Source organism: Halorussus marinus (genome assembly GCF_004521895.1).
GTDB classification, from domain to species: domain Archaea; phylum Halobacteriota; class Halobacteria; order Halobacteriales; family Haladaptataceae; genus Halorussus; species Halorussus marinus.
This window is the reverse complement of sequence record NZ_SBIR01000010.1, coordinates 54,875-110,322: the sequence shown is the minus strand read 5'-3', so window position 1 is coordinate 110,322 and position 55,448 is coordinate 54,875. Positions and strand designations below refer to the sequence as shown.

Genomic DNA, 55,448 nt, shown 5'->3' with positions numbered 1-55,448 from the left:
GACTTCGCGCTCGCGTACGACTTTACGACCAACAAGGTGACCAACAACGTCTGGGACACGCTGGTCACCTACACCTACGACGACCCGCCGGAGCTCACGAACTGGCTGGCGTCGAACGTCGAGACCGAGGGCGACACCTCCTACGTGTACGAACTCCGGGACGCGACGTTCCACAACGGCGAGCCGGTCACGGCGGGCGACGTGAAGGCGAGCTTCGAGCGGATACGGAACCCGGACGTCGCCTCGCCGCTCTCGTGGGCGCTCGAGAACGTCCAGGAGGGCGACGACGGCATCGAGGTCGTCGACGAGCGGACCGTCCGATTCAACCTCGCCGAGCAGTCTGCGGTCTGGCGGTACATGCCCGGGTTCGTGGGGATCGGGCCGGCCTCGGCGATGGACGAACACGGCGTCGACTTCGGGCGGAACCCGGGGACGACCGTCGGTAGCGGGCCGTTCGCGGTCGAGTCGTGGAGCCAGGGCAACCAGATCGAGCTGGTCCGCCACGACGACTACTGGAACGACGACCTCCCGATGGCCGACGGGATCACGTTCAGCATCGTGCCCGAGGGCTCCTCACGGGTGACCGGTCTCAGCACGGGCGAACACGACGTCGTGGGGAACCTGCCGCCCCAGCAGTGGCAGCAGGTGTCGAACATGGGCAACGCCCGCATCGACCGGGGGACGACGTTCCTCGAGTACAAGCTCTCGATGCAGAACCAGCGCGAGCCCTGGCAGTCGGACAAACAGCTCCGACAGGCGCTCGCGTACGCCACCAACTGGGACCAGATAATCGAGAACGTCTACTTCGGGACGGCGGTCCGCCAGCAGGGGCCGCTCCCCCAGAACATGCGGTGGCACAACGACGAACTCGACCTGTACGGCCACGACCCCGAGCGGGCCCAGGAGCTCTACGACCAGAGCGGCGGGATCGACCGGCCGATCGAGTTCATCGCCACGCAGGGCACGCAGGCCCGAGTCGCGGTCATCGTCCAAGAGCAGTGGCGCGACGCGCTCGGGGTGGAGGTCAACGTCAACCAGATGCCCTACGAGCAGCTGCTCCCGCGCATCGAGAACGGGGAGTACGACATCCAGTACGACGGGTGGGGCTCGGACTACCCGGATCCGGACGGACAGCTGTACTCGCAGTACAACTCCGAGTTCTGGCCGCCGAACAACAACGAGTCGTGGTACGAGAACGGCGAGGTCGACGACCTGCTCGAACAGGCCCGGACCACGACCGACGAGGCCGAACGCGAGGAGCTGTACAAGCGGATTCAGGAGATCGTCCACGACGACGTGCCGGCCATCTGGGGCGTGCTCGTCGAGCAGGGGTTCGGGGTCAACGAGTCGCTGTCGTTCCCCGAGGTGACGCCGATGTGGTACTGGCAGGACGTCGGCGCTCGGGTCGGTCCCCAGTAACCGCTCTCGGTTCGCTTCAGCATGGGTCTGGCACGCTACGTCCTGCGACGGCTCCTGTTGCTCGTTCCGGTCGTCATCGGCGCGACCTTGCTCATCTTCCTGATGCTCCACCTCGCGCCGGGCGACCCCGCGAGACTCATCCTCGGACAGCGCCGGGCGTCCGAGGAGACGATCCGCAACATCCGCCAGATCTTCCACCTCAACGAGCCGCTGTGGAAGCAGTACCTGCTGTGGCTGTGGGACGCGCTCCACGGCGACCTCGGGCGGTCGTTCACGTTCCGCCGGCCCGTGACCGAGATGATCGTCGAGCGGTACCCGATCACGCTCCAGCTCGCGCTCTCGGGGTGGCTGATCTCGATGGCCGTCGGCATCCCGGCCGGTATCGTCAGCGCGGTCAAGCAGTACACGAAGGTCGACTACGTCACCACCATCGTCGCCCTCTCGGGCGTGTCGATGCCGGTCTTCTGGCAGGGGATCATGCTGATACTGCTGTTTTCGTACTTTTTGGGGTGGTTCCCGAGCTCGGGGTTCGCGGTCGACGGAACCGTCTTCGATCGGCTCCACCACCTCACGCTGCCGGCGATCGCGCTCGGGACCAGCATCACCGCGCTCACCGTCCGACTCACCCGATCGGCGATGCTCGACGTCCTCAATCAGGACTACATCAGGACGGCCCGCTCGAAGGGCGTCAGCGAGCGCGAGATCATCACCGGCCACGCGCTCCAAAACGCCTTCCTGCCGATCCTGACCGTCCTCGGCATGCAGTTGGGACTGCTGTTGGCGGGCAGCGTGCTGACCGAGACGGTGTTCGGGATCGGCGGCCTCGGGCGCCTGCTGATCCGCGCGGTCCACAAGTTCGACTACCCGACGGTGCAGGGACTGACGCTGGTGATCGTGACCGTGATGGTGTTCATGAACCTCCTCGTCGACGTCCTCTACACGTTCATCAATCCGAAGATCAGGTACGACTGAGCCATGGCCCAACAGACACAACCGGTCGAGTCAGCGGACACCGACGACGAATCGGCGCTCGGCGGCGTCCTCTCGGGGCGCCACCGACGGATCCTGTCGAGTCTCGCGCGCCACCGGGGCGGACTCGTCGGCGCCGCGACGCTGGTCGCGGTCGTCTTCGTCGCGGTCGCGGCGCCCGTGATCGCGCCCTACGACCCGCTCGAACAGTTCGTCGGGCCGGCGCTTGCCGGCCCGAGCACCGCCCACCTCCTCGGAACCGACATGTACGGCCGCGACGTGCTCTCGCGGATCGTGTTCGGCGCGCGCAACACCCTCCTGTTGGCGCTGATCGCGGTCGGCATCTCGTCGGTGCTGGGCACGATCATCGGCGCGGCCGCCGGCTTCTACGGCGGCTGGATCGACGAGGCGCTGATGCGGGGGATGGACGTCGTGTTCGCGTTCCCGTCGCTGATCCTCGCGATCGTGATGATGGCGACGTTCGGCATCAACATGTACAACGCCGCGTTCGCGGTCGCGGTCGTGTTCACCCCGCAGTTCGCGCGGGTCATCCGGTCGAACGCGCTGTCGCTCCGCGAGGAGGAGTTCATCAAGGCCGCCCGCACCTCCGGCGGGACCAGACGCTACATCCTTTTCAAGCACGTCATCCCGAACGGGATCTCGGAGCTGATCGTCCAGACGACGATCAACCTCGCGAGCGCGATCCTCATCATGAGCGGGCTCAACTTCCTCGGGCTGGGGATCCAGCCACCGAAGCCGTCGTGGGGGTACATGCTCGCGAACGGTCGGTCGTACCTGTTGCAGGCGCCGTGGATCTCGACGTTCCCGGGCGTGGCGATCATGATCGTGGTGCTCGCGGCCAACATCTTCGGCGACGGGCTACGGGACGCGCTGGACCCGCGGAACACGGAGCGGGTGCGATAGCATGACCGACGACCCGCCCCTGCTGGACGTCGAGGATCTGACCGTCCACTTCCACACCGAGCAGGGCACGGTCCGGGCCGTCGACGGGGTGTCGTTCCGGGTCGGCGAGCGCGAGGCGTTCGGGCTGGTCGGCGAGTCGGGCGCCGGCAAGAGCGTGACCGCGATGTCGATCCTGAAACTGATCCAGACGCCGCCGGGCGAGATCGTCGACGGGTCGGTCCGGTTCCGGGGCGAGGACGTCCTCTCGATGTCGGGTCCCGAACTCCAGCGCGTGCGGGGCAACGAGATCGGCATGATCTTCCAGGACCCCGAGCAGTCGCTCAATCCTGTCCACACGGTCGGCCGGCAGGTCGCCGAACCCGTCCGGATCCACCGCGACGTCTCGGACGAGGAGGCGTGGGACCGGGCGGTCGAGATGCTCGAACTGGTCGGGATTCCCGACCCCGGCGAGCGGGCGACCGAGTACCCCCACCAGTTCTCGGGCGGGATGCAACAGCGGGCGATGATCGCGATGGCGCTGGCGAACAACCCGTCGCTGCTGATCGCCGACGAGCCCACTACCTCCCTCGACGTGACCATCGAGGCCACCATCCTCGATCTGATCGACCGCCTTCAGGAGGACCACGACATGTCGGTGGTCCTGATCACCCACGACCTGAGCGTCATCTCGGAGGTGTGCGATCGCGTCGGGGTGATGTACGCGGGGCGGATGGCCGAGGTCGCTCCGGTCGAGCGCATCTACGACGCGCCCCGCCACCCCTACACGTACGGGCTGGTCAACAGCATCCCGAGCGCCCGCGAGAAGACCGACAGCCTCGCCAGCATCGAGGGCCAGATGCCGAGCGGCGTCGACCCGCCGTCCGGGTGTCGGTTCCACCCGCGGTGTCCGGCCGCGATGGCCGACTGCGATCGGCACCACCCGGAGGAAGTCGAGCGAGACGGCGGCCGGGTCGCGTGTCACCTCTATCCCGAGCCCCGGGACGAACCGGGGAGCGCGGCCGAGGTCGACCCGGACCCAGAACTGATCGGGCGGCTGACCGGCGGGGACGACCGCGCGGCCGACCGCCGCCGAGGAGGTGCCGGCGAATGACCGTGACCGATCGGGAGCGCGACCGCGACCGAGAGGCCGCCGAGGACGCGCTGGTGAGCGTCCGAGGGCTCGAGAAGTACTACGAGAGCAATCAGGGGCTCGTCGATCGGCTCCTCGGGAACGTCCGTCGGGTCAAGGCGGTCGACGGCGTCTCGTTCGACATCCCGGCCGGCCAGACGATGGGGCTGGTCGGCGAGAGCGGGTGCGGGAAGACGACGCTGGGCGAGACCCTGCTGAAGCTCCACGACGCGACCGCGGGGGAGATCTACTACGACGGCCGGCCGATCACCGACCTCTCGGACGGGCAGTTCCGGCCGATGCGCGAGCAGATGCAGATGATCTTCCAGGACCCCCACTCGAACCTCGACTCCCGGATGGTGATCGGCGACATCATCACCGAGCCGATGAACGTGCTCGACGTCGGCGACAGGGCCGATCGGGAGGCCCGCGCCAAGGAACTGCTCGATCAGGTGGGTCTCGACCGGAGCTACTACGACCGCTACCCCCACGAGTTCTCGGGGGGACAGCGCCAGCGCGTCGGGATCGCCCGCGCGCTGAGCGTCGATCCCGACTTCGTGGTCTGTGACGAGCCCGTGAGCGCGCTCGACGTGAGCGTGCAGGCCCAGATCCTCGAACTCCTCGACGACCTCCAGGACGAGTACGGGCTCACCTACCTGTTCATCTCTCACGACCTCAGCGTCGTGCGGTACATCTGCGACCGGCTCGCGGTGATGTACCTTGGGAAGATCGTCGAGATCGGCGAGTCCGAGGACGTGTTCGAGAACCCACAGCACCCCTACACTCGGGCGCTGTTGTCGGCCGTTCCGGACCCGGACCCCGCGGTCGATCGGGACCGGATCTTCCTGGAGGGCGCGCCGCCGAGCCCCGAGAACCCGCCGGAGGGGTGTCGGTTCCAGACGCGGTGTCCCGAGAAGATCGGGCCGGTCTGCGAGGAGGCGCCGCCGGAGTTCTACGACATCGAGGACGGCCACCACTCGGCGTGTTACCTCCACGACGAGGCGGTCGACGAATCGCGCTCGGAGGCCGACGATGAGTAGGGCCGAGCGGCGTCCGGCGCGTTCGCGGACGCGAGCGCCCGCCGATCGAAGGGGGACGCGCCGATGAGCCGAGACCACAGATGCTTCGATCTCCACTCGGACATCCCCTATGCGGTGGTCCGGGAGCGGGCCGCGGGGCGCCGCCGGGTGATCGCCGACGAGTTCCGCCCCGAGATGGCGGCGGCCGGAATCGCGGGGCGAGTCGTCGCCGTCTACGTCGACGAGGCGTACCTGCCCGAACTGGCGCTCCGACGGGCGCTCGGGGCGGTCGAGGCGATCCGCAAAGAGGTCGAGGAGACCGAGCAACTGTCGCTCGCGACGACCGCCGAAGGCCTCGACGCGGCGGCCGAGCGCGACCGCCACGCGCTCGTCCTCGGCATGGAGGGCGCCGAGGCGCTGAAGGGCGATCGCTCGATGCTCGATGCGTTCTACCGGCTCGGCCTGCGCGTGCTGACGCTGACTCACAGCCGGCGGAACGCGGCCGGCGACGGGAGCTTCTTCGCGCCGACGCGATCCGGGACGCCGGGCGGGCTCTCGGCGTTCGGCGTCGAGGTCGTCGAGCGAGCGGACGAACTGGGCGTCCTCGTCGACGTCTCGCACCTGAACGAGCCGGGGTTCTGGGACGTCTTGGAGTTCGCCGACGGGCCGGTGATCGCCTCCCACTCGAACTGCCGGGCGCTCCGGAACCACCCCCGGAACCTCACCGACGACCAGCTCGCGGCCGTCGCCGACGCGGGCGGGGTGGTCGGGCTCACCGCCGTCGGACGGTTTCTGGCCGCGCCGGGCGAGGGGTCGACGGTCGAGGACTACCTCGACCACGTCGAGCACGCCGTCGACGTCGTCGGCCCGGACCACGTCGGCGTCGGGTTCGACTTCGTGGAGTACCTCCGGCCGTTCCTCTCGGACGCCGAACGGGCGCGGCTCCCAGATCCGATGCCGGTCGAGGGCCTCCGGGGCGACGCCGACGTGGCCGACCTCGGCGCCCGACTCGCCGAGCGGGGGTTCGGCGACGACGCGGTCGCCCGGATCCTGCGGGACAACTCGGTGCGAGTCTTGCGGGCGGTCCTCGGCGAGTGAGCGTCGGACCCGAGTGACTACGTCCGTTCGACGACGCCGAGTCGCGATCCCAACATATCGCTGTCGAAAAACGCCACCCGGCCCTCGGGCCACGAGGTCGGCTCGCCGAGCGGGGCCGCCTCGCGGGCGGCCGTCAGGTCGTCGGTCGCGAGCAGACACGCACACGGGCCCGCCCCGAGATCGGACAGTCGGTCGTCGAGCCACGCCGTCCCGTCGGGGGCCGCGAGCGCCACCGGCCGGCCGGGGAACGACGCGACCGTCCCGAAGCCCGCGACCTGCTCGCGGATCGACCGGGGATAGCGATAGAGGTCCCGAAACGTCCGCTCGGCCGCGTCGAGGTCCGGGACCGCGAGCACGACCTGTCCGATTCCCGTCAGGGGGCCGCCCGCGACGCTGTCGCTCGGCGCGATCCGGGACGACAGCGGCGTCCGGTCCTCGATGGCGAACGGGAGCAGGCGGCGCTCGTCGGGCGCTCCGAACTCGGCGCGGTCCCACTCGACCAGCGTGCCGTCCTCGCGTTCGCGCGAGTCGGACAGCGGGCCCCGGACCGGCCGGCCCGCCTCGATCACGCGCTTGCACTCGGCCGCGACGTCGGGGACCCGGACGCACCACGCCGCCGGCCCCGCGTCGGCCCGGATGTGTCGCGGCCAGAAGTCGTGGTCGCCGGGTTCGCGCTCGGCGATGAGTTCGACGTACGATCGGTCGTCGAACCCGAGCACCGCCATGTGGGTGTGGCCGTTGTCGTGGACGCCGCCGTAGTCGGGCGCGAGTCCGAGCCGGTCGAACTCGGCGGTGATCTCCTCGAGGTCGTGCCACGCGAACGGGACGTGATCGAGCGTCCGGCTCATTGCGAGGACGGCTGGAGGACTGTCTCGCGGGCGTCGTCGGTGAGGTTGCCCGTGACCGAGGTCGGGCCGTCGAACTCGCGCATCACGAACCGCGACGACGTCTCGTTGACGCCCTCGAGCGCCACCATGCGCTCGACGAGGTCGTTGAGCTGTTCGCGGCTCTGGACCCGACTGATCACCACGAAGTCGACGTCGCCCATCGTGTAGAAGACCTGCTCGACGCCGTCGATGGCCGACAGCGACTCGCCGATGTCCTCGGAGTACCCCTGCTCGTGGGTGACCGAGACGTCGGTGATCGACACCATCTCGAGCCCGAACGCCATGGGGTCGACGTCGGCGGTGACCCCCTGGATGACGCCGTTGTCCTTGAGCTTGTTCAGCCGGTAGTGGATGGCCGACTTCGAGAGGTCGAGTTCGTCGGCCAGCGTCTCTAAGCTGACGTCGAAGTCCGCCTCGACTCGCTCGAGGATGGCGAGATCCGTCTCGTCGAGATCGGGCGCCGCCCGGAGTGCGTCGTTCATGGGCGACAGTTAGAGGCGTTCGATCAAGAAAGCCCCGTTGTCGAGCGTCCGGCCCGGACGGACCGGCGCCGAGCCCGGCCGCGACGTGGGGCGGCGCGTTTGATCCCGTCGTCGTCGGGCCGGCTACCGATCCATCGCGTCGTCCGAGACGTCGAGGGCGGCGTCGAGCGCGTCGATCGCCTCGTCGATCTCGTCCTCGGTGATCGTGAGCGGCGGCGCGACGATCAGGGTGTTGATCATGTTCGCGACGTAGGTGCCGCGGTCGTACGCGGCCGCGGCGACCTCGTCGACGACCGTGGTCCCCTTGCTCACCTTGTCGGCGCGCTCGCCGAACGGGACCCGTTCGTCGGGGTCGCTCGTCAGTTCGATCCCCCGGAACAGCCCGACCCCGCGGGCCTCGCCCACGCTGGGGTGACGGTCGGCGAGGTCGTCGATCCGGTCGCCGAGGTACTCGCCGACCTCGCTCGCGCGCTCGATGAGGTTCTGCTCCTCGTAGGTCTCGACCGCCGCGAGGCCGGCCGCGACCGCCGCGGGGTGGCCCGAGTAGGTGTGGCCGTGACAGAGCATCTTGTCGTCGAAGTGGGCCGCGATCTCGTCGGTGACGATCGTCGCCCCGAGCGGCTGGTAGGCGCCGGTCAGCCCCTTCGCCATCGTCATGATGTCGGGTTCGACGCCGAACACGTCGGCGCCGAACCACTCGCCGGTGCGGCCGAACCCGCTCATCACCTCGTCGACGACGAGCAGGGCGCCGTGGTCGTGGGCGATCTCCTTGAGCCGGGGGAGGTACTCCTCGGGCGGCACCAGAATGCCGTTCGAGCCGACGATCGGTTCGACCAGGATCGCCGCGACCGTGTCGCCTTCGAGTTCGAGCATCTCGTCGATGTACTCGACGCTCTCCATCGGGTCGAGCGTCGAGCCGTAGGCGTAGGGGTCGGGCGCCTTGATCGTCCCCGGGATCCCGGGCTCGGAGGCGAGCCGGCGGGGGTCGCCGGTGACGCTGATCGAGCCGTAGGTGGCGCCGTGGTACGATCGGTACCGCGAGAGGATCTTCTGCTTGCCGGTGTAGAAGCGCGCGATCTTGATCGCGGCCTCGACCGCCTCGGTCCCGCTGGTCGAGAAGAACGTCTTCGAGAGGTCGCCGGGCGTGACCGCCGCGAGCTTCTCGCCGAGTTTCGCCCGGGCCTCGGTGGTGTAGCCCGGGGAGACGTACGCCGCGTCGGCGACCTGTTCGGCGATCGCGTCCTCGACCTTCTCGGCGGAGTGGCCGAGGTTCGAGCACATGAGCTGGCTCGAGAAGTCGACGAACTCCTCGCCGTCGGCGTCGGTGAACCGGACGCCCTCGGCGTGGGTCACTTCGGTCGGCCGGACCTCGCTCTGGAACGACCACGTTCCGAAGACGTGCTCGCGGTCGGTGGCTTCGACCTCGTTGAGACCGTCGGTCGGGGCGGGCTCTTGCTCTGACATCGTCGGATGAGAACTAGTGTCCCGATTTGATTAATCTTTGGATGGATCAAGATATGAAGTATAATTTCCCACGAATCAATCTTCGAGAGGTATTTCGTCCGCCCGAGTCCGCTCAGAGCGGACGCTGTCGGGAAGACTTATTGGGGAGAAGCGAGAGCCATCAACGTACGATGTCACTAGATACCACCCCACCGTGGGACGACGTACAGAACTACGTCGACGGCGAGTGGCGACGGCCGTCGAACGACGGCCAAGACGTGGTCGACCCGGCGACCGGCGAGACGCTCGCCCGGGTCGGCTTCAGCTCCGGCGACGACGTCGACGCCGCCGTCGACGCCGGCCGGGAGGCGTTCGAATCGTGGCAGTCGACGCCGGTCGAAGAGCGCATCCAGCCGCTGTTCGCGCTCAAAGAACTGCTCGAAGCCCACCAGGACGAGCTCGCGGAGGTGCTGGTCCGCGAGCACGGCAAGACGTTCCCGGAGGCGAAAGGCGAGCTCCGACGGGGCATCGAGAACGTCGAGGTCGCCTGCGGGGTCCCGTCGATGATGCAGGCCGGCCACCTCCCGAACGCCGCGCCCGGCATCGACGAGACCGCGGTCCGCAAGCCGCTTGGCGTGTTCGCGGCGATCACGCCGTTCAACTTCCCCGGCATGATCCCGCTGTGGTTCCTGCCGTACGCGGTCGCGACCGGCAACGCGTTCGTGCTCAAGCCAAGCGAGCAGGACCCGGTCGTCGCCCAGCGGCTGTTCGAGCTGATCGACGAGGCGGGGTTCCCCGACGGCGTCGTCCAGCTCGTCCACGGGAGCGTCGACACGGTGAACGCGCTGCTCGACCACGACGGCATCGAGGGCGCGTCGTTCGTCGGGTCGACGCCGGTCGCCGAGCACGTCTACGAGCGGGCCGCCGCGAGCGGTAAGCGCGTCCAGGCCCAGGGCGGCGCGAAAAACCACATCGTCGTGACCGAGACCGCCGACCTCGACTTCGCGGCGAAGAAGACCGTCTCCTCGGCGTGTGCGTGCGGCGGCGAGCGCTGTCTCGCCAACGACGTGGTCGTCGTCGAGGAAGGCGTCTACGAGGAGTTCGTCGACCGGGTGCTCGAAGAGGCGCGGGCCCAGACGGTCGGCTACGGGCTCGACGACGACACCGACATCGGCGCGCTCATCACGCCCGACCACGAGGCGCGGGTCCGAGACCTGATCGCGACCGGCGTCGACGAGGGCGCCGATCTCCTGCTCGACGGCCGGGACGTCGACGTCGAGGGCTACGAGGGGGGCAACTTCCTCGGGCCGACCGTGTTCGGCGACGTCGACCCCGAGATGACGATCGCCCGCGAGGAGATCTTCGGCCCCGTGATGGGGCTGATGGCGGTCGAGGACGTCGACGAGGCGATCGAGGTGCTCAACCGTAGCGACTTCGGGAACGCCGCGAGCCTCTTCACCGCCAGCGGGGCCGACGCCAAGAAGGTCCGCCACGAGGCCGACGTCGGGAACCTCGGGGTCAACGCCGGCACCGCCGCGCCGATGGCGTTCTTCCACTTCGGCGGCCGGAAGGACTCGTTCTTCGGCGACCTCCACGCGCAGGGCGAGGACATGATCCACTTCTACACCGACAAGACCGTCTACATCGAGCGGTGGCCCGACGCGTGAGCCGGTAGACCGGCGATCGCCGGGTCGGTGCCGATTCGGGTCGGTTTTTCAGAACCGCGGCCGAGACGAGTGGGCGGTAGCGCGGTTCTATCTCTCGTCCTGTTTCCCCTCGCGATAGCCGCCCACTCCCGCCTCTATCGTCGTTTTGAGGATTCGGAAGCCCCCGACGAGCACTCTCGTGAGGAGGATCCCTCCGCCAACGACGACCAGACCCCGCGAGAGTCCGACGCCTCCGAGCGAGAACGTTTCGGGAGCGAGTACTCCGAGGACGAACAGGGCCAACCCGACCCAGAACGCTTCGTCCCGCTGGGAGAGCGCCGTGAGCGTTTCCGCCATGCAGTGAGAGAGCTGTTATATAAATAAGTATTTTACTCCGGGGGGGAACGCCCACACCCGCGTTCCGACCGATTCGGGCGGCGGTCACTCGGTCGCGCCCATCAGGTCGGCGGTCGAGGCCGCCATCACCTTCGCCGCGGTGACGATCTCCTCGATTGGGACGTGCTCGTCGACGACGTGGGCCTGTTCGAGCAGTCCCGGCCCGTAGACGATACACTCCTCGATGCCCGCGTCGTTGACCACGAACCGCTGGTCGTCCGACCCCGGCGAGACGACCGGCTCGGTGTCCTCGTAGAAGTCCAGAATGTTCTCGGTGTACGTCTGACTCACGGTGCAGTCGGCGGGCACGCTCGCGGGCTCGGCGAACATGATCTCGTCGTACTCGAACCGCTCGCCGGTCTCGGCCTCGGAGGCGGCCAGCAGGTCCCGGATCTCTTCGCGGGCGCTCTCGACGGTCTCGCCCGGCACGAGCACGCGGTAGAAGGTGGCTTTACACCGGTCCGGGACGACGTTCTCCGAGTAGCCGGCGTCGAGCATCGTCGCCGAGATGTCCGCGCGCCGGGACTCGGGCGGCGTGACCGGGAGGTCGGTGGTACGCTCGTGGAGGTCGTCCTCGTACTCGTCGACGCGGGCGAGGAACTCGTGCATCGCTCCGATGGCGTTCGCCCCGTCGTGGGCCATACAGCCGTGGGCCTTCGACCCGTGGGCGGTGACGCGAAACTTCAGGACGCCGCGGTGGCCCAGACAGACCCGCGAGGCGTCGAAACACTCGGTGTAGACGCAGTAGTCGGTGTTCGACGCGGCGACGTACCCCTCCTCGACCAGATAGCCGAGGCCGGTGAACCCGCCGGTCTCCTCGTCGACGGTCATGCTCTGGGTGACCGACCCCCGGAGGTCGACGCCCGCGGCTTCGAGCGCGTCGATCGCGAACAGGCTGGCGACGATGCCCGCCTTCATGTCGCTGGTCCCGCGCCCGTAGACCCGGCCGTCCTCGACGACCGGATCGTAGGGGTCGTACCGCCAGTCCTCGCCCGCGGGGACGACGTCGAAGTGGCCCGTGAAGTGGACGTCGGGACCCGACGACGCGCCCTCCTTGCGCCCGAGGACGTTCACGCGCTCGTGGTCGGTCCGATCCGGATAGTGCTCGGCGACGACCGCCTCGGGCACCTCGACGGTCTCGACCTCGTAGCCGCGCTCGGCCAACGCCGCCCCGAGGAACGACGCGCCCTCGCGGTAGTTGCGCCCCGGCGGGTTCTCGGTCTCGATCGCGACGAACTCCCGGAGGAACTCGACCAGCTCCGATCGCCGATCGTCGACCGCGGCGTGGATCTCGGCCTTCGAGACCATCAGACATCCCTCCCGCCGTCGACTTCGAGCGCGGTGCCGGTCACCATCGCGGCCTCGTCGCTCGCGAGGAACGCCGCCGCGTGGGCGACGTCCTCGGGGTCGGCCAGTCGCCCGAGCGGGATGGTCTCGCGCATCGAGTCGACGCTCAGATCGCCGGCCGCGAACGCCGGGAGCATCTCGGTGTCGGTCGCCACCGGGCAGACGGCGTTGACCCGGATGTCGTCGTCGGCCAGTTCGTGGGCCAACTGCTTGGTCAGCGTGATCATCCCGCCCTTCGAGGCGCAGTAGGCCGAGAGCCCGGTCCGCGGGCGGATCCCCGCCGTCGAGGCCGTGTTGAGGATGACGCCGCCGCCCTGCTCGCGCATGTGGGGGACCGCGTGTTTCGCCCCGAGGAACGCGCTCTTGAGGTTCACGTCCTGAACGCGGTCCCACGTCGCTTCGGTCACGTCCTCGACGGGCGTCGACTCCTGGGGGACGCCCGCGTTGTTGTGGAGGACGTCGAGTCGGCCGAACGCCCCGACGGTTCGGTCGACGAACGCCGCGACGTCGTCGGGGTCCGAGACGTCCGCGGTCACCGGTATCGCCGAGCCGTCGGCGGCGTCGTCGATCGCTTCGGCGGCTTCGGTCGCCGCCTCGCCGTCGACGTCGCCGACCGCCACGTCCGCGCCGCGCTCGGCGAACAGCCGCGCGGTCGCTCGACCCATCCCGGATCCGGCACCCGTGATCGCCGCGACCTTGCCATCAACTGTCATGAAGTCGGATTGAGTACGCGCGAGTATCAAAGTTCCGAACGGAGTCAAAATAGATCCGATATAGATCGGATAACGGGGCGATTCGAGCCAGATAACAGAACACGGTTCACTCACTCTCTCACTCTCAGAGCGGGGCGAAACCCCGACCGGCGGCGTTACTCGTCGAGGAGCGTTCCGAGCGCGTCTTCGAGCGCTCGCAGGCCCGCGGTCGCGTCGGCCAGTTCGACGTGCTCGTCGTAGGTGTGGGCCTGCGCGAGGTCGCCCGGTCCCCAGGTGATCGCCTCGATGCTCGCGTCGTTGACGAAGTTCCGCACGTCGGTCGAGGCCTTCACGCCCCACGGGTCGGTCGGGACGTCGGCGCGCTCGGCCGACGCCTCCCGAAAGACGTCCGCGAGCCGGCTGTCCGGGTCGATCGCGGCCGACTCGTAGGTCCGAGTCCGGCGCCACGACGTCTCGACGCCGTGGTCGGCCTCGACCTCCGCGAGCAGGTCGTCGATCTCGGCGTCGAGCTGGTCGGCCGACTCGTCGGGGAGGAACCGCCGATCGACGGTGATGACGGCGTCCTCGGGCACGACGTTCTCCTTGGTGCCGGCCTCGATCTGGGTGACGGTGGCGTGAGCCCGTCCGACGAGGTCGTCCTCGCGCTCGCCGATCCGGTCGTCGTAGGCTTCGAGCGCCGCCAGCACCGGTCGGGCGTTCGAGATGGCGTTGTCGCCCTGTGTCGGCCGGCTGGCGTGGGAGGGCTCGCCGGCGACCGTGATCTCGTACCACGCCAGCCCCTTCTCGCTGGTCGCGGTCCGCATCCCGGTCGGTTCGAGGACGACCCCGTAGTCGCCGTCGTGGCCGCGTTCGAGGAGCGTCTTCGTGCCGGGCTCGGCCGTCTCCTCGCCGATCACGGCCTGAAGCGCGAGCGAGCCTCCGAGCTCGCCGGACTCGATCGGCGCTTTCAGGTCCGCGAGCGCTTTCATTCCGACCGCGACGCCGGTCTTCATGTCGGCGCTCCCCCGGCCGTACAGCCGGCCGTCCTCGACCTCGGCGCCGTAGGGCGGCCGCGACCACTCCTCGCGGTCGCCCGCCGGCACCACGTCGATGTGGCCGTTGAGCACCACGGTCGGGTCGCCGTCGCCGACGCGGGCCGCGACCTGCGGGCGGTCCTCGTAGGGCTCTGCGACCAGTTCGGCGTCGACGCCGCGGTCGGTCAGCCACTCGTGGACGTACTCGGCGGCTCGGCGCTCGTTGCCGGGCGGGTTCTCGGTCTCGCGCGATACCAGTTCTGCGATGATCTCGGTCAGCTCCGCGTCGATCTCCGGGTCTTGGGTGGTCATGGTGTGGATCGAGGCGTTCGACTGCGAGGCGGCCGTCGACGGACGCCGGTGCGCGACCGACGGCGATCGCGGCGACGCGCCGGCGGCCGCCCCAAGTTTTGCGACACGTTCACACGACACATTACACGGCGACCTATTATAGGTAGTGGTTTTGACACTGTGTTCTGTTCGAACGGCGTATTCCGACTCGCGTTTTCCAGATCGGCGGCGACGGTGGAAATTGTCTAACGTCCGGCCGCGCGCTGACGGTCCGAGCCGACGGCGACCGCCGCGAGCCGGTGGGGGTCAGGCGCCCGGCAGGTCGGCGCCGTCGCCGTCGGCGAGGTTCACCGCGACGTTCTTCGTCTGGAGGTACGAATCGAGCGCCTCCAACCCCTTCTCGCGGCCGATGCCGCTCTGCTTGTACCCCCCGAACGGCGTCTGGTTCGTGTCGCCGAACCACTTGTTGACGTAGACGTTGCCGGCCGCCAGCCGCCCGGCCAACCGGTGGGCCCGCGTGACGTCGCTCGTGAACACGCCGGCGACCAGCCCGTACTCCACGTCGTTCGCGACTTGGAGCGCCTCGGCCTCGTCGGCGACGGAGATCACCGAGAGCACCGGGCCGAAGATTTCCTCGCGGGCGATCCGCATGTCGTGTTCGACGTCGGTGAACACCGTCGGCTCGACGAAGTACCCCTCCCGGTCGGGCGTCCCCCCGCCGGCGGCCAGCGTCGCGCCCTCCTCGCGGCCGAGGTCGACGTAGTTCCGCACCTTCTCGAACTGCGCTTCGGACGCGAGCGGGCCCATGTCGGGGTCCGCGCGCCCGGGCCCGAGCTCGTAGCTCTCGGCGCGCTCGACGAGTCGATCGAGGAGGTCCTCGCGGACCGACTCGTGGACGAGGACCCTGTCGGCCGCAGAGCACACCTGCCCCGCGTTCGTGAAGATCCCCTTGGCGATCCAGTCGGCCGCCGCGTCGAGGTCGGCGTCGGGGAACACGATCGCCGGGTTCTTGCCGCCGAGTTCGAGGGTGACCGGCGTCACGTTCCCCGCGGCCTGTCGCATGATCTCGGTGCCGGTCCGGACGCTCCCGGTGAAGGTGAGAGTGTCCACGCCGGCGTGGCCCGAGAGCGCCGCGCCGGCGGAATCGCCGAATCCGGTGACGACGTTGACGACGCCGTCGGGGACGCCCGCCTCGGCGCACAGTTCGGCGAGCCGGAGCGAGGAGAGCGGCGTCTGCTCGGCCGGCTTGACCACCGCGGTGTTGCCCGCGACTAACGCCGGGGCGACCCCGCGGGCAAAGAGGTTCCCCGGGAAGTTCCACGGCGTGATCTGGGCGCTCACCCCGTAGGGCTCCCGGAGAGTGAAATCGACCTGCTCGGGGCCGACCGGGACGCTCCGGCCCTCGAGCTTGTCGGCCGTCCCCGCGTAGTACTCGAAGTACCGGGCGGCCCCCTCGACGTCGCTTCGGGCCTGCGAGACCGGTTTGCCCTGATCGAGGCTCTCGATCGCGGCGAGTTCGTCGGCGTGCTCGCGGACGAGTCGGCCGATTCGGTGGACGATCCGTCCCCGCTCGTCGGGCGCGGTGTCGCGCCACGCCGGGAAGGCGTCGCGGGCCGCCGCGACCGCCCGGTCGACGTCGGCGGCGGTCGCCGACGCCACCTCGGCGATCGGCTCGCCGGTCGCGGGGTTTTCGGTCTCGAAGCGGCCGCCGTCGGCGGCCGGCGACCACTCGCCGCCGACGTAGAGGTCGTGCGTCGCGTCGATATCGATGTCGGGACCAGTCACAATCGCTACATGAATGGCGAACGTCTTAGGCGTTCCGGGCGTTCGACGGTTTCGGGAATCTACTGCATATTGTCCGAAATAAGTCCCTGTGGGCAAACGCCGAATTTCGCGTCTCCGACCCGCATCGACGCCGCGATCCGCGCGAACGAGCAGAGGCGAGGAGGCGGTCATCGGCGTTTTGAGACCCCCAATTGGTGTTCAACCGACTATCCGTGTACCGCCAGTGTAAGTGATGGCGCATCCCGAAGTGAGACCGACCCGAGAATACATTCGGCGGTGGTTTTGGAGAATTTTATAGCAACATTTATCAGTCTCGCCTATGTACGGTTCTATGACATATGTCAGTACTTGGCATGCCGACGGGGATGTTCCTGGTGTTCGTCGCGACGCTCGTCGCGGGGAGCCTCGGAGCGGCTCACTTCGTAATCGTCCACGTACTCATGGGAAAGCCGGTCGACGAGACGATCCGCGAGGAACCGCCGACCGCGACCGATGGAGGGCACGACGATGTCTGAGCCCGGCGCGCTCGGCCTCGGGCCGGTGGTCCTCCAGGCCGGGGTCGACAGCGACGTCAATCCGGCGTACCTCGCGATATTCGTCGTGTACCTGCTCCTCGTCCTCGCGATCGGCGCGTGGGCGTACCTCAAGACGAACGACGTCGAGGACTTCTGGGTGTACGGCAAGCGGCTCGGACCGTGGCTCGCGACGTGGTCGTACGTCGCCAACTTCGTGAGCGCCGTCAGCGTCATCGGGTACATCGGCTCGGTGTACGGCGGCGGCTACTCCATCGTGACCGGGATCGTCTTCGGGCTGATGCTCGGCGTCAGCGGCCTCTACTTCGTGGTCCACAAGGTCCGGGAGCTCAACCACGTCACGTTCCCGGACATCATCGCCGAGCTCACCGGCTACGAGATCGCGCGCCCGATCACCGGGACCGTCCTGCTCGCGAACGCGTGGGTGTACCTGATCATGCAACTGGTGGGCGCCGGCCTGCTGGTGACGGTCATCACCGGCGTCCCCTACGAGTACATGATCTGGGTGATCGGCGGCGTGTTCATCCTCTACACGGTGCTCGGCGGGCTGGTCAGCGTCGCCTGGACCGACCTCGTGCAGGGGACTCTGATGGTGGCCACGGTCGCGGTCGCGCTCGGGTACATGGCGCTCGACCTCGGCGGCATCGCGTCGATCAACCAGCAGTTCGCGGCGATCGAACCCGCGAACGTCGCGCCGCTGGGCGAGGGCGCCTACACGGTGTTGGGCGTGGTCGCCTCGATCGTGGCGTTCTTCGGGACGATCTTCACCTCGCAGGCGACGATCGTCCGGATCAACGCGACCGACAGCATCCGGACCGCGAAGATCCACCTCGCGGCCGGCGGCGCCATCCTGTCGGTGTTCTACGTCATGCTGGTCACGCTGGGCGCCGGAACGACCGTCGCGCTCAACGGGGCCGGGCTGGCGGTCGAGAACGTCGACCGGGCGTTCCCGGTCCTCATCACCGAGTACGTGCCGACCACGATCGGGACGGTGATCATCGTGGCGATCCTCAGCGGGATCCTCTCGACGACCGACACCCGGCTCCACGCGTGTGGCGTCACGACCGCCCGCGACATCTACGACTACTTCGCGGACGGCGAGCCGAGCGACGAGCGGCTGATGAACGTCTCGCGTATCTCGACGGTCGTGTTCGGCCTCGCCGCGACCGCCGCGGCCGTCGACCCGCCGGGAACCATCATCGGACTGTACAACTGGCGGGCCATCCTGCTGACGAGCGCGCTGTTGATCCCGGTGTACGTCACCCTGTACCGGCGCGACACCGCCGGGAAGGCCGTGCTCCTGTCGATCGTCCTCGGGGCCGTGTTCGGTCCCGGCTGGGAGGCGCTCGGGACCCCGCTCGGCGTCCCGGCGGCGTTCATGGGCGTCGGCATGGCCGTGGTCGGACTGGCCGTCGGTCACGCCGCCTGGCGCGGCGACGAGGGAACGCCCACCGCGGCGACCGCGAGCGACGACTGACGCGGCGCGGTCCGCCGTCCCGCCGCCTCGCCACCGACAGTCGAAACACTCGAAATAACGCCGAAGAAGCCCTGAAAAGCTTTTTTACGCCCCGGATCGTGTCGCGCGTATGGACGCCGAGATCGCGCTGATCGACGGCACCGTACTGACGCTCAGTTCCGACCGACCCGACGCCGAGGCGCTCTCGGCGCGGGCGGGCCGCATCGCGACCGTCGGCTCGACCGACGAGGTGCTCGACGACGTCGGCCCGGAGACGACCGTCGTCGACCTCGACGGCCGGGCGGCCCTCCCGGGATTCATCGACACCCACCTCCACGTCCCGATGGGCGGCGCCCGGATGGGCCACGTCGACTGCCGGTCGCCGCCAAACGAGTCGATCGCGGACGTCCAAGACCGGATCCGCGAGCGCGCCGCCGAGACGCCGGACGGCGAGTGGATCGTCTGCTCGGGGTACAATCTCGGGCTGGTCTGGGAGGCGGAGGGCCGCCACATCGACCGGTGGGACCTCGACGAGGCCGCCCCGGACAATCCCGTCCAGGTCAACAGCGTCGGGGGCCACACCGGGAGCATCTACAACTCCGCGGCGCTCGATCGAGCGGGCATCGACCGCGACACGCCCGACCCCGAGCCGCCCGCGACCATCGAGCGCGACGCCGACGGCCGGCCCTCGGGGCTGGTGAGCGAGGAGGCCGAACTCCCGCTCCACGAGTCGATCCCCGACGAGACTCGCGAGGACCGCCGAGCGAACGTCGAGCGGGCCATCGACCGACTCCTCGAATGGGGCGTCACCACCGCCCACGACGCCAAGACGACCCCCGAGGACCTCCGGATCTATCAGGACCTCGACCGCGAGGGCGACCTCCCGCTTCGGCTGGGGACGATGATACAGGGCGACGCGGGCGAGGACCTCGGCGCGAAGGGCGTCGACCTGCTCGGGCGACTGGCCGACGCCGGCGTCCGGACCGGGTTCGGGAGCGATCGGCTGTTCGTCGTCGGAGTCAAGTACTTCGTGGACGGGGCGTTCACCGGCCGGACCGCCGCCATGCGCGACCCCTACGAGGGCGAACCGGTGGCCGAGGACTCCCCGCAGTACGACGGCGTGCTCCACGTCGACCCCGAGTACTTCGCCGAGCGCGTCGAACGCGCCGCCGAGGCCGGCCTCCGGGTCTGCGTACACGGGCAGGGCGACCTCGCGATCGACCACATCCTCGACGCCTACGAGGCGGCGCTCGACCCCGACGAGGACCACCGCTTCCGGATCGAACACGCCGGGCTGACCCGCCCGGAGCACCTCGAACGCATGGCGGACCTCGGGGTGTGTGTCTCCTCGTCGATCAGCTTCCTCGGGGCGGACGTCTCGCGCAACTGGGTGTACTGGGGCGACGAGCGGATCGACTGGACGTACGCGGTCGCCTCGCTTCAGGACCACGGCATCCCGACCGCCGGAAACGGCGACTGGCCGGTGGCGACCGGCGACCCCCGGGTCGCGCTCCGGACCGCGGTCACCCGCGAGACGGTGACCGGCGAGGTCGTCGGCCCGGACCAGCGCGTGTCGGTCGAGGACGCACTGCGGCTCTACGGCCCCGACGCCGCCTACCTCGGCGGCAACGAGGACGAGAAGGGGTCCCTCGAACCCGGCAAGCTCGCGGACGTGACCGTCCTCTCGGACGATCCGCGCGCGATTTCGCCCGCCGACCTCACCGATCTCGACGTCGAGTACACGATCGTCGACGGGGAGGTCGTCTACGACGCCGAGCGCGGCCACACCTACTGACCGGAACCGGCGCGGATCGACTATCCGAGAGCGACGACTCACGATCGACGATCCGCGCCCGGACGACTCCCGTTCGTAGAATTTCCGCGAAATCCATCTCGACGCCGGATGTGGTCGTCAGATCTCCGTTTTCGGGAGAACGATGTAGCGGAAATCGAAGCGTCCGACCCGCGGTTTTATGACGCGAGTTCGACATGGTGTCGTATGGTATCAGCACCCAAACACGGCGTCGCGGTCCACCACGACGCGACGGTAGAGACCCGCGACGGGACGAGCCTCGCGACCGACGTCTACCGGCCGGCCGACCCGGAGACGGGCGAGCCGATCGACGAGCCAAAGCCCGCACTGCTGGTGCGGACGCCGTACGACAAGCGCGAGCGCCAGCGCGTCGAACAGCAGGGCAACTGGTACGCCGAGCGGGGCTACGTCGTCGCGATCCAAGACGTCCGCGGGCGGTACGCCAGCGACGGGGAGTTCTACCTGCTGAAAAACGAGGCCGAGGACGGCGCCGACACCGTCGAGTGGCTCGCCGACCGGCCGTACTGCGACGGGCAGGTCGGGACGATGGGCACCTCCTACATGGCGTGGGTCCAGAACGCGCTGGCGACCCAGCGGCCGTCGGGGCTAGCCGCGATGTTCGTGAATCAGGGCGCCGCCAACGCCTGGAAGGCGACCCTGCGCCACCACGGCGCGTTCGAACTCCGGTGGCTGACGTGGTCGCTGACCATCGGCGGCGGGTTCGCCAAGCGCGCGCTCGACGACCGGGACCTCGAACGCCGACTCGCGAACGTCGACACCGGCGACCTCCTCGAAAACGAGCCGGTGACCCGGGGCCAGTCGCCGCTCAGACACCTCCCGAACTACGAGGCGTACGTCTTCGACTTCATGGGGACGCCCGGCGACGACGAGTTCTGGTCGGACCCGAGCATCAACTTCGAGGCCCACTACGACGAGATGGCCGACGTTCCGACGGTGTACGCCGGCTCGTGGTACGACTCCTACGCGAAGGCGACCTGTGACAACTTCGGGGCGCTGGCAGACCGCACGGAAAGCGACCAGTTCCTGCTCATGGGCGCGTGGACCCACGGCGGCCAGTCGACGTGGACAAAGCCCTACTCGGGGGAGGCGGCGTTCGGCGAGGCGATGACCCGCGACTACCTCGAGACCAAACTCCGGTTTTTCGATCACTACCTCAAGGGCGCCGACGCGTGGGACGAGCCGCGAGTCCAGTACTTCCGGATGGGGTCCGGCGACGGCGCCGCGACCGCCGAGGGGCGACTCCGCCACGGCGGCGAGTGGCAGAGCGGAAGCGACTGGCCGCTTCCCGACACCGACTGGACCGCGTACTACGCCCGCGGCGACGGCACGCTCGACACCGAGCGACCGGACGCCGCCGACTCGTCGACGACCTACGAGTTCGACCCCCGCGACCCGGTGCCGACCCTCGGCGGCAACTGCTCGTCGTACTACACCTTCGAACAGCGCGACGAGCCGGTCGAAGACCTCCCGCTGGCCGATCGCCCGACGATCAGCCTGACCGGCCGGGGCGGCTACGACCAGCGGACGCGCCCGGAGACGCTCGGGGCCGACCCGCCGTACGGCCCGCTGGACGAGCGCGCCGACGTGGTGGCGTTCCGGACCCCGCGCCTCTCGGAACCGGTCGAGATCGCGGGCCCGGTCCGGGTGCGCATCTACGCCTCGACCGACGCCCGAGACACCGACTTCACCGCGAAGCTGATCGACGAGTACCCCGCGAGCGCGGACTTTCCCTCGGGGTTCGCGCTCAACCTCACCGACTCGATCTGCCGGGCGCGGTATCGGGGGTACCGCCGCGAGCCCGACTTCGTCGATCCGGGCGAGATCTACGCGTTCGACCTCGAACTCTACCCGACCGCGAACGTGTTCGAGGCCGGCCACCGGATCCGGCTCGACGTCTCCTCGTCGAACTACCCCCGGTTCGACGTCAACCACAACACCGGCGGCGCCCTCGCGGGCGACCGCGAGTACGAGGTCGCGAGAAACACTGTCTACCACGAGGCCGACCACCCGACCCACGTCGAGTTACCGGTCCGGCCCGCGTAACCGGATCGCGGCGTCTCTCGGAACGGTGGTCGAAATCCGCCGCCGCGTTCGACGGGTCGAGCGCAGAGAGTTCGGCGCAGAGTCCGCCCCGAGAGCGCCGGCGCATCCGAACGCTCAAGGACCGAGGCGACCATCCCTCCGCTCATGAAGATCAGCATCGTCGGCAGTGGGTACGTCGGCACCACCGTCGCGGCGTGCTTCGCCGATCTGGGACACGACGTGACGAACGTCGACATCGACGAGACGGTCGTCGACGCGATCAACGACGGAGCGGCGCCGATCCACGAGCCCGGTCTCGACGAACTGATCGCCGACCACGGCGGCGACCGACTTCGGGCGACGACCGACTACGGCGCGGTCCGGGACACCGACGTGACGTTTCTCGCGCTCCCGACGCCCGCCAGAGACGCCGACTACGAGCCGACGTTGCTGGAGGCGGCCGTCGAGGTCAACGACAAGCAGCCCGAGCGCATGCTCGAACTGCTCGAAGAGCACGTCGACCCGGCCGGCGAGCGGATCGCGGTGCTCGGCCTCGCGTTCAAGCCCGGCACCGACGACGTGCGCAACTCGCGGGCGATACCCGTCGTCGAAGGACTCCAGGAGCGCGGCGCCGACGTGGTCGCCTACGACCCCGTCGCGACCGAGAATATGCGCGAGCGGTTCCCCGGGATCGAGTACGCCGACTCGGCCGGCGAGGCCCTCGACGGCGCCGGGGGGGCGCTGGTGGTCACCGACTGGGACGAGTTCGCCGCCCTCGACGGGGCGTTCGACGCGATGGCCGACCCCGTGGTCGTCGACGGCCGCCGGATCGTCGAGCGCCGCGAGGGAATCACTTACGAGGGTCTGACCTGGTAGCGACGCCACGGGGCGGCGCACCGCCAGAGACGCCGATCGTCGCGTGGACGGTCGACGAGAGAAGTTCCCATCTCTTTCGCGGTCCGACACTTCCCAGCTCTCACCCCGAGAGGCCGTTCGGTCCTCGAACGAAGCGTCCGTAATTGAGCCGTCGGTAGCTTTTTGAAATCGCTCCGACAGCCCATACACGGTGGCGAACGCCCGCCGACGGCCGAGCAGGCGACTGTCGAAGCCACGCGCGACGACCGACGATCCGCTTCGCCTCGAACGGGCCGATCAGTCAGGCTGTCCGGAACCATCGAGAACCGACGGCTCCGGCGGGCGGGACGCGAATCGCAGACACGAGGTGAACACACAATGACAGACTCCGAGCGACCGACGGCGGCCGAGGCGTTCCGCGAACAGCATCCCGGATCCGAAGTCGAACTGGCGTACGCGGGGATCAACACGTTTCTGAAGTCCGATCAGCGAGACGTCGGCGAGCTCGACGGCGCCGACGTCGGCGTCGTCGGCGCGCCCTACGACGGCGCGGTGAGCAACCGCCCGGGAACCAGATACGGCCCCGAAGCGATCCGGCGGGCCAGCGCGTGGTGGGCGTACCTCTCGGGGTACAAGGGCGGGCTGACGAACATGCAGACCGGCCGGCAGGTCGACTTCGGCGAGCTCTCGATCGCCGACTGCGGCGACGTTCCCGTCTTCCCGATGGACCGGGCGAAGACGGCCGAGAGCATCACGGCCCACGTCGCCACCGTCGCCGAACAGGCGTTCCCGGTGTTGCTCGGCGGCGACCACTACTGTACGTTCCCCGCGTTCCGCGGCTTCGCGGAGGGGAGCGACCACGACACCGTCGGGCTCGTGCAGATCGACGCCCACACCGACACCGTCGAGGAGAGCGCGCTGTTCGGCGAGCACTTCCACGGGTCGAGCACGAACCTCATCGCCGAGTCGCCCCACACCGGGTTCGAACACGTCAGTCAGGTCGGGATCCGCGGGTACGAGTCGCCGGACTTCTTCGAGTTCGCCGACGAGACGGGGCTTGATCTGTTCACCGCCCACGACGTCCGCGAACGGGGGATCCGGGAGGTCGTCGCGGCGGCCGTCGAGGCCGCCGCCGCGGACACCGACGCGGTCTACGTCACCTTCGACATCGACGCCGTCGATCCGAGCGTCGCGCCCGGCACCGGCACGCCGGTTCCAGCCGGACTGACCCCGGATCAGGCGCTCGCCACGATGGAGGTACTGGGCGGCCACGACGCCGTGGGCGCGGCCGACCTGATGGAGGTCGCGCCCCGGTACGACGCGACGGAGGGGACGAGCCGACTCGCCGCGTACCTGCTCGTCACGCTCTTAGAGCGCCAGTTCGCCGAGTAGCCGGCGCCACCGCGGTTCGGGAGTCGGACGGTCAGACGACGCCGACCGCCCGGATCGGCGACCCGTCGCCGCCGAGCGCGAGGGGGTAGGCCCGGAGTTCGAACCGATCGTCGACCGCACCGAGGTTCGCGAGGTTCTCGACGACGAGCCGATCTTCGCCCAGCAGACGGTGGTGAGCGACGAACCCGTCCGGTTCGTCGGGGGCGGCCGCGTCGGTCGGCGTGGGGTCGGGGTTGAGGGTGTCCGTGGCGACGTCGAACCCCCGTTCGGCACACCGTCGGGCCGCCGCGGGCGTCAGGTACGGGTGATCGAGGTACCGGCGGGTCCCCCAGTGGTCGTCCCACCCGGTCCAGAAGACGACCCAATCGGCGTCCGCGTCCGGGACGCGCTCGGCCGGGATCGGATCGCGGTCGCCGAGGTCCCGGCAGTCGACCCGAACCGCCTCCCCGCAGAACCGCTCGATCGGGTACGCATCGAGGGTCCGTCCGCCGGGCTCGGTGTGGGCGGGGGCGTCGACGTGCGTTCCCGAGTGACTCCCCAACTCGACGCTCGCCACCCTGCAACCGTCGGCGGCGTGCGTCGAGTGATCGCGGACCTCGACGTCCGGATCGCCCGGATACGTCTGCATCCCGGTCTCGATTCGGTGGCTCAGATCTGCGTGCACGCCGGCAGTTGAGGACACCGGGGTAAAAAGCCTGCTTGAGAGAGACTAGCGCAATATTTATCATGATCCTGTCGAACCGTCCGTACAGATGTGGCAATGTTTTACCACCGCTCACACCACGCCTGACGGCGAGCTACGACGCGATCGTCACCGCTCCGAACTTCAAGCTCTGGGAGATCATGGCCGTCGGCCACGTCGTCTCGACCGGGCTGGCCGCGGCCATCAGCGCCGTCGCGCCCGACGACTTCCGCTTCGAGGCGATCGCACAGGAGGGGTCGGGCGTCGCGGCCGACGGAGGCCCGTCGGCCAGCGGAAGTGACGGCGAATGATCGGAAGAGAGATGTTCACCGGCATGATCGGGCTGTTCTGGATCGCCGAGGCGGCGTTCGGGGTGCTCGTCGTCTACTGGTTCGTGACCCAGGGGTTCGACGGCGACGAGGCGACCGCCGACGCGACCGGCGTGGCCCTCGAGGACCGCTCGACCACGCTCGGGTCGCTCGCCATCTGGGCCGGGTTCTTCGGCCTCCTCGTGCTCGACATCATCATCGGCGCCTGAGTCGGACTGCGCTCTACTCGTTTTTCGAGTCTCTCGGTCCCGCAGTGAAATCGCCGGTCCGTCGTGGGGAACACCCCGCTCAAAAAGGGGAACGACCGTCGCTCAGAGATACAGCGTCGCCCAGTAGAGGTAGCCGGCGGTCAGCACCACCGCGACGATGGCTTCGAGCGCTTTCGTGTACGTCTCGCCGTGGGTGTCGCGGAACGCCTGGAAGCGCTCGACGTACCGCCACGCCGGCTCCAGCGGCTCGGGAACGATTTCCCCGAGGCCGCCGACGTTTTCGGTGTCGACGCTGTCCTCGGGGGCTTCGTCGGTGGCGCTCATCGGCTCCCCTCCGTGGCGGACGCCATTTCGATGTCGCGCCCGACGTACTTCTCGCCGACGAAGACGCCGAGGAACGCGAGCGAGCCCGCGAGTTTCACCAGCTGACCCGGATACACCATCACGAACACGCCGAGCGCTGTCAGGACGCTTCTGGCGGCGATGAGCCGTCCGAGCGACAGCCCGAACGGGTAGTTCAGCCCGTAGATCATCATGATCGCGCCCATGAGGACGAGCCCGCCAGCGACGAGGGTCGGCACCCCGAGCGACATCGAGACGATCTCGGGGTTGTAGACGAACGCGACCGGGAGGACGAAAAGCGGCGCCGCGATCTTGATCGCCGCCCCACAGACCCGCCAGAAGTTCGCCTCCGCGATGCCGGCGGTCACCACCGCCGCGGTCGCGACCGGCGGCGTGATCCCCGCGAGGATCGCGGCGTAGAACACGGTATAGTGGGCGGTGATCCGGGGAACGGCGAAGTTGTTCACGAGCGTGGGAGCGATCAGGATCGAGACGATGACGTAAGCGGCGACGGTGGGCATCCCGACGCCCATCAGGATCGAGACCGCCATCGCGAGCAACACCGCGAACAGCAACACCCCGCCCGAGAGGTCGATCATCATCAGCGCGATCTTGTTCGGGACGCCGGTCACGCTCAGGATGTCGATCACGCCGTTGACCGCCACCAGGATGATCGCGATGGGCGCGAGGATGATCGCGCCCCGCCGGAAGCCAAAGACAGTGTTTCGGAGCTGGGTGACCAACTCGTCGACCGGCGAGGTGTCGGAGCCGTCGACGAGCCGCTGGACGACCGGCATGATGACCCCGCAGGCGACCATCGCGATGATGGTCCACATCGCGGAGGTCATCACGGTGTACTGGACGACCCCGAGGAGGAAGATGAGCACCCCGAACGGGATCCCGAACCGGACCGCCTCGAACGCCTTCTGGGTGTTCGTCAGCGCGTCGTCGAAGAACTCCGCGAACTCCATCTCCTGGCTGCTCGTGTCGCTGATCGCGATGTAGTGGACCGCGATGCTGATGCAGGCGACCAGGATCGCCGCCGGGACGAGCCCGGCGGTGACGATGTTGAGATACTCCGTCTGGAGGGTCGCCGCCATCACGAACGCGGAGGCGCCCATGACCGGCGGGAGGACCTGCCCGGACGTCGAGGCGACCGCCTCGATGGCGGCCGCGCGGTGGTTGGCCATTCCGCTGTCTTTCATCGTCGGGATGGTGAACGAACCGGTCATCGCGGCGTTGGCGGTGTACGAGCCGTTGATCGAGCCGATGACCGCCGACGCCAGCACCGCGGTCTGGGCCACGCCGGACTCGATGTACTTCGCCGACTGGATGGCGACCCGGAGGATGAGGTCGAACGCGCCGTAGGCGAACAGCAGGCCGGCGTACAGCAAGAACGGGGCGATCCACGCGGCGGTGAGCTGGGTCAGGCTCCCGTAGAAGCCGTAGAGGTCCGTGACAAGCGTCTGGAGGAGCGTCAGCTCGGTCATGCCGCCGTGGCCGAGGATGCCCTCGATGTGGTTGCCGTACATCCCGTAGACGATCATGCCCCCGACGAGTCCGAGAAACAGGTTTCCGAACTCCCGCCAGGTGAGATACAGCAACGAGAGGATGATGAGCCGCGCGAGCATGTACTCGTGGTCGAGCGCGTACCCCTGCTGCATGACGTAGACAGTCTGGAAGTTCAGCGCGAAGTACACCGACGCCGTGATGAGGACAACCGAAGAGGGTATCAGCACCGCGGCGTCGATCCAGTCGCCCGCGTCGAACGCCTGTCGCGCCTGATCGATGGCGTACACCGTCATGATTGCGCCGACGAAGATCACGCCGTACTTGACCCGCGACATCTCCTGAGTGGCCGACCAGTAGAGGACGATCAGCCAGAACACGACGGCGCTCAGCGTGACCGTCGCGTTGAGTCCCTTGCTGAGCGTGGCCGCGAGCGAACTCCGCTGTTGGGTTTCTGTGCTCATGTGTATTCGTAATCTGGGTGTGTCTGCCGGTATTCGAAAGGAAGTGTCCCGTGAGACGGGACCGTGCGTTACTCGCCGCCGACCTGCAGGCTATCGTCCCAGGCGTCGTTGTCCTTGTAGTACTGGGCGGCGCCGGGGTGGACCGGGATATTCTCGCGGGCCGAGCCGAGCAGGTCACCCGTCGATTCGACGTCAAGGAACTGCTCTTCGCCCTCGTTGACGACGTCGTTGTGTTCGTCGACGACCCGACAGAGCTCGTAGACCGCGTCGTTGCTGGCCTCGCGGGCGAACGTGTAGTTGACCTCGAGGTCCCAGGTGAACAGCTCGTCGGTGCCGATGTCCTGCTGGAGGCTCCAGTCGTCGACCGGGATCCGGGAGGTCCCCGCACCGGCGTACGACTCGGCGGACTCGACGAGCGCGTCGGTCGGCTCGACGTAGTGGACGTCGAGGCGCGCGTCGTACTCGGTCACCCACCCGGTGTAGCCAGCGCCGGGCGTGCCGTACGCGATGGCGGCGTCGATCTGCCCCTCCTCCATCGCGCCGGGGGCGTCGCTGACCCCCATGTTCTTGATGTTCATCTGGTCGTGGACGTCCGCGGTCGGCTCCTGAGACCAGACGTCGAGAGTGGTCGCCCGGGTCGAGTAGCCGGGCTCGGCGGGGTAGACGTTCTTGCCCGCCAGATCGTCGAACGTCTCGATGCCGGTGCCGTCCCGCGCGACGATGTAGATGCTGTACGGGAACGCGAAAAAGCCGTAGTCGGGAATCTCGTCGACGCCCTGCTCCGAGAAGCTCCCCCGGTCGTCGAGGGCCTTCGACAGCGAGTTGTTGTCGGTGATGCCCGCGTTGAACTGGTCTTGCTCCATCCGGCGGATCGTGCCGATGTAGCCCGGGCTCTCGACGGTCGAGTAGTCGAGCGAATCGCTCTCCTGGCTGACCGCACGCTCGACCGCGAGGCCAACGTCTTTGGTTCCGCCCGCGGAGGTACCGACCCGCAGCGTCATGTCGCTGCCTCCGCCGTCTCCGCCGTCTCCGCTGTCTTCGCCGCCGTCATCGCCTCCGCCGCTGGTGCAGCCGGCGAGGCCGATCGCGCCCGCAGTAGCCGTGCCTGACAGGAATCGACGCCGCTTCATGCTATTTTTTGCCATCGTTGTTCATGAACCCCATCGGTGATATATGAATCTATCTATTGACATCTATTCACTAAAGGTCGTATAGGTAAATAATCCGAATTCATAACCGCTAAAATATACGGAATCGAGGTCAGCGCGGTTTTCCCGCGCGATCGGAACGCATCGGCGTTCGTGCCGGGTTTGTACGGGTGATTATTGCCGGTACACGCGGCGATTTCACACACCGTAGCACGCACCCGGTATGGAACGAACCGAGGCGGAGTCCGCCCCGATCCGGATTCCGGCGGGGCCGCGGATGTCGATCGCGAACAGGACGCTCGGTGAGCGCGCGATCGCCGTCGTCCGGACCGACGAAGGCCACGGCGGTGCGCTCGACGCAGACGGGCACGGGGAGCGCGAGAGATGAGAGACTATTCGGGCCAGACCGCGAACCGCCGGGGGGATCGAGATGTCGAGATCACCGACATCCGGACCTGCGTGGTGGAGGGTAACTTCGAGTGGAACCTGATCGAAGTCGAGACCGACGCCGGCGTCACGGGGATCGGCGAGGCGTATCGGGGCGGCGGGATCCCCGAACTCGTCGAGTACACGAAACGGTTCCTGATCGGCGAGAACCCCCTCGACGTCGAGCGTATCTTCCGGCTGATCGTCCAGGAGATGTCGGGCCACGGCGGCACCACCGGAAAGGTGGTGACCGCCGCGTCGGGCATCGAGATCGCGCTCTGGGACGCCGCCGGGAAGCTCCTGGACCTGCCGGTGTACCAGCTTCTGGGCTCGAAATACCGCGACGAGGTCCGGATCTACTGTGACTGCCACGCGGGCGAGGCCTACGAGGTCGAAGACGGTGCGACCGCCTACGCAGACGCCGACGCGTACTCGCCCGAAGCGTACGCCGCCGAGGCCCGCCGCGTGGTCGACATGGGGTTCACCGCGGTCAAGTTCGACCTCGACCTGCCGGGGGACAACGACCCCGACCCGTTCAACGGCCGCCTCACTAACGAGGCCATCGCGCACAAGCGCGACATCGTCGCGGCGGTCCGCGAGGAGATCGGCTACGACGTCGACCTGGCGTTCGACTGCCACTGGGACTACTCGGTCGAGAGCGCCAAGCGCCTCGCCTACGAGCTCGAGGAGTTCGACCTGATGTGGCTCGAAGACCTGATCCCGCCCGAGAACATGGCCGCCCAGAAGGAGGTCACGGGCGCGACGCGGACGCCGGTCGCGACCGGCGAGAACCGGTTCCGGGTCCACGAACTCACGGACCTGATAACCGACCACGGCGTCGACATCGCCACGCCCGACCCGACGACCGTCGGCGGACTCGCCGAGACGATGCGGGTCGCCGACCGCGCCGAGGAACACTACGTTCCCGTCTCGCCCCACAACGTCTGTAGCCCCGTCGGGACGATGGCCTGCGTCCATCTCGGAGCGGCGATCCCTAACTTCGACCTACTCGAGTACCACGCCCTGGACGTCGAGTGGTGGGACGACCTGACGACCCGCGACGACCCGCTGATCCAGGACGGGTACATCGAGGTGCCCGAGGCGCCCGGGATCGGGATCGAACTCGACGAGTCGGTCGCCGAAGACCGCCGTCTCGACGGCACGTCCGGGTTCTGAGGCCGGAGCGACGCCCTTCTCGCCTTACTCCAGCGACTTGGTCATTCCCTTGAGGTAGCCGACGGTGTACGATCGGCCGAGCGTGCTCCCGAACTCCCAGTCGGTCTCGCCCTCCATCAGCGGAACGTGGTCGGGGGTCATCACCCCGTCGAACCCGACCTCCTCGAGCGCCCGCACCACCTCGTACTCGTCGAAGTTGCCGGCCTCGTCGTCGACGAACGTCTCGTGGAACGCCGGGACCGTCCCGACAACGTCCCGGAAGTGGACGTAGACGATGTCGTCGCCGAACGCTCGGATCACGTCGGGGAGGTCCTCGCCCATCTCCGACCAGCAACCGAGACAGAGCTTCAGCCCGTGGTTGTCGCTCGGACGGACCGAGAGCGCGCGCTCGAAGTTCTCCCGGTTGCGAAAGAGCAGCGGGATCCCGAACAGCTCCTCGACCGGCGGGTCGCTCGGGTGGACGCCGAGGGTGACGCCGGCCGCCTCGGCGATCGGGACGACCGCGTGGAGAAACTCCTCGTAGCGCTCCCACAGCTCGGCCTCGGTCACGTCGCGGTGGACTTCCTCGCGCGCGACCGAATCGACGTCCGCGATGTCGAACGCCGAGGCGGTCGCGTCGCCCCGGACCGGGTGATCGCGGGTCGTCCGAACCGCGCCGTCGGGCGGATGGCCGCTGTATCCGAGGACGCGGATGCCCGCCGCCCCCATGTTGCGGATCGTCTCAGCGATCGCGTCGACCTTCTCGCGGCGGGCCGCGTCGTCGTCGGTCAACAGGATCTCGTAGAGGGGGATCGGGAGCTTCTCGACGCCGTACAGCCGGAGTCCGGCGTCGTTCGCCCGATCGTGGAGCGCTCGGAGTTCGGGTTCGGACCACGCGGTCCCGAGCGGGAGCGCCGAGTCGAACCCCTCGTGTCGGTGGGGCGTCAACAGCACGTCTTCGACGCCGAGCTGGGCGGCGAACCGCAGGAAGCCGTCGGTTGCAGGCTTGTAGGTCCCGATCGCGACCCGCATCTCCGCGGGGTCGGCCTGTACGTCTTCGGTGTCGTCGTCCCGGCTGGTCGACGGTGCCATTAGGTGGTACCCACCTCGGACGCGAATATAGTTCCTCGTATCGCGGTCGGTGTGAGAGCCCGCGCCGGCGACCGCCTTACCGCTTCTCGGCGATGCGCTCGGCGATGTGGTCGCCGAACGGGAGCGAGGAGGTGAGCCCGGGCGAGACCGCGTTCAGGATGTGGACCGCGTCGTCGGTCTCGATGAACAGCGGGTCTTTCACGAGTTCGCCGTCCTCGCTCACCAGTTGGGCCCGGATGCCGGCGTAGCTCTGGTGGAGGTCGGCCTCCCGAACTTCGGGCACGAGCCGCTGGGAGGCCTCGACGAACTTCTCCTTGCGGTAGGACTTGTTGAGTTCCTCCCACGCCACCCCGACCATCGTCGGCGAAGCGAGTAGCTTCCAGAACCCCTCGTAGGTCAGCGTCTCCCTGAGGTCCCCGAGGTCGAACTGGGTGTTCTCGTAGGCCTCGCGGCCGAACGCAAGCACCGCGTTCGGGCCGACGATGACCTTCCCGTCGGCCCGCCGCGTGTAGTGGACCCCGAGGAACGGCAGTTCGGGATCTGGCGTCGGGTAGATCATCGACTGACAGAGGTCGGCTTTCTCGGGGGTGACCTCGTAGTACTCCCCGCGGAACGGCACGACCTGGTACTGCTCGCCGACGCCCACCTGGTGGGCCAGCGTGTCGGCGTGGAGCCCCGCGGCGTTCACGAGGTACTCGGCGTCGACGACGCTGTTGCTCGTCGCGAGCCGGTAGCCCGATTCCCGGTCGTAGATCCGCGAGACCTCGTGGCCCAGATACAGCGAGACCCCGGCGTCCTGCACCTCGCGCGCGAGCGTGTAGACGTACTGCTGGGAGTCGACCGACGCCGCCTCGGGGGCGTACAGGGCGGCCTGCCCCTCGGCGTGGGGCTCGCGTTCGCGGAGTTCGGCCCGCGAATCGAGTAGCTCGTACTCGACGCCGTTTTCCTCGGCCTGCTCGGCCAGCTCGTCGAGTCGGGCCTCCTCGCGGTCGTCGGTCGCGACCACCACCACTCCGAGCTCCTCGCAGGGGACGCCGTTCTCGTCGCAGTAGGCTTTCATCCGCCGGGTGCCCTCGGTCGCGAACCGGGCCTTTTCGGAGCCGGGCGGGTAGTTGAACCCCGGGTGGAGCACCCCGGAGTTACGGCCGCTCTGGTGCTCGGCGAGGCGGTGTTCTTTCTCGATGACGGCGACGTCGAAGTCGGTGCGCTCGGCGAGGTGCTTCGCGACCGACAGCCCGACGCAACCGCCGCCGACGATGGCGACGTCGTGGTCTGTCATCGTGTTCGTGTACCGAATGCTTCCGCCCCCGCTTTGATGTACCGCTTCCCGGCGGTATTCGTGTGGGTTCTCAACGACTAAGTTACGCGAGTGTGTCATCGGGTGGTATGGACTTCGAGATAGCAGGCAACGCGGCGCTCGTAACGGCCTCGAGTAGCGGCCTCGGCAAGGCGTCGGCGAAGGCGCTCGCCCGAGAAGGCGCGAACGTCGTCGTGAACGGTCGCTCCCAAGAGTCCCTCGACGAGGCGGTCGAGGAGATCGAAGACGTCGCGGCCGGCGAGGTCGTCGGCGTTCAGGCCGACCTCACCGACGCCGACGACATCGAACGGCTCGTCCAGACGACCGTCGAGGAGTTCGGCGGACTCGACCACCTCGTGACCTCCGCCGGCGGCCCGCCGTCGGGCCCGTTCCTCGAGACGACCGACGAAGACTGGTACGAGGCGTTCGACCTGCTGGTGATGAGCGTGGTCCGGACCGTCCGGGAGGCCGCCGACCACCTCGAAGCCGACGGCGGGGGCACCGTCGTCAACATCACCTCCCGGAGCGTCAAGGAGGCGATCCCGTCGCTCGTGCTCTCGAACTCCGTCCGGATGAGCGTGATCGGCTTGGAGAAGACCCTCTCGACGGAGCTCGCCCCGGAGGTCCGGGCGAACGCGGTCCTGCCCGGCCCCCACGAGACAAGCCGCATCACCGACCTCATCGATCAGGCGGTCGAGCGCGGCGAGTACGACTCCTACGAAGAGGGGTTAGAGGCCCGGGGCGAGTCGAACCCGCTCGGCCGGATCGGCGACCCGATGGAGCTGGGCGACACCGTCGCGTTCCTCTGTTCGCCCCGGTCGGAGTACATCAACGGCACCGCCATCCCGATCGACGGCGGGTCGGGCAACTCGAACCTGTAGTTCCGCTACCGTCACCTTCTTTTCGACGTATCGCGACCCAGAGCGCATGGAGCCAGTCAGTTTCGACGAGGCCGAAACGTACGAACCCGACGAGGGGTGGGCCCGCGCCGCGCTCGCGGGGAGCGACGCGTTCAGCTTCGAGTGGTTCGAGAAGCCGCCGGGCCACTCCTCGCCGATGCACGACCACGAGAACGAGCAGGTGTGTCTCGTCCTGGAGGGCGAACTCACCGTCCACACCGAGGACGACTCGGTGACGATGGGCGAGTACGACTCGGTGTTGCTCGAATCGTGGGAGTCCCACCGCGTCGAGAACACGGGCGAGGAGCGCGCAGTCGGACTCGACGTGTTCGCGCCGGGCCGGGGCTTCGACTTCTGGACCGACCGGGAGGAGTAGATGCGGTATCTCGCGCGCACCGCCGACGGGGCGCCGCTGATCGGCGACGAGGAGGGGTTCGTCCCGCTCGGGGCCGCCGACCCCGACCTGTCGACGATCGAGGAGGCGCTCGGCCGGGCGCCCGACGGACTCCCGGACCCCGCGGCGGCGCCCGCCGAGCGAGTCCCCGAGGAGGAACTCGCCTTCGGGCTCCCGCTCGATCGACCCGGGAAGCTCTGGGGGATCGGGCTGAACTACGCCGACCACGCCGAGGATCTGGACGAGGTCCGGCCCGAGGAGCCCGCGAGCTTCCTCAAACCCCCCTCGACCGCGACCGGGCCCGGCGGCCCGATCCGGCTTCCCGACGCCGACGTGACCGATCGGGTCACCGCCGAGGCCGAACTCGGGGTCGTGGTCGGCCGGCGGTGTTCGAGCGTCGCCGAGGACGAGTTCGCCGACGTGGTCGCGGGGTTCGTCCCGATCATCGACATGACCGCCGAGGACATCCTCGAACGCAATCCGCGCTTTTTGACCCGGGCGAAGAGCTTCGACACGTTCCTCGTGGCGGGCCCGTACGTCGCTGTCCCGGACTCGCCCGAGGCGTTCATGGAGAAGGTGCGAGTCCGGACGGTCGTAAACGACGAGACGGTCTCCGAGAACACCCTCGACGGGATGCTGTTCGAGCCCCCCGAACTGCTCAGCTACCTCTCGGAGTCGACGACGTTCGCGCCCGGCGACGTGATCAGCACCGGCACGCCCGGCGCGGGCGTCATCGAAGACGGCGACGAAGCGCGCGCGGCGGTCGAACCGATCGGCGACCTCTCTGCGGACGTGGTGCGGTAGCGGCGTTCGGGCGGGCCGCTACCCGTACTTTCTTCTCGGACTCACGCCAAGCACGAGTATGACCGGCGAAGCCCGGAATCCGAGTGACGACGCTGGACCGCTCGACGGCGTGACAGTCCTCGACGCCTCGCGCGTCCTCGTGGGACCGTTCTGCACGATGCAACTCGGTGACCTCGGCGCCGACGTGATCAAGGTCGAGCGCCCCGAGACCGGCGACCAGACTCGCCACTGGCATCCGCCCCGATACGGCGACGCCGAGGAGTCGGCCTACTACATGAGCGTCAACCGGAACAAGCGCTCGATCACCCTCAACCTCCAGTCGGAAGCGGGTCGGGAGGTGTTTCGCGACCTCGCCTCGGAGGCCGACGTGCTGGTCGAGAACTTCCGGGTCGGCGCGATGGAAGACTGGGACCTCGGCTACGAGGACCTCCGGGAGGACAACCCCGGACTCGTCTACTGCGGGCTCTCGGGGTACGGCGAGTGGGGCCCGGACGCCGATCGACCGGCCTACGACATCATCATGCAGGCCGAGGGCGGGATGATGAGCATCACGGGCGAGGACGGCGGCGCGCCCGTCCGGGTCGGGGTCGCCATCGCCGACATCGGCGCGGGGATGTACGCGACCCAGGCGATCCTAGCCGCGCTCCTCGAACGCGAACTCGGCGACGGCACCGGCCAGAAACTCGACGTGAGCCTGCTCGACGGGCAGGTCGCGTGGATGAGCTACATGGCGTCGAACTACTTCGCGACCGGCGAGTCGCCGGGCCGGATGGGCTCGAAGCATCCGACCATCGCGCCCTATCAGGCGTTCGAGACCGCCGACGGCTACGTGGTCGTCGCCTGCGCCAGCGAGCACATCTGGCCGCGGCTCTGCGAGGCGCTCGATCGGCCCGACCTCGCGGCCGACCCGCGGTTCGAGTCGAACGCCGACCGGGTCGAGAACCGCGAGGAACTCGACGCCGTCCTCGACGCGGCGTTCGCGGAGATGACGACCGACGAGGCCCTCGACCTGCTGGCCGACCACGACGTGCCCGCAAGCGACGTGAAAGACATGGCGGCGGTGTTCGACAACCCGCAGGTCGAGGCCCGCGGGATGCACCGGTCGGTCGACCACCCGACCGCCGGCGAGGTCGAGATGGCCGGGAGCCCGATGCACTTCTCGCGGACCCCCACGAGCGTCCGCCAGCACCCGCCGCGGCTGGGCGAACACACCGACGACGTTCTCCGCGAATACGGCTACACCGACGAGGACATCGAACGGCTCAGAGAAGAGTCGGGCGTGTAGAACGCAGAACGGGTCCGGCGTCGATCAGCTCGTCAGGCCCATCGCTTCGATCTGTTCCTGATACCGATTGCGGATGGTGACCTCGGTCACCTGCGCGACGTCGGCGACCTCCCGCTGGGTCTTTTTCTCGTTGCACAAAAGCGAGGCGGCGTAGATGGCGGCGGCGGCGTAGCCGGTCGGGGACTTGCCAGAGAGCAAGCCCTGCTCGGCCGAGGTCTCGATGATCTCGTTGGCCTTGGCCTGTACCTCCTCGGGCAGATCGAGCTCCGAGCAAAACCGCGGGACGTACTTCGTCGGGTCGACGGGTTTCATCTCGAGGCCGAGTTCCTGGGAGATGTATCGATACGTGCGGCCGATCTCCTTGCGTTCGACCCGCGAGACGCCCGCGACCTCCTCCAGCGAGCGCGGGATACCCTCCTTCCGACAGGCGGCGTAGAGCGTGGCGGTGGCGACCCCTTCGATCGAGCGCCCCCGGATCAGGTCCTCGTTGAGCGCGCGCCGGTAGATCACCGACGCGACCTCCCGTACCGATCGGGGGACACCGAGCGCGGAGGCCATCCGGTCGGACTCCGAGAGCGCGAACTGGAGGTTGCGCTCGCCGGCGTCTTTGGTGCGGATCCGGTTTTGCCACTTTCGGAGCCGGTTCATCTGACTGCGCTTTTCGGAGGAGAGCGACTGGCCGTAGGCGTCTTTGTCCTTCCAGTCGATGGTGGTCGTCAGCCCCTTGTCGTGCATCGTGTTGGTGGTCGGGGCGCCGACCCGGGACTTCTCCTGGCGCTCGGAGTGGTTGAACGCCCGCCACTCGGGTCCCCGGTCGATGTTCTCGTCTTCGAGGACCAGCCCGCAGTCCTCGCAGACGACCTCGCTCCCGTCGGCGCTTTTCACCAGCTGTGCGGACTCACACTCGGGGCACTCCTGGCGCTGACCGGTCTCCTGTTGGTTTTCCTGCTCCTGCTCGCCTCGATCTTGACGCCGCCTCGTTCTCTCCACACATTGACTTAGATGGGCAAGTAGGTATAACGCTTATGCGGACTCGGTCGGTCGCGACCCGTCGAGTCCGGGCCGGGCGGCCCGCGCGAGCCCCCGCCGGGGCCGATCGCCATGCCGCTACCGTCGGACATAACCGTCCAGCGGGGCCATCTCCGACGACGATGGGCATCGCCGACCGACTCGGAGCAGTCCGCCGCCTCGGGACCGAACTGTGGGGCGGCGGGCGCGGCCCGATCCTCGTCGCGGTCGCCGGCGGGTGGTTCCTCTCGCTCGGCGTCCGGATGATCTACCCCGCCGTGTTGCCCCAACTGCGGGCCGCGTACGGACTCGACCTGACGGCCGCTGGCCTGCTCGTCACGGCGCTGTGGGTCGCTTACGCGCTCGGCCAACTCCCCGGCGGGCTACTCGACGACCGGTTCGGCGGCGGGCGCGTGCTGGTCGCGAGCACCGCCGTCTCGGCGGTCGCGCTCGCGGTCGTGGTCACGGCGGGGTCAGTCGGCGTGCTGTTCGGCGCGACGCTCCTGTTCGGGTTCGCGACCGCGCTGTACGGCGTCGCGCGGTTCACCATCCTCTCGGACAACTACCCAGAGCGGGGCGGCACCGCGATCGGGCTGACGATGGCCGCCGGCGATCTCGGGAGTTCGGTGCTCCCGCCGCTGGCGGGCGCGCTCGTGGTCGCGGTCGCGTGGCAACTCGGGTTCGGGTTCGCGATCCCGCTGTTCGCGCTCGCGGCCGTCGGCATCGGGATCGTCGTGCCGAGCGCCCGCCGCGACGCCGAGACCGACGCGTCGGAAGCCGGCGTCGGCGAGGCGTTCCGAGCGGTCGCAGGCGTGATGACCGACCGGTCGGTCCTGCTCGTGACCGCGGTCCAACTGCTCGGCTACTGCGTCTGGCAGGGGTTCACCGGGTTCTATCCGACCTACCTCGTCGAGGTCAAGGGGCTGGCCCAGACGACCGCGACGGCGCTGTTCGGGGGCTTTTTCGGGCTCGGCATCCTCGTCAAGCCGATGGCGGGGTCGGCCTACGACGCCTATGGCCTCCGGCGGTCGCTCCCGCTGGTGTTGCTCGTGATCACCGCGTCGATGGCGCTGGTGCCGGTCGTCGAGGGGCTGGCGGCGATCGCCGCGGTCACCGCGCTGGCCAGCAGCGTGCTCGGCTACGCGACCATCACCCTCACCTACCTCACGGGCGCGTTCCCCGACGAGGTCCGGGGGACCGGCCTCGGGGTGTTGCGGACCGGCTACATGCTGGTCGGCGCGGCGAGTCCGACGGTCGTGGGCGCGCTCGCCGACCGGGGCTACTTCGACGAGTCGTTCTTCCTGCTGGCGGGCGTGGGGGCGGTCGCCGCACTGCTCGCGATCCGGGTCCCCGACCGAACCGCCGACACCTAAGTTCTCCGGAGCCCTGGCCCGCACATGGACCAGATTTTCGCCCCGTGGCGCATCGAGTGGGTCGAACGCGACGACAAGAACCCCGACGTCGACTGCGTGTTCTGTGCGTTCCCCGACCGCGACGACGACCGCGAGCACCTCGTGGTCGCCCGGAGCGACCGGTCGTTCGTCATGCTCAACAACTACCCCTACAACCCCGGCCACGTCATGGTGATCCCGCGGGTCCACACGGGCGATTACGCTGATCTCCCCGAGGACGTGCTGGTCGATCACGCCCGGCTCAAACAGCGCACCTTCGACGCCGTCGAGGCCGCGCTCGGGGCCGACGGCTTCAACGCCGGGCTCAACCTCGGGACGGGCGCGGGCGGCTCGATCGACGACCACCTCCACACCCACGTCGTCCCGCGGTGGGAGGGCGACACCAACTTCATGCCGGTGCTCTCGGACACGAAGGTGCTCGTGGAGGCGCTCGAGGACACCTACGATCGACTCCGCGCGGCGTTCGCCGAGCAGGAGGGTGTCAGCGTGCCGGCGGAGGGCGCCGTCCGGATCGAGTGAGCGTCGAGAGCGATACACCCTTCTTTCCGGCGGTCCAACCCCCGCCCGATGAACCGGAAGGCGGCGGTCCGCCGGGTCGGGGCGCTCGTGCTCGCGGTCAACGTCCTGTTGGTCGCCGCCAAGGGCGCCGTCTGGTGGGCGACCGGTAGTCTCGCGGTGGGCTCGGAGGCCGTCAACAGCCTCGCGGACGTGGCCTACAGCGCGGTCGTCGTGGCGGGCCTGTACCTGACGACCCGACCGCCCGACTTCAGCCACCCCCACGGCCACGAGCGCATCGAACCGTTCGTCTCGCTGTTCGTCGCCGTCGGGGTGTTCGCCGCGGGCGGCGCGGTGCTCTGGAGCGCGGCGACCAGCGTCCTGTCGGGCGAGATCGCGGCCTCGACCGGCCCGATCGCGCTCGGGGTCCTCGGCGGGACCGCCGCGATCAAGTACGGCCTCTATCGGTACTGTCTCCGGGTGGCCGAGCGCCGGCGCTCGCCCGCGATCCGAGCCACCGCGCTTGACAACCGCATCGACGTGCTGACCGCGACCGCGGCGCTGATCGGGGTCGCGGGCGCGAACGCCGGCTACCCGGTGTTGGACCCGATAGCGGCGAGCGCGGTCGCGCTCGGCATCCTCTACACGGGCTACGAGATCGTCGAGGACAACGTCGACTACCTCGTGGGGAGCGCGCCCCCCGAGGACCTCCGGTCCGAGATCGTCCGGCGAGCGCTCGCTCACCCCGACGTCGAGGGCGCCCACGACGTCATCGCCCACTACGTCGGCCCGGAGATCGACGTGAGCCTCCACATCGAAGTCGAGGGCGACCGCACGCTTCGGGAGACCCACGCGATCGAGACCGAGATCGTGGAGGCGATCCGGGACCTCGAGGAGGTCGACGACGTGTTCGTCCACGTCGACCCGAAGGAACTCGGCGAGTGGAAAGAAGACGACGAGGTCGGTCGGCTCGTCGGCGGCAGTTCCCGGTGAGCACGGTCCGGTCCGACTGCCCGGCTACACCGGCTCGCCGAACGCGTACACCGTGCTGTGGCCCGTGATCTCCACGTCGACGAAGTCGCCGGGCTCGATCCCGTGCTCGGAGGCGTTCTGGACGATCACCTGCCGGTAGGCTTCGTCGTAGCACTTGACCGAGTCGGCGGTGCCGTCCTCGACCGCCAGCACCTCGTGGGTCTGGCCGACCATCGCGTCGTAGGCGTCGGCCACCACGTCCATCTTGGCGTCGGTCATCTCCTTCGAGCGCTCCTTTTTGAGAGTCCCGCCCAGACCTTTCAGCTCTGCGGCGTCGGTCCCCGGCCGCTTCGAGAACCGCGTGACGTTGATCTTCTCGGGGCGGGTCTCTCGGAGGAGCGCCAAGCTCTGGGCGTGGTCTTCGGGCTCCTCGGTCGGGAACCCGACGATGAAGTCGGTCGAGAGCGTCCAGTACTCCAGAACGTCGTCGAAGGTCTCGACCAGTTCGACGTACTCGGACACCTGATGCTGGCGGCGCATCTCACCGAGCACGTCGTCGCTCCCCGACTGGACCGGCGCGTGGATGAAGTTGTAGAGCTTCTCGTTTTCGGCGAACACCGCCGCGAGCTCCTCGCGGATGCCGTGGACGCCCTTCGGGTTGGCCATCCCGACCCGCACGCGGAACTCGCCGTCGATGTCACAGATGCGCTCTAAGAGCTCGGGGAGCTTGCGCTCGCCGTCGTCCCAGCCGTAGACGCCGGTGTCTTGGCCGGTGATCCGGATCTCCTTCGCGCCGGCGTGGACCAGCGCGCGGGCCTTCTCGACGTTCGCTTCGACCGGCGGGGAGTCGATCTTGCCGGTCGCGCGCTTGGTGATGCAGTACGAGCAGTCGGACATGCAACCGCGCGCGATGGGGAGGATGCCGATGACCCCGTCGAGGACGGGCTCGGCGTCGGGGGTCGTGGTCGGACACTCGCCGTTGGTGACCGCGGTCGGCACCTCGTCCCAGTGGAGCACCTCGGCGTCGACGCCGGCCCGCCGGAACTCCTCGCCCTGCGCCAGCGCCATACAGCCGGTCACGATGAGGTCGGCGGTCTCGCCTTCGAGCTCTTCGGCCCGCCGAAGCATGTTGCGTTCGGTTTTCTCGACCACGGTGCAGGTGTTGAGGATCGCCACGTCGGCCTCCTCGGGGCCCTCGACCGGGTGGTGACCCGCGTCCCGGAGCCGCCGCTCTATCTCGCGGCTCTCGCCGCGGTTCGAGGTGCAACCGTAGGTCTCGATGTGATACCGGGCCATTCGCTGTCGCTGTCTTTCGGCTACGCGGCCAAAAGACCGACGAATCACCACGACCGTTTGCTCGCTCCGGTCGCTCGCGCCACGACTGTCGGTGTCCCGTCTGGACGGCGTCGTGGGGCGCGGGACGGCCGCCGATGCTCCGGCCATCGTAACGACCAATACGCGCAGGCGAGCAACGTCGGGGCATGTGGCTGACTCTCGGGTACGTCGGGCTCGCGGTCGTCGCGACCGGCGTCGTCTGGGCCGGTAGCTCACGGCTGGAGCGGGCCGCCGACCGGCTGGCGGCCTACTACGGCGCGCCGGCGATCATTCAGGGCGCGATCATCGCGGCGGTCGGGTCGAGCTTCCCCGAACTGTCGAGCGTGGTGCTGGCGGCGGTTCTGCACGGCGAGTTCGAACTCGGCGTCGGGGCCATCGTCGGGTCCGCCATCTTCAACATCCTCGTGATCCCGGGCCTCTCGACGCTGGCGGGGCAGGGAAAGCTCCAGTCGAACCGGAGCCTCGTCTACAAGGAGGCCCAGTTCTACATGCTCTCGGTCGCGGTCCTGCTGTTGACGTTCTCGTTCGGGGTCATCTACTACCCCGCGGCCGACGGGCGACTCGCCGGCCGGGTGACCCGACCGCTGGCGCTGCTTCCCCTTGCGCTCTACGGGCTGTACGTGTTCATCCAGTATCAGGACGTGCGCGACCTGCGCGAGACGCGCGTGACCGACGGCGTGGACGCGCTCGGGCTGTGGGGCCTGCTGGCGGTCAGCCTCCTCGCCATCCTGGTCGGCGTCGAGGGGCTGGTCCGGGCCGCGCTCGGGCTCGGTGCGACGCTCGGGACGCCGAGTTTCATCTGGGGGCTGACCGTCATCGCGGCGGGCACCAGCCTGCCCGACGCGTTCGTCAGCGTGCAGGCCGCCCGGAAGGACAGCGACGTGACCAGCATCGCCAACGTGCTCGGGAGCAACGTCTTCGACCTGCTGGTGGCGGTTCCGGTCGGTGTCCTGCTGGTCGGCTCGACGGTGATCGACTTCGGGTTCGCGGCGCCGATGATGGGCGCGCTCACGATGGCGACCATCCTGCTGTTCGGGCTCATGCGCACCGACCTCGAACTCACCGACCGCGAGGCCTACGTCCTGCTCGGGGCGTACGCCGCGTTCGTCGGGTGGCTCGTGCTGGAGTCGATCGGCGTGACCAGTCTGGTGCTGTGAGCCCGCGCCGACCTCAGTAGTTCTGCCGGAAGTCCTCGACGATTTCGACCCCCGAGCTCGCGCCGATGCGCTCGGCGCCGGCGTCGAACATCGCCGCCGCGGTCTCGTAGTCGCCGACGCCGCCGCTCGCCTTGACCGGGAGGTACTCGCTCATCAGTTCCACGTCCGGGACCTCGGCGCCGCCGTCGGCGAACCCCGTCGAGGTCTTGACGAACGCGGCGTCGGCCTCGGCGGCCGCCTCGCAGGCGGCGCGCTTCTCGTCGTCGGTCAACAGCGCGGTCTCGATGATGACCTTCACCGGGACCGGGACCGCCGCGACCACCTCCTCGACGTCGGCCCGGACCGCCTCGCGGTCGCCGGCCTTCAGCCGGCCGACGTTGAGCACCATATCGAGTTCGTCGGCGCCGTCCTCGTAGGCGACGGCGGCCTCCTCGCGCTTGGCGGCGGTGGCGTGCTGGCCGTGGGGAAAGCCGATCACGGTCGCGAGGGTCACGTCCGGTGCGTACTCGGCGGCCTCGGCGACGTAGCACGGCGGGATGCAGGCATTCATCCCGTAGTCGGCGGCCTCGTCGAGAACGGCGCACACGTCGTCGAAGGTCGTCTCCGGGCCGAGGACGGTGTGGTCGATACGCGCGGCGAGTTCGGCGTCGTTCATACGCGAACGGAGGCGGCGTGCGGACAAAAATGGGGCGGCATCCGGCGCGTCCCCGACCGCTTTCTTTAAGCCTTTAAGCGTGGCCGCCGGACTCGGAGGTATGGAGCCACACATTCTGATACTCGGCGCGCCCGGCGCGGGCAAGGGAACCCAGAGCGACCGCATCGTCTCGGAGTTCGGCGTCGACCACGTCACCACCGGCGACGCGCTCCGCGGGAACAAGGAGATGGACATCAGCCACCTCGGGCTGGAGTACGACACGCCCGGCGAGTACATGGACAAGGGCGAACTCGTCCCCGACGCGGTGGTCAACGAGATCGTCGAGACCGCGCTCGAGGAGGCCGACGGCTACGTCCTCGACGGCTACCCGCGCAACCTCGAACAGGCCCAGACGCTCTCGGAGATGACCGACCTCGACGTCGTGCTCTACCTCGACGTCGACGAGGACGTGCTCGTCGACCGGCTGACCGGCCGACGGGTCTGCGAGGAGTGTGGCGCGACCTACCACGTCGAGTTCAGCCCGCCCGAGCAAGCAGGCGTCTGCGACGAGTGTGGCGGCGACCTCTACCAGCGCGAGGACGACACCGAGGAGACCGCCCGCGAGCGCATCCGCGTCTACGAGGAGAACACCGCGCCGGTCGTCGAGTTCTACGACGAGGAGGGCCAGCTCGTCCGGGTCGACGGCGAGGGGAGCCCCGACGAAGTGTGGGCGGACGTGAGCGACGCCGTCGAGACCAACGCCTGAGCCGGCGCTCGTTTCGCCGACCCGACGCTCGGATCGCGCCTTAAACGCCGCGAACCGGCCCGGCGGGTCGGCCTGCGCTCGGACGGGATCGTAACCGACCCGCGAGCGCACGAGAGCGAAAGTTGATTAACGGAGGATACCAAACCCGGAGTAATGGCACGGACCGCGGACAAAGTAGAGTCGCTCGTCGCCGAGGATTCGGCGATGGCCGACGTCCTGGCGGTCGTCTACGACCGCACGGACGCCGGCGACGAGCCCATCGAGTGGGCGGACGTCAACGACGCGCTCACGAGCGGTCAGTGGGGCCGACTCATCGAGAAAGACGTACTCACCAGTGACGGCGACGAGTTCCGACTCGCGGACCCCGACGCCGTCGAGGCCGCGCTCGAAGACGACCCGACCACCTCGGTCTCGACCGACGACGACACCGACGTCGACATCGACGACGACGAATCGTCGTGGACGATGTGGGACAAGATGGCCGCGCTCGGCTCCGTCGGGCTGTTCCTCGGCTACTCGCAGACGCCGATCCGGAACGCCATCGGGAGTACGGTCAACATCCTCGTCGGCCCGCTGGAGTCGGTGTTGCCGTTCTACGTCGTCGTGATGGTGCTGGCGCTCGTGACCGGACTGTACTCGACGCTGCTGCAGGCGAACCTCATGAACATGGACAAGATGAGCGCCTACCAGCAGCGGATGAAAGACATCCAAGAGAAGCGCAAGGCCGCCAAAGAGCGGGGCGACGACGAGGCGATGGAGCGCATCCGCGAAGAGCAGATGGACGCGATGGGCGACCAGCTCGGCATGTTCAAAGAGCAGTTTCGCCCGATGGTCTGGACGATGTTCCTCACCATCCCCGTCTTCCTCTGGATCTACTGGATGGTCCGGGACGGCCACATCCCCGACGCCGAGTGGAACATCGTCGTACCGCTCGCGGGAGACGTCGGCTGGCAGGACGGCGTCGCCGGTCCCATGCGGATGTGGATCGTCTGGTACTTCCTCTGCTCGATGGGGTTCACCCAGCTGATCCGGAAGTCGCTGAACATCCAGACGACGCCGACCTGACCCGCGAACCGCCCGACGCCCCCGCCGGAGTTCAAAACCTCTTTTGCCTCCGGGCACCGAGACCGGATATGTTGATAACGGTCTCCGGACCGCCCGGTAGCGGAAAGAGCACGACCGCCTCTAACCTCGCCGCCGCGCTCGATCTCGAACACATCAGCGGCGGCGACATCTTCCGGAAGCTCGCCGACGAGCGCGGCTACACGCCCCTCGAGTTCAACAAGCTCGCCGAGGAGGACGACCAGATCGACCGCGATCTGGATCGGCGCCTGCGCTCGATCGCGGTCGACCGCGACGACGTGGTGCTCGAATCCCGGCTCGCGGGGTGGCTCGCCGGCGACCACGCCGACTTTCGGGTCTGGCTCGACGCGCCCCTCGACGTGCGGGCCGAGCGAGTCGCCGACCGCGAGGACAAGCCGGTCGAGGAGGCCCGCGAGGAGAGCGCCGCCCGCCAGTCCAGCGAGGCCGATCGGTATCGGGAGTACTACGGCATCGACATCACCGACCTCACCATCTACGATCTCGCGGTCAACACCGCCCGCTGGGACGCCGATTCGGTGCTCGATATGCTCGTGACCGCGGTCGGCGACTACGACCCCGCGACCGACGAGGGCACGTACCCCGTCGAAGCCGACTACGAGTTCTAACGCCATGCTCCGCGGACCCCCGAACGAACGGACGCCGGCCGAACTGCTCGACTTCGGAGTCGTGAACCTCGACAAGCCGCCGGGACCCTCCGCCCATCAGGTCGCGGGGTGGATCCGGGACGCCGCGGACGTCGAGCAGGCCGCCCACGCCGGGACGCTCGACCCGAAGGTGACGGGATGTCTCCCGACGCTGACGGGGGCCGCGACCCGCCTCTCGCAGGTGTTTCTGGAGGGCCAAAAGGAGTACGTCGCGGTGCTGGAACTCCACGACGATCCGCCCGCGGACCTCGAGGCGATCGTCGCGGAGTTCGAGAGCCCCCTCTACCAGAAGCCGCCCCGAAAGAGCGCGGTCGTCCGGAAGCTACGGATCCGGGAGGTGTCGGCACTCGACGTGCTGGAGGTCCGCGACCGGCAGGCCCTGCTCCGAATCCGATGTGAGAGCGGCACTTACATCCGGAAGTTATGTCACGATATCGGGCTCGCACTCGGGACCGGGGCCCATATGGGCGACCTCCGCCGGACCGCGACCGACCCGTTCGACGACCGGACGCTCGCGACGATGGAGGCGTTCGTCGACGCGCTCGCGCGGTGGCGCGAGGACGGCGAGGACGACTGGCTCCGGGAGGTCGTCCGACCGGCCGAGCGCGCGCTCGAACACCTCCCGGCGGTGACCGTCGCGCCGAGCGCGGCCGCGGAGATCGCCCACGGCGCGCAGGTGTACGCCCCGGGCGTGATCGACAGCGACGACGCCGACGAGGGGGAGTTGGTCGCCTGTTACACGCCCGACGGCGCCGCGGTGTGTCTCGGGACGATGGCCGGCGACCCGGACGCCGACGCGGGCGTCGCCGTGACGTTAGAGCGCGTGTTGGTGTAGGGGATCGCCGCCACACCCACCTTTTTGTCGCCGCCGGGACTCTCGCCGGTATGCAACTCGGCACCGCCGTGGCCGCGCCCGGCGAACTCGCGACCGGCTGGCTCGACGTCACCGACCTCCCGACCGGCACGCCCGAACGCCTCCCCGTTCTCGTCGCCGAGGGCGAGCCCGACGGCCCCGAACTCTGGGTGACGGCCGCGATCCACGGCAACGAGGTCACCGGGCTCGCGGTCGCACAGGACCTGTTGACCGACGACCTCCCCGGCGAGATCCGGGGGACGGTGGTCTGTCTGCCGACCCTCAACCCCGCGGGCCTGCGTCGCACCACACGGACGTCGTACTACGACGACGAGGACCCGAACCGCTACTTCCCGGACCCCGACGCCGAGCGGTCCCGGCCGCCGAGCGTCCAGCAACTCATCGACGAGCGCATCTACGAGGCGTTCGCCGACTCGGCGGACGCGCTCGTCGACCTCCACACCGCCCACGTCGGATCGATGCCGTTCCTGATCCGGGACCGGGTACTCTACGGCGAGAGCGAGACGCGATCCGACTCGGACCGGTCGCGGGACTACCGAACCGAAGCCGAGGCCCGCGAGCTCGCGGGCGAGCTCGAATCGCTGATCGAGGCGTTCGGTATGCCGATCGTGAACGAGTACGCCGCCGAGGAGTACACCGAGCAGAGCCTCCAGCGCTCGACCGCGGGCGCGGCGCTCAACAACGCCGGCATCCCGGCGTTCACCGCGGAGCTCGGCGGCCACGAGGTCGTCGACGAGTCGGTCCGCGAGGCCGCGGTCACGGGCGTCCGAAACGTGATGTGCGAACTCGGCGTGCTCCCCGGCGACCCCGACCCCGACGCCGTGGGCCCGGACGCGCCGGTCGAGTACCCGGTCAAGCGGGCGGTCCATCCCCACACCGACACGCCGGGCATCGCGCGCCACCGGGCGACCGCCGGTGACGCGGTCGAGGCCGGCGACGTGATCGCCGAGATCCTCACGCCCCACGGCGAGCACAAGGCGACGGTCGAGACCGACCATGACGGCTACGTGCTCGGGCGGATGCACGGGGTCGCGGCCTACGAGAACGACGCGCTGGCGAGCATGGCGGTCCGGGACGACGGCGATCTGGTGGTCCCGCGGTCCGAGGAGTGAAACGAAGCGCTTAACTCGGGGACGGCCCTTGGATGGAATGCAGGCGGGACCGTAGGGTAGTGGTATCCTCTGCGCATGGGGTGCGTTGGACCTGAGTTCGAATCTCAGCGGTCCCATCAGAAATTTTACAGGCTCTCACTAATCGAGAGCTAAGCGTACTTAGCCGCCTGTTTTCGGCGCCTACCACCCCCCGAAACCACGGCGTTTCTGGGAGGTGGTCGGCGTGATCGAGTACCGCCACTACGAGAGCGGGAAAACCACCGTCGTCACCACAGAGTGCGCACTCTGCGGGACCCCGATTCGCGACCAGCAGGGAATACAGGATCACCTTCCGAGCTGTCCGGCCCGAGAGATCTACGCCGAACGCGGCGCGCTCCGCGACGGCGGCCCCGACCCCGAGCGAGTCCGAGCCGCGATCGCGTTCCACGAGGCCGACGAGACGCCGACACTCGCCGCTGACGGCGGCCCGGAGGTGAGCCGATGAGCCTCGAGGACTTCGGCGTCCAGTCGTGGGCCTCCCTTCGGGAGATCGAGCGCAACGACGACGGCGAAGTCATCTGCCCCGTCTCCGAGGTTCCCATCTCGTTCAGCCGCGGCGAGATCCAGGTCCCGGTCGCTCGACTTGCCGACGAGGACCTCCGCGACGCTCTCGAAGACGCCGGCATAGAGTACGTCCGCTCGCAGGGCTACGAGAGCCCGAGCGAGGACCTGCTCATACCCGAGCAGGTCGGCGGCCCGGACGCCCACGGCTACAGCTCTCGGATGGTCGGCGTCCGCGCCCAGCTGACCGACGGTTCGGCGTGGATTCCCGTCCGCCAAGACGATCTCGAGGCCGCCGACCGCGCCCACGAACTCGCCCGCGATCCCACCGCTTCCGCTGACGGCGGGAGCGTCGCGACGGCGGTCGCCGGTCCGGGCGGCGTCCTGGAGGACGAGATCACTCCCGACGTGGCGACGCTCGCGGACCGACTCGACGAGGACCCGGATTCGGGGGTGTTCGACCGCCCTGACACGGTGGCCGAGTACGACCTCCCTGAGACGTACGACGACGGTTATCCGCGGTTCACGTACGTCGGTCACGCTCAGAAAGACGACGTCGACGTGTACGCCGGCCGCCACGGCGACGACGGGAGCCAGAACCTCGTCACGGTCGACGAACCCGGCGAAGCGGGCTGGCTCGGAAACCCGTACTCCGCGGACGACTTCGGACGGAAACAGTCGGTCGCGATGTTCATGAACTTGCTGTTCCTGGCGCTCGAGCAGCGTCCTGAGTTCGTGGAGGCCGTGTACGATCTCCGCGGGTCCGTCCTCGGCTGTTGGTGCCACCGCTTGGAGGAGACTGGCGACGACCATCTGGTCTGTCACGCCGACGTGATCGCTCGGGTCGCCGACCGCGTGCTGAAGTGTCGGCCGAACGGCGCCGAGTCGGGAGGTGAGTCCGATGTCTGAAACCGCCCGCCTCCGCGTCAGCAAGCACGTCCGAGGGGAGCGCTGGGCGCAGCGCTCCGCGGACCCGGTGATGAACCCCGTCGATGCGTGGGCGGACGCGACCGAGATCTTCGGTCACGGGCTCGACGGCGACGAGGTTCGGTACCACGAGCACTCCGAGACGGTTCTGGTCCGGAAGGACGACACGCTCGTGACGGTGATCGATGCGACGACCGCGAAGCGATCGGTTCGTCACGCGATCCACCACTTCGGAGGTGGTTCGGCGTGAGGTACCGTCACCTCGTCGCTCGCGAAGGATGGCAGGCTGAAGAGCGTCGTCGCGTCGAAGAAGGCCTCGCAGAGGCCCGGCGCTGGCAGGCCATCGAGCCGCACAAAGCCGACTTTTGGACCACGTTCTGGAACGGGATAGTCGAGGTCGATTACCCGAGATGGAAGTGGACTGAGAAGCCCCAGACTGGCCTCAGTGATTTTAACGGGGGCGAGAAGGCGTGAGTCTGGACGCCCCGAGTCCCGCGGAGCCGCCGACGGACCCGGACAACGGCCTGCTCCGCCTCGAGGGCATCGAGACGACCACCGAGGTGCTTCCGAAGCCGACCCGACACGGCGGGAACCTCCATCTCGTCCTGAACGACGTATACCGCGACGAAAGCGAGATCCCCCATGACTACGGCGAGAGCCGTGTTCGGGATGGCTCGCTCTACCAGTACGCTCGCGCTCGGTGGTACGAGGGCCAGGACCGCGACGAGATCGTGACCGTGAAGGACAGCCGGGGACGGGAGCGCGAGTACATCGTCCTTCTGGACGAGTACGAACTCGCTGACGGCGAGACGGTCGCGGTCTCCCTGAACAGCTCCCGGTGCCAGTTCGGTCGCGAGACTTCGAGTGGAGCCTTCCGGCAGTGGTTCAAGTACAACCTGACGCTCCAACCCGTCGGCGAGGATGGCGAGATCCAGTGGTTCCACACGCCGACGACGAGTCTGAACGTCACGCTCCGGCCCCAGTACGCCTCGCTGTTGAAGAAGTCCCAGGACGGCATCTCGGAGAACTGGACGCCGCCGTACGGCGACGGCACCGAGATCACCGTCCAGACGACGTGGGCCGAGGACAGCGCCGAGATCCAGGACCGCATGGAGACGCTCCTGTACGACGCCCTCGGGTACGATGTCGACGAACTGGACGTGAACCAAGAGAGCCGAACGTTCTGGAAGAGCGAGGTCCACCACCGTATCACGGAGGACATCGCCGACGAGGTCGTCCACGTTATGCGTCAGTCCAGCGAACTGCTCGCGCGCCACGAGGCCGACCTCGAGGAGACGACCGTCCACTCGGACGGCAGGTGGCAGATCGTGAAGCTCCGGACCGACGGCTGGGAGCAGCTCGGCTTCCCGATTCTCCACGGCCAGGACATCCAGATCAAGCTGTACCTCCCGGATGCGCCGGCCGAGTACCTCGAATTCCCGTACGACCAGCCGAAAGTAGAGGTCTCGTTAGAGGGCCGCCCGAAGGGCGGGGAGGCGTACAGCGCCGAGCGCTGGGAGCAGATCACCCACGTTCTCGAGCAGATTCTCTGTAGTCACCTGAAGTGGGCCGACGTCGGGACCGAGCACATCCTCCAGGACGAGAAGAGCCTCGGTCCGGCCGCCGAACTCCTCCAGTGGCAGCATCCCGAGGGCCGCCGTGCATGGCTTCGCGATCACTACGAGAGCCTCCGGCCTCAGCTGTACGCCGAGGCGCGGAAGGCCCAGACCACGTCGGTGTACGACATCCTCCACTCGATCAAGCGCCGGGGCGTCGCGACCTACGACGAGATCGCGAAAGACGTCGGGCTCGTGAAACGGACCGTCCGCGGCCACGTCAAACGGCTCTGCGGAACGGGTAGCGAGCCGGGAATACTGAAAACGATCAACGACGCCTGCGTGTTCGTGACCTTCTCGGCGACCTGGTGGGAAGCGGACGCTCACGAGGCGCTCGCTGAAGTGTACCCGGACGATACGGCCGAGGATCGGCGTCAGCGCGCGCAGGAGAACCGCGAGAATCGGTTCCTGGAGCGGACGCTCGAGGGCGACAGCGCCGAGACCGAGGTCGACGGTCGCGACCCGGTCGGGAGCGACGATGTCGACGAGCTCCTGGAGGCGATCGCCGAAGTCGGTCTGGGTGAGCCGGACGATCGCGACGATCCGGACGACCGTGATGACGGCGCCGATCAGGACGCGGACGACGAAGACACCGCTGTTGACGCTCGCGACGAGCCGATCTGGCGGGAGTTCCGCGAGATCCCGCTGTCCGGAGAGCAACTCGGGACCGCGCTCGAGGTCGACGCGATCGCCGACGAGCATGTGAAAGTCCGTGCCGATCCGTACCCGACGTTGAGCGACTAACCGCCCCTTCGGGGCGCGGTTCGCTTTGCTGGTAGTGGCGACACTCGTTTTGTGGCCGATTTCTGTCGCTTTGCGGTCTCCTTTTGGCGATAGACTCTGCTATTTATCATATTTGGTACCATTTTCACTTTCACTGGCGTGTTAACAGAGTGGTCGACGTTTTATTCAGGCCAGTTTTCGACACAAGTGAGCGTGCGCTGTTCGCCGTATCGGGCGGTACCGGACCGTTCAGGGACCGCTACGGCCTGCTATGGCAGGGGTGGGGTGCGGGCCACCTCTCCGGGACCCCTTAGAGAGAGTGCCCCTGGGGGGAAAGGAGAAAACGGCCGGAGCCATAGCGGCTCCGGCCTACCGCATTTGTCTCATCGGGCGATACCCGCCACTCTCCGATGAGTGAGACGCTCACGCCGGCAAACCCACACGATGGTGTTCTGGAAGCCACCTCTTCCGGGACCGCTTAGGTAGACAGGAACTCGCCTATCCCAGAGAATTCCGACGTACAAGTAGTAGTGTCTGTAGCGTTAGACTACTGATTTGTAGCAATCTGTAAGGAGTAGGCAATACACGCTAGCCCAGCGAGCTGGGTCAGCCTAACGAGTAGACGGACGGTGTTCTGGAGGTGGATAGGGACGATTCGGAATGCGACCAACCCCTGCCCGGCGATCGCGAGCGTGTAGGTCAGTCCGAAGAGCAAAATCATCCCGACCGACAGCCAGCGCATCGATCGTTCGTCGTTGCGCCGAAGCCCGCGATACGCCTGATAGCCTATGTAGAGGCCGATTACCGCCGAGGCAGTCGCGGCAATCCCGGTAAATATCGCAATCGGGGAGCCAAGTCCAATGTACGACATCAGAACTTCCTCCAGAGGCGTGTTAGTTGGTCGGCGACGTCGTCGCTTCGGCGGTCGATTTCCCACGCTAAGTTGCCATCGCGAATCGCGAGCTCGAATCGATCGAGTCGAGCGATGTACACCGTTTCGTGATGGCCGTCGGCCCGCGGTCGCGTTCGCTCACCGACGAGGTCGACTTCGGTCAGTCGGTCGAGTCGACGATAGATCGACGACGTGGAGAGATCATAGAGTTCGCTAAGCTCGTTGGCCGACATCGGTGCGTCGCTCGTTTCGACCAGAATAGAACGGATGTATTCGTCATCCAGAAGATCGATGACGGTTGCGAGGTCGATATCGACTGATTCACCTTCGTTTGTCATATGATATGCACGTATGTTCTGGATATCATGCTCGGTCGGTTCCGTGTAAAGATATTGCCATCTCGCATACAGTGCCGACTGAAGCGCGGTCTCACCCATCGGAATCACCTCGCAGGTCAAAGCCGAGGAGGACGTAAAAGTGGGTTCCACCGGCTGAGTACACTAAATGGACACGAGTTGCGTCTGGATACTCAGTTAGGTCGATCTCTCCTTCTGCTCCGGCCGAGACAGTGTCTACGCCTGTCCAGAGTGGCCGCTTGTCGATTCTCCCAAGGGGAGCAGCCGGTCTGGCGAAATCGTAGTAAAGCCTGTCCGCAGGAACCGATTCACCTGCTTCGTGTCTGAACGTGACTTTCTCTGCATCCTCGTCGTGGGTCACGCCCCAAGTTACCTGCGGCAGTTCGTACTTTGGGTCGATATCCTGTTCAGAGCGGAGCGGTACTTGGGTTTCAACCGTCGCGAGCTGCCCGTCGATAGTGACATCGAACTCATTGGCCTTCTCAGCGAACCTGTAATCATCCTCCTTTAGCGCAGCTTCGAGTGTCTGTTTCGTCGGTATTCTATCGCTTGTGTAATGATAGTGTACTACCTGATAGGCCGCGTTGTCGTCGAATCGGATTGTGTCGGCGAGCATCGCCGGTCGATCTGATGGGTCTTGACTGTCTGTATTGACGCCAAGATAGGGATTACTACCCGCAGCGGAGGTGAGTCGTTCGAACGCTGCATTCTCCTTATGGAACCGTGGGGATTCTCCGTTCCCTGTGTCGATAATTGCCTCCAAGTGCGGAAGCTCGTGTTTGGCCGCGCTCGTCCACACGACAACGTCGTCACCGATTGCGACGCGGCGCGGTACGTCTGATCGGGCAAAGACCGGGTATCCACGATACTCGCCTGCCCGCTCGTAGCCGCTGTCGGTGATTGTCTGGATGACCTTTGTACGGTCGAACGTCGCCTCGATGACGGTTCCGACGCTGGAGTCGAGGACTTGGTCGTAGTTCTCGAAGCCGATACCGAAGTAATCCAAGTTCGCCTTGGTGTCGGCCCGACGAGCGACAAACAGTTCCGGAGCATCGGGGCGGAGGCTTTCCGGTTGCATCGCAGTGAAATAGTATCGCTTGATTGAGGGATCGACACTCGTCGGTGCAGGTAGCCACTTTCGGTACGTAGGTTCGTCTGCAGGCGGCACATCAAGGCGACCGTAGCGTTGATCGTCGCCGAGTGGAGGAAGCCCCGACAGACAACCAGCAGTCAGCGCTGAGAGTGACGTTGCGAGCATTGCACCACTTCCGGCGAGTAGTTCTCGACGAGTTCGTTCGAAAGAGGGCCGATGCGGTTTGGGGGACATACTGCAGTCTAAACACTGGCCGCGGATTGTGTATAAGCATCACCTCGGCAATGGACGAGTGCAGACCGTCGACAGTTTTTTATGTTTATTTCCTTCGAAGAGGTTACACTCTCGAGCACACAATTGGTGTCGAATATTCTATCTTACTGTCTGAATCTCTTCTACAAAATATCGATTCAGCCCGTGATTACATTATCCAATCCCAGATGCGCTGGAACCATTTGTCCCAATCGAACGCGGTTAACCGTCGGCCGACCTCCTGGGCGCGCTGGACGTCCATCGAGATCACGCCCAAGACCAGCAGTCCCGCCAGCACCAGCGCGACCACCTTCATGTCGTGGGTCACTGTCGAGCCGGCGTGAGCTACCTGCTGGCCGGTCGTCGCCGCCTTGTGGCTGTACAGCGCCACCGCGAACAGCAACGCCAGCACGCCAGCGCTGGCTCCCTCGATGCCGACCATCTGGACCGCCCGTCCCACGAGCTCGGCGAGCATCGCTTAGTCACTTCCTCCGCCGACCTCGAGATTCACCTGCGTCTCTGGCGTCGACGCCTCGGCCTTCCGGGACTGCCACCAGGTGAACACCGAGTACCCGACGATGCCGATCGCCGCCAACCCGGCGAGCGGGATGATCTCCTCGAGGCTCGACTCGACTGCGCCCGAGACTGCGCCCGGTCGGAGTACCTCGAGACTGAACAGGCCCGTCCCGCCAGCGATGGCGCCGACGATAATCCAGCGCCGCCGACCGGAGAGCTCTGAGCGGCCGGTCGCCCCGATCAGCACGATCACGAGCCCCGCCCATCCGGCGACTACGCCGAACTCTTGAAGCGTCGTATCCGGCCCGGATGTCTGCCAGCTCCCGCCGCTCCCGAGGCCACTGTCGTCACCA

The 55,448-nt window shown here is 67.8% G+C and carries 57 protein-coding genes and 1 tRNA gene (2 of these 58 running past the window's edge); 36 read left to right on the top strand and 22 right to left on the bottom strand.

The annotated features are described in order from the left end of the window. The 6 genes from EPL04_RS13825 to EPL04_RS13800 all read left to right on the top strand — a co-directional run. Positions 1-1,419: the 3' portion of an ABC transporter substrate-binding protein gene (locus EPL04_RS13825; RefSeq protein WP_167599480.1), read on the top strand. The gene continues 183 nt to the left of window position 1, outside the view; 1,419 of the gene's 1,602 nt are visible here — the last part of the coding sequence; the start codon falls outside the window, past its left edge; its stop codon occupies positions 1,417-1,419. Positions 1,420-1,440: 21 nt separating this feature from the next. Then, entirely contained in the window at positions 1,441-2,391 is a 951-nt protein-coding gene (locus tag EPL04_RS13820; protein ID WP_209019627.1) for an ABC transporter permease, read from the top strand. A gap of 3 nt (positions 2,392-2,394) precedes the next feature. Further along, on the top strand, positions 2,395-3,312 hold the full coding sequence (locus EPL04_RS13815) for an ABC transporter permease (RefSeq protein WP_134671779.1): 918 nt from the start codon (positions 2,395-2,397) through the stop codon (positions 3,310-3,312). Between the two features lies 1 nt (position 3,313). Further along, entirely contained in the window at positions 3,314-4,402 is a 1,089-nt protein-coding gene (locus EPL04_RS13810; RefSeq protein ID WP_134671778.1) for an ABC transporter ATP-binding protein, read from the top strand. After that, positions 4,399-5,460: an ABC transporter ATP-binding protein gene (locus EPL04_RS13805; protein WP_134671777.1), complete on the top strand. Its 1,062-nt coding sequence runs from the start codon at positions 4,399-4,401 to the stop codon at positions 5,458-5,460. Before EPL04_RS13810 ends, EPL04_RS13805 begins: the two co-directional genes overlap by 4 nt. 63 nt (positions 5,461-5,523) lie before the next feature. Continuing rightward, a complete protein-coding gene (locus EPL04_RS13800) occupies positions 5,524-6,537 on the top strand; it encodes a dipeptidase (RefSeq protein ID WP_134671776.1) in 1,014 nt (337 codons plus the stop codon). A 17-nt stretch (positions 6,538-6,554) separates the two neighbouring features. Here the strand turns inward: EPL04_RS13800 and EPL04_RS13795 are convergent, their stop codons facing one another. From EPL04_RS13795 to EPL04_RS13785, 3 genes are all read right to left on the bottom strand, one after another. Further along, a complete protein-coding gene (locus EPL04_RS13795) occupies positions 6,555-7,385 on the bottom strand; it encodes a VOC family protein (RefSeq protein WP_134671775.1) in 831 nt (276 codons plus the stop codon). Next, entirely contained in the window at positions 7,382-7,906 is a 525-nt protein-coding gene (locus EPL04_RS13790) for an Lrp/AsnC family transcriptional regulator (protein ID WP_134671774.1), read from the bottom strand. Before EPL04_RS13790 ends, EPL04_RS13795 begins: the two co-directional genes overlap by 4 nt. A gap of 123 nt (positions 7,907-8,029) precedes the next feature. Further along, positions 8,030-9,370 (bottom strand): aminotransferase family protein, encoded by a 1,341-nt coding sequence (locus tag EPL04_RS13785; protein WP_134671773.1) that lies wholly within the window; start codon positions 9,368-9,370, stop codon positions 8,030-8,032. Between the two features lie 170 nt (positions 9,371-9,540). Between EPL04_RS13785 and EPL04_RS13780 the strand changes: the two genes are divergently transcribed. Continuing rightward, on the top strand, positions 9,541-11,016 hold the full coding sequence (locus tag EPL04_RS13780; RefSeq protein WP_134671772.1) for a CoA-acylating methylmalonate-semialdehyde dehydrogenase: 1,476 nt from the start codon (positions 9,541-9,543) through the stop codon (positions 11,014-11,016). 87 nt (positions 11,017-11,103) lie between these two features. Here EPL04_RS13780 and EPL04_RS13775 read toward each other — a convergent pair whose 3' ends face one another. From EPL04_RS13775 to EPL04_RS13755, 5 genes are all read right to left on the bottom strand, one after another. After that, positions 11,104-11,352, bottom strand: a complete 249-nt coding sequence (locus EPL04_RS13775) for a hypothetical protein (RefSeq protein WP_134671771.1) — start codon at positions 11,350-11,352, stop codon at positions 11,104-11,106. Positions 11,353-11,436: 84 nt separating this feature from the next. Next, entirely contained in the window at positions 11,437-12,699 is a 1,263-nt protein-coding gene (locus EPL04_RS13770) for an ArgE/DapE family deacylase (protein ID WP_134671770.1), read from the bottom strand. Continuing rightward, positions 12,699-13,451 carry an SDR family oxidoreductase gene (locus EPL04_RS13765; protein ID WP_134671769.1) on the bottom strand — a complete coding sequence of 251 codons (753 nt, stop codon included), beginning with the start codon at positions 13,449-13,451 and terminating at the stop codon, positions 12,699-12,701. The genes EPL04_RS13770 and EPL04_RS13765 overlap by 1 nt, the downstream gene beginning before the upstream one ends. Positions 13,452-13,606: 155 nt before the next feature. Then, positions 13,607-14,755 carry a M20 family metallopeptidase gene (locus EPL04_RS13760; protein WP_134671813.1) on the bottom strand — a complete coding sequence of 383 codons (1,149 nt, stop codon included), beginning with the start codon at positions 14,753-14,755 and terminating at the stop codon, positions 13,607-13,609. A 306-nt stretch (positions 14,756-15,061) separates the two neighbouring features. Next, on the bottom strand, positions 15,062-16,543 hold the full coding sequence (locus EPL04_RS13755) for an aldehyde dehydrogenase family protein (RefSeq protein WP_394345876.1): 1,482 nt from the start codon (positions 16,541-16,543) through the stop codon (positions 15,062-15,064). 335 nt (positions 16,544-16,878) lie between these two features. Between EPL04_RS13755 and EPL04_RS18835 the strand changes: the two genes are divergently transcribed. The 6 genes from EPL04_RS18835 to EPL04_RS13730 all read left to right on the top strand — a co-directional run bounded on the left by EPL04_RS18835 (position 16,879) and on the right by EPL04_RS13730 (position 24,632). After that, positions 16,879-17,055: a hypothetical protein gene (locus tag EPL04_RS18835; RefSeq protein ID WP_167599479.1), complete on the top strand. Its 177-nt coding sequence runs from the start codon at positions 16,879-16,881 to the stop codon at positions 17,053-17,055. After that, positions 17,048-18,550 (top strand): sodium:solute symporter family protein, encoded by a 1,503-nt coding sequence (locus tag EPL04_RS13750; protein WP_134671767.1) that lies wholly within the window; start codon positions 17,048-17,050, stop codon positions 18,548-18,550. The genes EPL04_RS18835 and EPL04_RS13750 overlap by 8 nt, the downstream gene beginning before the upstream one ends. 109 nt (positions 18,551-18,659) lie before the next feature. Beyond that, a complete protein-coding gene (locus EPL04_RS13745; protein WP_134671766.1) occupies positions 18,660-20,324 on the top strand; it encodes an amidohydrolase in 1,665 nt (554 codons plus the stop codon). A 204-nt stretch (positions 20,325-20,528) separates the two neighbouring features. Further along, positions 20,529-22,406, top strand: coding sequence for a CocE/NonD family hydrolase (locus EPL04_RS13740; RefSeq protein WP_134671765.1), 1,878 nt, complete (start codon positions 20,529-20,531; stop codon positions 22,404-22,406). 144 nt (positions 22,407-22,550) lie between these two features. After that, entirely contained in the window at positions 22,551-23,261 is a 711-nt protein-coding gene (locus tag EPL04_RS13735; RefSeq protein ID WP_134671764.1) for a UDP binding domain-containing protein, read from the top strand. Positions 23,262-23,618: 357 nt separating this feature from the next. Next, positions 23,619-24,632, top strand: coding sequence for an agmatinase family protein (locus EPL04_RS13730; RefSeq protein ID WP_134671763.1), 1,014 nt, complete (start codon positions 23,619-23,621; stop codon positions 24,630-24,632). A gap of 31 nt (positions 24,633-24,663) precedes the next feature. Here the strand turns inward: EPL04_RS13730 and EPL04_RS13725 are convergent, their stop codons facing one another. Beyond that, a complete protein-coding gene (locus tag EPL04_RS13725) occupies positions 24,664-25,296 on the bottom strand; it encodes a cyclase family protein (protein WP_134671762.1) in 633 nt (210 codons plus the stop codon). A gap of 62 nt (positions 25,297-25,358) precedes the next feature. Here EPL04_RS13725 and EPL04_RS13720 point away from each other — a divergent pair, with 62 nt between their 5' ends. Further along, positions 25,359-25,625 (top strand): hypothetical protein, encoded by a 267-nt coding sequence (locus tag EPL04_RS13720; RefSeq protein ID WP_134671761.1) that lies wholly within the window; start codon positions 25,359-25,361, stop codon positions 25,623-25,625. Continuing rightward, positions 25,622-25,852, top strand: a complete 231-nt coding sequence (locus EPL04_RS13715) for a hypothetical protein (RefSeq protein WP_134671760.1) — start codon at positions 25,622-25,624, stop codon at positions 25,850-25,852. The genes EPL04_RS13720 and EPL04_RS13715 overlap by 4 nt, the downstream gene beginning before the upstream one ends. A gap of 102 nt (positions 25,853-25,954) precedes the next feature. Here the strand turns inward: EPL04_RS13715 and EPL04_RS13710 are convergent, their stop codons facing one another. From EPL04_RS13710 to EPL04_RS13700, 3 genes are all read right to left on the bottom strand, one after another. Next, entirely contained in the window at positions 25,955-26,176 is a 222-nt protein-coding gene (locus EPL04_RS13710; protein WP_134671759.1) for a hypothetical protein, read from the bottom strand. Then, positions 26,173-28,167, bottom strand: a complete 1,995-nt coding sequence (locus EPL04_RS13705) for a TRAP transporter permease (protein WP_134671758.1) — start codon at positions 28,165-28,167, stop codon at positions 26,173-26,175. Before EPL04_RS13705 ends, EPL04_RS13710 begins: the two co-directional genes overlap by 4 nt. Before the next feature lie 68 nt (positions 28,168-28,235). Next, entirely contained in the window at positions 28,236-29,312 is a 1,077-nt protein-coding gene (locus tag EPL04_RS13700) for a TAXI family TRAP transporter solute-binding subunit (protein ID WP_134671757.1), read from the bottom strand. Positions 29,313-29,538: 226 nt separating this feature from the next. Here EPL04_RS13700 and EPL04_RS18830 point away from each other — a divergent pair, with 226 nt between their 5' ends. Next, positions 29,539-29,703, top strand: a complete 165-nt coding sequence (locus EPL04_RS18830) for a hypothetical protein (protein WP_167599478.1) — start codon at positions 29,539-29,541, stop codon at positions 29,701-29,703. Beyond that, positions 29,700-30,917 carry a mandelate racemase/muconate lactonizing enzyme family protein gene (locus EPL04_RS13695; RefSeq protein ID WP_134671756.1) on the top strand — a complete coding sequence of 406 codons (1,218 nt, stop codon included), beginning with the start codon at positions 29,700-29,702 and terminating at the stop codon, positions 30,915-30,917. The genes EPL04_RS18830 and EPL04_RS13695 overlap by 4 nt, the downstream gene beginning before the upstream one ends. Before the next feature lie 24 nt (positions 30,918-30,941). On the opposite strand, the gene EPL04_RS13690 is transcribed toward EPL04_RS13695, so the two are convergent. Both EPL04_RS13690 and lhgO read right to left on the bottom strand, forming a co-directional pair. Then, a complete protein-coding gene (locus EPL04_RS13690) occupies positions 30,942-31,988 on the bottom strand; it encodes a mannonate dehydratase (protein ID WP_245154574.1) in 1,047 nt (348 codons plus the stop codon). A 76-nt stretch (positions 31,989-32,064) separates the two neighbouring features. Then, positions 32,065-33,267: an L-2-hydroxyglutarate oxidase gene (gene lhgO / locus EPL04_RS13685; protein WP_134671755.1), complete on the bottom strand. Its 1,203-nt coding sequence runs from the start codon at positions 33,265-33,267 to the stop codon at positions 32,065-32,067. A gap of 107 nt (positions 33,268-33,374) precedes the next feature. Between lhgO and EPL04_RS13680 the strand changes: the two genes are divergently transcribed. From EPL04_RS13680 to EPL04_RS13665, 4 genes are read left to right on the top strand one after another with little or no spacing between them, the layout of a single operon-like run. Next, on the top strand, positions 33,375-34,166 hold the full coding sequence (locus EPL04_RS13680) for an SDR family oxidoreductase (protein WP_134671754.1): 792 nt from the start codon (positions 33,375-33,377) through the stop codon (positions 34,164-34,166). Positions 34,167-34,212: 46 nt separating this feature from the next. Next, positions 34,213-34,560 (top strand): cupin domain-containing protein, encoded by a 348-nt coding sequence (locus tag EPL04_RS13675; RefSeq protein ID WP_134671753.1) that lies wholly within the window; start codon positions 34,213-34,215, stop codon positions 34,558-34,560. Further along, positions 34,561-35,382: a fumarylacetoacetate hydrolase family protein gene (locus EPL04_RS13670; RefSeq protein ID WP_134671752.1), complete on the top strand. Its 822-nt coding sequence runs from the start codon at positions 34,561-34,563 to the stop codon at positions 35,380-35,382. It begins immediately after the preceding gene. Between the two features lie 58 nt (positions 35,383-35,440). Then, positions 35,441-36,667 carry a CaiB/BaiF CoA transferase family protein gene (locus tag EPL04_RS13665; RefSeq protein WP_134671751.1) on the top strand — a complete coding sequence of 409 codons (1,227 nt, stop codon included), beginning with the start codon at positions 35,441-35,443 and terminating at the stop codon, positions 36,665-36,667. Positions 36,668-36,691: 24 nt separating this feature from the next. Here EPL04_RS13665 and EPL04_RS13660 read toward each other — a convergent pair whose 3' ends face one another. Then, complete coding sequence (locus EPL04_RS13660; RefSeq protein ID WP_134671750.1) at positions 36,692-37,657, bottom strand: transcription initiation factor IIB; 966 nt, start codon at positions 37,655-37,657, stop codon at positions 36,692-36,694. Positions 37,658-37,818: 161 nt separating this feature from the next. Between EPL04_RS13660 and EPL04_RS13655 the strand changes: the two genes are divergently transcribed. Genes EPL04_RS13655 through EPL04_RS13645 form a run of 3 tightly spaced genes read left to right on the top strand, consistent with a single transcriptional unit; the run spans position 37,819 to position 40,575 of the window. Then, complete coding sequence (locus EPL04_RS13655) at positions 37,819-39,048, top strand: MFS transporter (RefSeq protein ID WP_134671749.1); 1,230 nt, start codon at positions 37,819-37,821, stop codon at positions 39,046-39,048. Between the two features lie 24 nt (positions 39,049-39,072). Continuing rightward, positions 39,073-39,606 carry an HIT family protein gene (locus tag EPL04_RS13650; RefSeq protein ID WP_134671748.1) on the top strand — a complete coding sequence of 178 codons (534 nt, stop codon included), beginning with the start codon at positions 39,073-39,075 and terminating at the stop codon, positions 39,604-39,606. A 48-nt stretch (positions 39,607-39,654) separates the two neighbouring features. Then, on the top strand, positions 39,655-40,575 hold the full coding sequence (locus EPL04_RS13645; RefSeq protein ID WP_134671747.1) for a cation diffusion facilitator family transporter: 921 nt from the start codon (positions 39,655-39,657) through the stop codon (positions 40,573-40,575). Between the two features lie 24 nt (positions 40,576-40,599). On the opposite strand, the gene EPL04_RS13640 is transcribed toward EPL04_RS13645, so the two are convergent. Then, positions 40,600-41,850, bottom strand: coding sequence for a tRNA (N(6)-L-threonylcarbamoyladenosine(37)-C(2))-methylthiotransferase (locus EPL04_RS13640; RefSeq protein ID WP_134671746.1), 1,251 nt, complete (start codon positions 41,848-41,850; stop codon positions 40,600-40,602). A gap of 185 nt (positions 41,851-42,035) precedes the next feature. Between EPL04_RS13640 and EPL04_RS13635 the strand changes: the two genes are divergently transcribed. Further along, the gene (locus EPL04_RS13635; protein ID WP_134671745.1) at positions 42,036-43,046 is read left to right on the top strand and encodes a sodium:calcium antiporter; all 1,011 of its coding nucleotides are present in this window, start codon (positions 42,036-42,038) and stop codon (positions 43,044-43,046) included. A 13-nt stretch (positions 43,047-43,059) separates the two neighbouring features. On the opposite strand, the gene deoC is transcribed toward EPL04_RS13635, so the two are convergent. Further along, entirely contained in the window at positions 43,060-43,701 is a 642-nt protein-coding gene (deoC, locus tag EPL04_RS13630) for a deoxyribose-phosphate aldolase (RefSeq protein WP_134671744.1), read from the bottom strand. A 100-nt stretch (positions 43,702-43,801) separates the two neighbouring features. Here deoC and EPL04_RS13625 point away from each other — a divergent pair, with 100 nt between their 5' ends. From EPL04_RS13625 to EPL04_RS13575, 11 genes are all read left to right on the top strand, one after another. Further along, positions 43,802-44,446: an adenylate kinase gene (locus tag EPL04_RS13625; RefSeq protein ID WP_134671743.1), complete on the top strand. Its 645-nt coding sequence runs from the start codon at positions 43,802-43,804 to the stop codon at positions 44,444-44,446. Between the two features lie 153 nt (positions 44,447-44,599). Next, entirely contained in the window at positions 44,600-45,511 is a 912-nt protein-coding gene (locus tag EPL04_RS13620) for a DUF106 domain-containing protein (RefSeq protein WP_134671742.1), read from the top strand. Positions 45,512-45,579: 68 nt separating this feature from the next. Then, complete coding sequence (gene cmk / locus EPL04_RS13615; protein WP_134671741.1) at positions 45,580-46,155, top strand: (d)CMP kinase; 576 nt, start codon at positions 45,580-45,582, stop codon at positions 46,153-46,155. Positions 46,156-46,159: 4 nt separating this feature from the next. After that, the gene (locus EPL04_RS13610; protein WP_134671740.1) at positions 46,160-47,029 is read left to right on the top strand and encodes an RNA-guided pseudouridylation complex pseudouridine synthase subunit Cbf5; all 870 of its coding nucleotides are present in this window, start codon (positions 46,160-46,162) and stop codon (positions 47,027-47,029) included. Positions 47,030-47,079: 50 nt separating this feature from the next. Continuing rightward, positions 47,080-48,180, top strand: a complete 1,101-nt coding sequence (locus tag EPL04_RS13605) for a succinylglutamate desuccinylase/aspartoacylase family protein (RefSeq protein ID WP_134671739.1) — start codon at positions 47,080-47,082, stop codon at positions 48,178-48,180. Between the two features lie 45 nt (positions 48,181-48,225). After that, positions 48,226-48,296: transfer RNA gene (locus EPL04_RS13600), tRNA-Pro, on the top strand. Between the two features lie 107 nt (positions 48,297-48,403). Continuing rightward, positions 48,404-48,664: a hypothetical protein gene (locus tag EPL04_RS13595; RefSeq protein WP_134671738.1), complete on the top strand. Its 261-nt coding sequence runs from the start codon at positions 48,404-48,406 to the stop codon at positions 48,662-48,664. After that, positions 48,661-49,629 (top strand): DUF4326 domain-containing protein, encoded by a 969-nt coding sequence (locus EPL04_RS13590; protein ID WP_134671737.1) that lies wholly within the window; start codon positions 48,661-48,663, stop codon positions 49,627-49,629. Before EPL04_RS13595 ends, EPL04_RS13590 begins: the two co-directional genes overlap by 4 nt. Then, positions 49,622-49,897, top strand: coding sequence for a hypothetical protein (locus EPL04_RS13585; RefSeq protein WP_134671736.1), 276 nt, complete (start codon positions 49,622-49,624; stop codon positions 49,895-49,897). Before EPL04_RS13590 ends, EPL04_RS13585 begins: the two co-directional genes overlap by 8 nt. Continuing rightward, complete coding sequence (locus EPL04_RS13580) at positions 49,894-50,121, top strand: hypothetical protein (RefSeq protein WP_134671735.1); 228 nt, start codon at positions 49,894-49,896, stop codon at positions 50,119-50,121. The genes EPL04_RS13585 and EPL04_RS13580 overlap by 4 nt, the downstream gene beginning before the upstream one ends. Beyond that, on the top strand, positions 50,118-52,007 hold the full coding sequence (locus EPL04_RS13575; protein WP_134671734.1) for a DUF7845 domain-containing protein: 1,890 nt from the start codon (positions 50,118-50,120) through the stop codon (positions 52,005-52,007). Before EPL04_RS13580 ends, EPL04_RS13575 begins: the two co-directional genes overlap by 4 nt. Before the next feature lie 526 nt (positions 52,008-52,533). On the opposite strand, the gene EPL04_RS13570 is transcribed toward EPL04_RS13575, so the two are convergent. From EPL04_RS13570 to EPL04_RS13550, 5 genes are all read right to left on the bottom strand, one after another. After that, a complete protein-coding gene (locus EPL04_RS13570; RefSeq protein ID WP_134671733.1) occupies positions 52,534-52,857 on the bottom strand; it encodes a DUF7521 family protein in 324 nt (107 codons plus the stop codon). After that, positions 52,857-53,216, bottom strand: coding sequence for a winged helix-turn-helix domain-containing protein (locus EPL04_RS13565; protein WP_134671811.1), 360 nt, complete (start codon positions 53,214-53,216; stop codon positions 52,857-52,859). The genes EPL04_RS13570 and EPL04_RS13565 overlap by 1 nt, the downstream gene beginning before the upstream one ends. Before the next feature lie 91 nt (positions 53,217-53,307). Further along, the gene (locus EPL04_RS13560) at positions 53,308-54,312 is read right to left on the bottom strand and encodes a hypothetical protein (RefSeq protein WP_209019625.1); all 1,005 of its coding nucleotides are present in this window, start codon (positions 54,310-54,312) and stop codon (positions 53,308-53,310) included. Between the two features lie 436 nt (positions 54,313-54,748). Then, entirely contained in the window at positions 54,749-55,054 is a 306-nt protein-coding gene (locus EPL04_RS13555; protein ID WP_134671731.1) for a hypothetical protein, read from the bottom strand. 3 nt (positions 55,055-55,057) lie between these two features. Next, positions 55,058-55,448: the end of a hypothetical protein gene (locus tag EPL04_RS13550; RefSeq protein WP_245154572.1), read on the bottom strand. The gene runs 2,735 nt beyond the window's last position; the window shows 391 of its 3,126 coding nt (coding positions 2,736-3,126); the start codon falls outside the window, past its right edge; its stop codon occupies positions 55,058-55,060.

Excerpts from the sequence above, each read along its gene's own strand:
- EPL04_RS13640 (WP_134671746.1), bottom strand. The coding sequence starts at position 41,850 with ATGGCCCGGTATCACATCGAGACCTACGGTTGCACCTCGAACCGCGGC.
- EPL04_RS13665 (WP_134671751.1), top strand. The coding sequence starts at position 35,441 with ATGACCGGCGAAGCCCGGAATCCGAGTGACGACGCTGGACCGCTCGAC.
- EPL04_RS13565 (WP_134671811.1), bottom strand. The coding sequence starts at position 53,216 with ATGACAAACGAAGGTGAATCAGTCGATATCGACCTCGCAACCGTCATC.
- EPL04_RS13785 (WP_134671773.1), bottom strand. The coding sequence starts at position 9,370 with ATGTCAGAGCAAGAGCCCGCCCCGACCGACGGTCTCAACGAGGTCGAA.
- EPL04_RS13735 (WP_134671764.1), top strand. The coding sequence starts at position 22,551 with ATGAAGATCAGCATCGTCGGCAGTGGGTACGTCGGCACCACCGTCGCG.
- lhgO (WP_134671755.1), bottom strand. The coding sequence starts at position 33,267 with ATGACAGACCACGACGTCGCCATCGTCGGCGGCGGTTGCGTCGGGCTG.
- EPL04_RS13560 (WP_209019625.1), bottom strand. The coding sequence starts at position 54,312 with ATGCAACCGGAAAGCCTCCGCCCCGATGCTCCGGAACTGTTTGTCGCT.
- EPL04_RS13620 (WP_134671742.1), top strand. The coding sequence starts at position 44,600 with ATGGCACGGACCGCGGACAAAGTAGAGTCGCTCGTCGCCGAGGATTCG.
- EPL04_RS13705 (WP_134671758.1), bottom strand. The coding sequence starts at position 28,167 with ATGAGCACAGAAACCCAACAGCGGAGTTCGCTCGCGGCCACGCTCAGC.
- EPL04_RS13695 (WP_134671756.1), top strand. The coding sequence starts at position 29,700 with ATGAGAGACTATTCGGGCCAGACCGCGAACCGCCGGGGGGATCGAGAT.
- EPL04_RS13750 (WP_134671767.1), top strand. The coding sequence starts at position 17,048 with ATGTCTGAGCCCGGCGCGCTCGGCCTCGGGCCGGTGGTCCTCCAGGCC.
- EPL04_RS13625 (WP_134671743.1), top strand. The coding sequence starts at position 43,802 with ATGGAGCCACACATTCTGATACTCGGCGCGCCCGGCGCGGGCAAGGGA.
- EPL04_RS13710 (WP_134671759.1), bottom strand. The coding sequence starts at position 26,176 with ATGAGCGCCACCGACGAAGCCCCCGAGGACAGCGTCGACACCGAAAAC.
- EPL04_RS13590 (WP_134671737.1), top strand. The coding sequence starts at position 48,661 with ATGAGCCTCGAGGACTTCGGCGTCCAGTCGTGGGCCTCCCTTCGGGAG.
- EPL04_RS13790 (WP_134671774.1), bottom strand. The coding sequence starts at position 7,906 with ATGAACGACGCACTCCGGGCGGCGCCCGATCTCGACGAGACGGATCTC.
- EPL04_RS13680 (WP_134671754.1), top strand. The coding sequence starts at position 33,375 with ATGGACTTCGAGATAGCAGGCAACGCGGCGCTCGTAACGGCCTCGAGT.
- EPL04_RS13820 (WP_209019627.1), top strand. The coding sequence starts at position 1,441 with ATGGGTCTGGCACGCTACGTCCTGCGACGGCTCCTGTTGCTCGTTCCG.
- EPL04_RS13740 (WP_134671765.1), top strand. The coding sequence starts at position 20,529 with ATGGTATCAGCACCCAAACACGGCGTCGCGGTCCACCACGACGCGACG.
- EPL04_RS13815 (WP_134671779.1), top strand. The coding sequence starts at position 2,395 with ATGGCCCAACAGACACAACCGGTCGAGTCAGCGGACACCGACGACGAA.
- EPL04_RS13645 (WP_134671747.1), top strand. The coding sequence starts at position 39,655 with ATGAACCGGAAGGCGGCGGTCCGCCGGGTCGGGGCGCTCGTGCTCGCG.
- EPL04_RS18835 (WP_167599479.1), top strand. The coding sequence starts at position 16,879 with ATGTCAGTACTTGGCATGCCGACGGGGATGTTCCTGGTGTTCGTCGCG.
- EPL04_RS13780 (WP_134671772.1), top strand. The coding sequence starts at position 9,541 with ATGTCACTAGATACCACCCCACCGTGGGACGACGTACAGAACTACGTC.
- EPL04_RS13570 (WP_134671733.1), bottom strand. The coding sequence starts at position 52,857 with ATGTCGTACATTGGACTTGGCTCCCCGATTGCGATATTTACCGGGATT.
- EPL04_RS13810 (WP_134671778.1), top strand. The coding sequence starts at position 3,314 with ATGACCGACGACCCGCCCCTGCTGGACGTCGAGGATCTGACCGTCCAC.
- EPL04_RS13635 (WP_134671745.1), top strand. The coding sequence starts at position 42,036 with ATGTGGCTGACTCTCGGGTACGTCGGGCTCGCGGTCGTCGCGACCGGC.
- cmk (WP_134671741.1), top strand. The coding sequence starts at position 45,580 with ATGTTGATAACGGTCTCCGGACCGCCCGGTAGCGGAAAGAGCACGACC.
- EPL04_RS13770 (WP_134671770.1), bottom strand. The coding sequence starts at position 12,699 with ATGGTCTCGAAGGCCGAGATCCACGCCGCGGTCGACGATCGGCGATCG.
- EPL04_RS13690 (WP_245154574.1), bottom strand. The coding sequence starts at position 31,988 with ATGGCACCGTCGACCAGCCGGGACGACGACACCGAAGACGTACAGGCC.
- EPL04_RS13765 (WP_134671769.1), bottom strand. The coding sequence starts at position 13,451 with ATGACAGTTGATGGCAAGGTCGCGGCGATCACGGGTGCCGGATCCGGG.
- EPL04_RS13745 (WP_134671766.1), top strand. The coding sequence starts at position 18,660 with ATGGACGCCGAGATCGCGCTGATCGACGGCACCGTACTGACGCTCAGT.
- deoC (WP_134671744.1), bottom strand. The coding sequence starts at position 43,701 with ATGAACGACGCCGAACTCGCCGCGCGTATCGACCACACCGTCCTCGGC.
- EPL04_RS13800 (WP_134671776.1), top strand. The coding sequence starts at position 5,524 with ATGAGCCGAGACCACAGATGCTTCGATCTCCACTCGGACATCCCCTAT.
- EPL04_RS13555 (WP_134671731.1), bottom strand. The coding sequence starts at position 55,054 with ATGCTCGCCGAGCTCGTGGGACGGGCGGTCCAGATGGTCGGCATCGAG.
- EPL04_RS18830 (WP_167599478.1), top strand. The coding sequence starts at position 29,539 with ATGGAACGAACCGAGGCGGAGTCCGCCCCGATCCGGATTCCGGCGGGG.
- EPL04_RS13650 (WP_134671748.1), top strand. The coding sequence starts at position 39,073 with ATGGACCAGATTTTCGCCCCGTGGCGCATCGAGTGGGTCGAACGCGAC.
- EPL04_RS13730 (WP_134671763.1), top strand. The coding sequence starts at position 23,619 with ATGACAGACTCCGAGCGACCGACGGCGGCCGAGGCGTTCCGCGAACAG.
- EPL04_RS13805 (WP_134671777.1), top strand. The coding sequence starts at position 4,399 with ATGACCGTGACCGATCGGGAGCGCGACCGCGACCGAGAGGCCGCCGAG.
- EPL04_RS13670 (WP_134671752.1), top strand. The coding sequence starts at position 34,561 with ATGCGGTATCTCGCGCGCACCGCCGACGGGGCGCCGCTGATCGGCGAC.
- EPL04_RS13775 (WP_134671771.1), bottom strand. The coding sequence starts at position 11,352 with ATGGCGGAAACGCTCACGGCGCTCTCCCAGCGGGACGAAGCGTTCTGG.
- EPL04_RS13585 (WP_134671736.1), top strand. The coding sequence starts at position 49,622 with ATGTCTGAAACCGCCCGCCTCCGCGTCAGCAAGCACGTCCGAGGGGAG.
- EPL04_RS13720 (WP_134671761.1), top strand. The coding sequence starts at position 25,359 with ATGATCCTGTCGAACCGTCCGTACAGATGTGGCAATGTTTTACCACCG.
- EPL04_RS13655 (WP_134671749.1), top strand. The coding sequence starts at position 37,819 with ATGGGCATCGCCGACCGACTCGGAGCAGTCCGCCGCCTCGGGACCGAA.
- EPL04_RS13675 (WP_134671753.1), top strand. The coding sequence starts at position 34,213 with ATGGAGCCAGTCAGTTTCGACGAGGCCGAAACGTACGAACCCGACGAG.
- EPL04_RS13715 (WP_134671760.1), top strand. The coding sequence starts at position 25,622 with ATGATCGGAAGAGAGATGTTCACCGGCATGATCGGGCTGTTCTGGATC.
- EPL04_RS13610 (WP_134671740.1), top strand. The coding sequence starts at position 46,160 with ATGCTCCGCGGACCCCCGAACGAACGGACGCCGGCCGAACTGCTCGAC.
- EPL04_RS13700 (WP_134671757.1), bottom strand. The coding sequence starts at position 29,312 with ATGGCAAAAAATAGCATGAAGCGGCGTCGATTCCTGTCAGGCACGGCT.
- EPL04_RS13605 (WP_134671739.1), top strand. The coding sequence starts at position 47,080 with ATGCAACTCGGCACCGCCGTGGCCGCGCCCGGCGAACTCGCGACCGGC.
- EPL04_RS13795 (WP_134671775.1), bottom strand. The coding sequence starts at position 7,385 with ATGAGCCGGACGCTCGATCACGTCCCGTTCGCGTGGCACGACCTCGAG.